Consider the following 57,671-nt stretch of genomic DNA (forward strand, 5'->3'; position numbering starts at 1 on the left):
GAAGAGAAGGCAAACTAACAGAGATTGGCGATTTGGTAACCTATTTAGCTTCCGATCGTTCCAGCTATATCACGGGTACAACATTGAATATTTCAGGAGGAAAATCTAGAGGTTAACAGTGAAGTCAGAATGCCTTTAATGATTGTTTAAAACGAGGTTGACTGTCATTCACTTTAAGTTTTTCTAACCTGCTGTTTTGGCATTCATTTAGCAAAGAGGTGGTAGAATGTCTGACTTTACATTAGAGGATAAAGTAATTCAGATTATAGAATTATCGCAACAAAGAGACTATAGCTCTTTAGAGTTTTTAGCAGAAGCTTTAGGAGTAGGAACTAGATCTGTCCGAAACTATATCAAGAAGGTAAATGAGGAATTAGAGGGCATTGCATGTCTTGATAACAAAAGAGGCAAAGGCTTCTGGTTATCCATACAAGATCAATCTAGCTTTGACCTTCTAATGAATCACATCAGCTCTAAAAAAAATTTAATGGATTCATCGAAGCGCCGTATAGCTTATATCATTGAAAGGCTTATTAATAATGAGGTCATAATCACTTTAGATGAGCTGGCTTACGAGATGAATATAAGCCGAACCACACTCGTAAATGAATTGAAAAAAGCTTCTGTATCGTTGGAAGCCTATAATCTTAAAATTCATGGTAAACCAAATACAGGAATTAGCTTAGATGGTGTCGAGCTGGATATTCGCTTTTTTATCATCAATAATGTCTTTGAAATGATTTACAGGTCCTATCCATTAGATCAAGACATCGAAGAAGAAATAACAACAATTGCTGCCCGCCACGATTTCGAATCTAGTACACAAAAGCGATTGATGGAATTTGTAATAGTAATGCTCGATCGACTGTTGAAAAATCAACCATTAAAAAAAGTAAAGGACAGTCATTTAAAGCTCAAGCATACGCATGATTATCAAATCGGTTTAGAGATTGCCGCCGTCATTGAAAAATGTCTTCCAATCACAATCCCGGAAAGTGAGATAATTTTCATTACTATTCCAATCGCGGGAAGAAGGACGCCAACAAATAATCGCTCAATAGAAAATATTGCAATACCAGGTGAGATTAAGAGATTACTAGAGTTAATTGTCGAAAATATTGGCTTCAAAAAAGATATTATCGAAGAAAATGAATCATTCTTTATCGATTTGCAATATCATTTAACATTTATGATTAACCGATTAATGTTTGGTTTGCGAATAGAAAATCCGATGTTAATGGATGTCAAAGAAAAGTATCCAGTAGCTTTTCAAATGGCAAAGATTGCAGGGGACATCATTAACAAGGAATATGATTTAGATGTTTCAGATGATGAACTCGGTTACATCGCTTTCTATTTTGGGGTGTTCATTTCGCAGAGTGAAGTGAAGGTTAAAAGCATTAGAAAAGCAGCAGTTATCTGTGGAACAGGAAGAGGAACAGCTAAGCTAGTCTCCAATCAGCTGCAGCGCATCCTCAATAAAGAGACAGAATTAAAACTTTTCTCAGAAACAGAGGTAACAAAAGAACTTCTAAATGAGTTTGATATTATCTTTTCTACAGTAAAACTTTCTATTCAAACTAGCAAACCGGTTATTTTGATAAATGAAATCTTTGATGAACAAGCTATTTCTCGAAAAATAGAAGAAGTAGCATATATGAAAGCGTTTAGGATAAAGGCTGATTCTAATTCGCATTCATCCATTTTAAATCATTTAATAAGCAAAGAAAGCTTCTTCCTTTTAAATAGTAAGGTTGATTATCATGATAACTTATACACGATGGTGGATGAACTGGTTAAGACCGGACACTTGGATCATGAGTTCATAAACCGACTTAAGGAAAGAGAGAAAAAAGGATCAATGGTATTTGATCGTTACATTGCAATACCACATACCTTTAATTATCAATCTGATCAAATTAAGCTGGCACTAGGAGTTTTCCCCGATACAGTAATCTCTGATGGAAAAGATATAAAACTTATTTTCTTATTAGGCATTCCAGAACAACAATCTGAAATGACCGAACATCAGCTAGTGAGTGTTTATGATGAAATTATTCGAATAGCAAATGACGAAAAGGTGATAAACCAGCTAGCTAGTGCAGCAAATTATGAGGATGTATCAGAATGTTTAAAAAAGATTAGTAAGTTTAGTTAATCGTTATGCAATATTTTGTAAGCGTTTATCTTTGCAGCTGGAGAATTTAATGAAAAGGGGTAAGGAAATGTTTTTAGGATTTATTATATTGATTGGTATTGCATGGCTGTTACAAAGTATTTTTGGTTTTCTACAAATTAAACATTTCAATAGGAAGTATAGTGAATTAAGGCGCTTAGGCCGTGTAGCTATTGGCAAAAAAACCGGTATGTTCAGAGCAGGAACGGTTGTTATGTTCGCCATTGATAAGCGAAATAACATTATAAAAGCCGCTAAAATGCAAGGAGTTACGGTTTTTTCCCGAGTGCGAGAACTAAAAGGGTTTGAAGGGAAAAATCTATTGAAAATTTCAGATGGAGATTATAAAGGTATAAACAAATTAACAAAGTATGCAATAGAAGATGCTTTAAAAAGCTACGATGTTATTTCTAAAGGCGGAGAGTTAAGAGTTAAAAAAGGCTGGATTGATTATCTAATTCCTAAAAAAAGCTGACAGAAAAGGAGAGATTAGTATATGGATATCTTAATTAAAGGCGCAGAGAAATTTATGGACTTGTTCCGGCATGGGGGCGAGACATTTATAGGAATGGTAACAGATATTGTTCCTTTGTTAATCATGCTGCTGGTTGCGATGAATGCACTTGTCCGTTTGGTAGGGGAAGAAAGGGTGGAGAAGCTGGCAAGAAAGTCTGCGAAAAACCCATTTACCCGCTATTTTATCTTACCGATCATCGGTACATTTATTTTAGCTAATCCAATGACATTATCATTAGGCAAGTTCTTGCCTGAAAAATATAAGCCAAGCTATTACGCAGCTGCTTCCTATTCATGCCACACTCATAACGGGTTATTCCCGCATGTTAACCCAGGAGAATTATTTGTTTTCTTAGGTGTTGCAGCAGGGATTACGGCACTAGGTTTTGATACTGCAGAATTAGCTCTTCGTTATTTCCTAGTTGGGATTGTAACGAACTTCTTGCGAGGCTGGATCACAGATTATATGACAGCCTATGTAGCTAAACAACAAAATGTAAAATTAAAAGATACTGTTAAACTATAATAAATGGTGGTGAAGGAAAATGAAAACATATCAAGCTATTAAAATATCAAAAGGTTCAGGCGGATTTGGCGGACCATTAGTCATTACACCAACAGAAGAAAAAAATAAGGTTGTGTATATTACAGGTGGCGAAAAACCTGATATTGCAGATAAAATTGCTGAATTAACTGGTTGTGAATTAGTGAATGGTTTTAAAACAAGTGTTCCTGAAACAGAAATGGCATGTGTCATTATTGATTGCGGCGGAACATTGCGTTGTGGTTTATACCCGCAAAAACGCATACCAACAATTAATATAATGCCTACAGGTCAAAGTGGTCCATTGGCGAAACATATTACGGAAGACATCTATGTGTCAGGTGTAAAAAAAGATAATATCCAGCTTGCAGACGGGGAAGTGCTGCAAAACACAGCGAATACTCCTGCTGAGAAAACGGAAGAAAAAGAATATAAATATGATTCCAGCAAAAAAATTAGTGAGCAACAGAAACCAAAAGGTTTAATGGCAAGAGTTGGCATGGGAATGGGGAATATCACAAGTGTTTTCTATCAAGCAGGCCGAGATGCAATTGATACCGTAATTAAAACGATCCTTCCATTTATGGCCTTTGTTGCCATGCTAATTGGAATTATCTTAGAAACAGGCATTGGCGATCTTTTTGCAAGTATTTTATCACCATTTATCGGTAATGTTTGGGGATTGATGGCGATAGCACTTGTTTGTTCCTTCCCGCTGTTATCACCATTTTTAGGACCTGGTGCTGTTATTGCTCAAGTAGTAGGAACACTAATTGGTGTAGAAATCGGTAAAGGCAATATTCCACCACACTTAGCACTTCCTGCATTATTTGCAATCAATTCACAAGCTGCAGCCGACTTTGTTCCCGTAGGGTTAGGATTAGCTGAGGCAGAGCCTGAGACAGTGGAAGTCGGAGTGCCGGCTGTGCTGTATGGCAGGTTTTTGACAGGAGCGCCAACCGTTTTTATCGCTTGGCTTGCTAGTTTTGGACTTTATGAATAACCATATAACAACACAGTTTGAATAGCACAAAAAATTTTAGAGTAAAAGGAGTAAAAAACCATGCAAAAGAAATATGAAACAGTCATTAATAAAATAGGTCCTTCAGTATCCGCATTTCTTGGCGACAAAATGTTGATTCTTTTTGGAGAAAATGCACCAGCAGAACTTGCTGATTATTGCTTATCCATTACGGTAAATAATATTGACAATGAAATAAAAGCAGGAGATACACTTCAACTAGGGGATAAAAACTATACAATTACATCGGTCGGAGATGCTGTGGAAAAAAACCTGACAGCCCTAGGACATATCACTCTCAAATTTGATGGATCGGAGAATCCAGAATTACCAGGAACGCTATATTTAGAAGACAGTGAAATAGCTGATGTGAAGCAAGGCGACATCATCCGAATATATTAATTATTTTTTGTCAGTAAAGTTAATAGCTTAACATTTCTAGGTAATCAGATAAATGGTCGTCGGAAGTTAAGCTATTTTATTTTTTCCTAAAGGGAGTGGAAATATGAAACTATTCATTGATTCTGCAGACATAAACAAAATTAAAATGCTTACTGAATACTATTCTATTGACGGCGTAACCACAAACCCAAGTATTATCGTTAAAGAAGGCAAACCTTTTTTACCTTTACTAAAAGAAATCCAAAGCAGTCTAGGCGTAGAGAAGGAACTTTTTGTGCAAACAATTGCTGACAAGGCAGAAAACATAGTGGAAGAAGCAAAGTACATTCAGAAGTCATTACAAGGGAATATAGTAATCAAGATACCTGTGACAAGCGAAGGCTTAAAAGCAATTAAATTGTTGAGCGGCATTGGAATTCGGACATTAGCAACAACAGTTTATACTCCCTTAAATGCATACTTAGCTGCCAAAGCAGGTGCAAACTATGTAGCTCCATATGTGAACCGAATTGATAACTTGACAGGCAACGGTATCCAAGTTGTCAAAGATATAGTAGAAATATTCGTAAAATCTAATTTTAATTGTGAAGTATTAGCAGCAAGTTTTAAAAATACCCAACAAGTACTAGAGGTTTGCCTAGCAGGAGCACATGGGGTTACAGCTTCTCCAGACATTATTGAAGCATTTCTTAAAGTTCCATCTATTAAAGAGAATGTAGAAACATTCAGTAGAGAATGGTATGAATTATACGGAAATAAAAGCCTTTTGGATTAAGTGGAAAGAAGGGGAAGCAGATGATAAAAGCGATTGTTTTTGATTTTGACGGATTAACGATTGATACAGAATACGCTTTATATGAAAGTTTTTGTGATATTTTAGAAATGGAACCAGGAAAACTGCCAATAAGTGAATATGCTGTCCATATTGGCACTGATTCTAGCAGCCTTTATAATTTTATCCTAAGCCAATCGAATGGGCTTTTAACAAGAGACGAAATCATCGAAAAATCAGCTGTTTTACATAAAGCAAAATTGAGTAAGCCTTTTGCACGAGATGGAATCGAGGATTATTTGAAAGCAGCTAAAGAGCTAGGGTTAAAGATTGGCTTGGCATCAAGCTCTTATAGGGATTGGGTTGAACATTTTTTAAAGGAGTTGGACATCCTTCATTATTTTGATGTTATTCAAACAAGAGATGATGTCAAAAAAGTGAAGCCAGATCCAGAGCTTTATAAAAATACAATCAAGCTTTTAGGAGTTAATCCGCAAGAAGCAATAGCATTTGAAGATTCAGCTAATGGTTCTAAAGCTGCACTTGCAGCCGGTCTAAACTGTGTAGTAGTTCCAAATAAAATTACAAAGCATCTTCCATTCGAGAATTATCATTTGAAATTAGCGAGTATGGCAGATAGATCACTGCAAGAAGTGATAGAGAGTATGGAGAAATGTGTTAACTTGCTAGAGAAGTAAAAAGACGACACTTTCAGTTAAGATAAGATCATGTTTTTACAATTAATAATGATAAAAAAATAGACCAACACCTGTAAAAGCTTTGCAGGGGTTGTGTCTATTTTTTTTCCAAAAGTGAAGTTTAAGTGAATTATAATTCCATGTAATTAAAATAATAGCCAGCTCCACAAAAACGAGGAACTGACTATTTCTCTATTTAAATCACAAAGCCCCCATACCACCATCAACCCGATACTGCACACCTGTAATAAACGCACTTTCATCCGAAGCAAGGAATAGAACGAGATTGGAGATGTCCTCGGATTCTCCGTATCTTCCTAATGGAATTGATTTTTCCATGTCTGCTTTCGCTGCTTCAGCTTGTCCTGGTGCGAAGCCTTCTTCTAATGAGCGCATCATTCTTGTGTTCACTGGGGACGGGTGAACGGAATTGACACGTACTTTGTATGGAGCAACTTCTACTGCAGTGGCTTTTGTTAGGCCGACGACTGCGTGTTTAGATGCGATATAAGGTGTTACGTTCGGGCTGCCGCTTAGTCCGGCTACAGAAGAAGTATTGATAACACTTCCGCTTCCTTGTTCCTTCATGACGGCTAACACATGTTTTAGTCCTAAGAATACGCCGCGAACGTTAACGGCAAGAACTTTGTCTAAGTCTTCTACTTTTTGTTCTGTGATTGGAGCTACTTTACCTTCGATTCCTGCGTTGTTAAAGAAGACATCTATTCTGCCGAACTTCTCGACAGTTTTCTTTACATAGTTTTTCACATCTTCCTCTTGGGATACGTCTGCTTGTATAACGATAACTTCTCCGAAGGCTTCTAATTCTGCTTTTGCCTGATTAAGAGGTTCTTGAAATAAATCTACTAGAACTACTTTGGCACCTTCCTCTAAAAAACGTTTTGCTGTTACTTTCCCAATTCCGCCTGCTCCTCCAGTAATAAGGGCTACTTTGTTCGCTAATCTTGACAAAATGATAACCTCCTCTAAAAAAATAGCGCTTACAATTTGCTACGCTAAATATTGTGACAATTGTGTGAATAATAAACCTCTATTTATTATAGGCTAACATGGCGCAAGATTTCTAATGAAAAGCCTTATTTCAATAGTGTTTAAAGGCTTTTTCGGCGTTGGAAATTTTTATTAGGTTAACGGTATGAAAGTAGTTGTCATAAAATCGTCGAATTTTTAAGTCTTTTCTACCTAATGAAGCAGATATAATGGAACTATAAAAGATGCATTTCCACTACTTCTTTATAAGGTTTTGTATTTAGGGGGGAATATTCAATATAGTTTTGAAAAACTTATAGTTTAAGTGTAACAACTATATATGTGATTTATTTCACAATCATATCGATTTTCTAGTCCTTATCTTGGAGGGGAAGACAATGAAAAAGAAATTAGTCATGATTGGAAACGGCATGGCAGGAGTCCGAACTGTTGAAGAAATACTAAAGAGAAATACTGATAGCTTTGATATTACCATTATTGGAGATGAACCTTATCCAAACTATAATCGCATTATGCTTTCAAATGTTTTGCAAGGAAAGACGACGGTCGATGATATTTACATTAATGACTGGAGCTGGTATGAGGAAAATCACATTCACTTAATAACGGGAGAAAAGGTTATTAAGATTGATAGAAATAAAAAAGAACTAGTCACAGATAAAAACCAACTCATTAACTATGATGAGCTAATTATTGCTACAGGATCGAGTGCCTTTATCCTGCCGATTCCCGGAAGTGAATTAGAAGGAGTTATCGGATTTAGGACGATTGAAGATACAGAAAAAATGCTGGAAACAGCTCAAAACTATAAAAAGGCTGTTGTTATTGGCGGTGGCTTATTGGGATTAGAAGCGGCAAGAGGGTTAATTGACCGTGGCATGGATGTCCATGTTGTTCATTTATTGCCGACCTTAATGGAGCAGCAGCTGGATGCAGCAGCAGCGAATCTCTTAAGAAAAGATTTGGAAGCACAAGGTATGAAGTTTTTGATGGAAAAACAAACAGCTGAAATTTATGGAGAGAACCGTGTGCAAGGCTTAACGTTCACAGATGGATCATCTGTTGAATGTGATCTTGTTGTGATGGCTGTCGGGATTCGTCCGAATATTGCAATTGCTAAAGAAGCTGACTTAGAAGTGAACCGCGGAATTATTGTTAATGATTATATGGTAACATCTGATCCTTCTATCTATGCAGTCGGAGAATGTGCGGAACATAACGGGATAGCATATGGATTAGTTGCACCTCTTTATGAGCAAGGTACTGTCTTAGCTGATTATATAACAGGGAGACAGAGTGAGGGCTATCAAGGAAGTGTGCTTTCTACTCAGCTGAAAGTAGCCGGCTGTGACTTATTTTCAGGTGGAAAGATCCATGAAGATGAAAATACGCAAGCAATTATTGTTCATGACCAATTTGCAGGATTATACAAAAAAATCTTAGTAACAGAGAATAAAATCGTGGGGATTGTTCTTTACGGAGACGCTTCAGACGGCAATCGCCTGTTTAATATGCTGAAAAAACAGGCAGACATCAGTGAATACACAAGCTCGTCTGTTTTGAGTAAAGCGGGTCAGGAAAGAGAAGAAGATTTAGTTGCAAGCATGAGTGCGGAAGATACAGTGTGCGGCTGTAACGGGGTAACAAAAGGAACAATCGTCCAATCCATTCTAGAGCAAGGACTAAGCACATTTGAAGAAGTGAAAGGCTGTACAAAAGCAGGCGGATCTTGCGGCAAATGTAAACCAATGGTAGAGAGTATTTTAGCACATACCCTTGGAGACGGTTTTGATGCATCTTTGCAAAAGACAGGAATGTGCAGCTGTACAGCATTAACTCGTGACGAAGTAGTCGCACAAATAAAAGAGAAGCAGCTGAAATCACCGAAGGAAGTGCGAATGGTTCTTGAGTTTGCAAGTGAAGAAGGATGTTCTAAATGTCGTCCAGCTTTGAATTACTATATGCGCATGCTGTTCCCGGAAGAATACGAGGATGATAAAGCATCAAGATTCGTGAATGAAAAGATGGAAGGAAATATTCAAAAAGATGGTACATTTTCTGTTGTCCCTCGGATGTATGGCGGAACAACGACGGCAGACGAATTAATTAAACTGGGCGAAGCAGCGAAAAAGTATAATGTTCCGTTAGTGAAAATTACAGGTGCAAGCCGCATCGGACTGTACGGAGTGAAAAAAGAGGATGTACCACATGTATGGGAAGACTTAGGAATGCGTTCTGGCTATGCTTATTCTAAATCACTTCGAAACGTCAAATCCTGTGTCGGTTCAACATTCTGTCGTTTTGGGACTAAGGACTCTTTAGGGCTTGGCATTAAACTTGAACAAGCGATAGAGATGGTGGATACGCCGCATAAAATGAAGATGGGAGTTACTGGCTGTCCGCGTAACTGTGCTGAAGTGCTGACAAAAGACTTTGGGGTTGTTTGTGTAGAAAATGGCTATCAGCTGTATTTCGGCGGAAATGGAGGCACCGAAGTTCGAGAGTGTGACAGCTTAACTACTGTTAAAACAGAAGAAGAGGTTATAACATTTGCAAAAGCATATGTACAATATTACCGGGAAAATGCGAATTACGGAGAAAGAACAGCTCCATGGGTAGAGCGCACAGGCGCTGATAAGGTGAAAGAAACACTATTAAATGAAGAGAATGTTAATCAGTTTGTAAGCCGTTTTGAAAAGGCGCGATTAACATATAAAGAGGCTTGGTCTTCCATATTGAGTGATGAAACGAAACGAGAAATGTATGAAGTAATTAAAGGATAATCGTTAAGGATAAAAATGGAGGGGGAAGTAAAAATGACAGCAACAAAAGAATGGACGAAAATTATGAAAAAAGCGGATCTGCCAGTTCAAATCGGCAAAGAAGTGCATCTGAAAGGAAAATCAATTGCTTTATTTCATCTTTCAAATGGTGAAGTAAGAGCGATAGAGAACCGCTGCCCACATCAAAACGGCCCTTTGGCAGAGGGTATTGTGTCTGGAGAGTATGTTTTCTGCCCGCTGCATGATTGGAAGATTTCTTTAGTTACAGGGCTCGTGCAAAAACCAGACGAGGGCTGTGTAGAAGTATATGAAACATTAATAAAAGACGACGAAATTTATGTAATGGTGTAAAAAATGAAAACAAACAAGGGGTATGTAGCATTTGTGGGAGCAGGACCTGGAGATATTGGCTTGATTACTGCAAAGGGGATGGAGTGCTTACGGAAAGCGGATGTTGTTTTGTACGACCGTCTCGCCAATCCGCGGCTTTTACGCTTCACAAAGAATGACTGTGTTTTCATATACTGCGGAAAGCTGCCAAATCATCATATTATGCGGCAAGAAAAGATTAATGAAACATTAGTAAGGGAGTCATTAAAGGGAAAATATGTAGTCCGGTTAAAAGGCGGTGATCCTTCTGTTTTTGGCAGAGTCGGCGAAGAAGCAGAAGCAATTGCCAAATACAATATACCGTTTGAGATAGTGCCTGGAATAACAGCAAGCATTGCCGCGAGCATCTATGCAGGCATTCCAGTAACGCACCGCGATTACAGCAATAGTTTTACGATTAGAACAGGGCATAGATGCAAGAAAAATGAAGGTTTAACATCCTTACCTAAGCAGGAAGCGGCAGGAGAAACACTAGCGTACTATATGGGGGTACAAGGCTTGCCGGACATCTGCGAGCAGTTACTATTAGAAGGCTATGCTAGTAATACAAAGGCAGCTGTTATTGAATGGGGGACTTTAGGAAAACAGAGGGTGGTAGAAGGCACGTTAAAGACAATTGTTGAAAAGGTAACGGAAGCAAATGTGAAAAACCCTGCTTTAACGATAGTTGGTGATGTGGTCAAGCTGCGGTCAAGCATTGCTTGGTTTGAGAAAAAACCTTTTTATCAACGAAAGCTGCTGATTGCAGGTGACCAAGAAGAAAGCATCCTTGAAAGGCATTTTACAATCAACGGAGCAGAAGCTTATGCATTTCCTGCTTTACTAACAATCCCTCATTCCTTTTCAAATGAAGAATTGCAAATAGTGATGGAAGCTGAAAGATTAATTTTTGCTTCTCCGGAAGGAATAGATATCTTATTCTCCCAGCTATTTAAGGCTGGGTATGATATAAGGAATCTTCCGCGGCGGATTGAACATCTGTCTGAAAAAGTCCGTGAAGAGCTACAAAAAAGAGGAGTGCACAGTAATAAGGCATCCTTTGATAGAAGCAAAGCGGTTTTAATTGGTGACATGCAGGCATTAACTGAAAATACATTTTCGAATAATTTGCTCGTAATACCAAGTCATCATGTGGATATCGATACTAGATTTGATGAGATAAATGAACGATTATTGACAGAAGATGCTTGGGAAACAGTTGTTTTTTCGAATAAACGCTCAATCGATCTCTTTCTGCAAGAATGGAATTATTATACTAAAAGAGATCCTAAGGAATTGTCTTTTGCTGCAATAGGTCAATCAGTAAAAAAATATGCATTACAAATGGGATTCAGGCGTGTAGATGAGAAGGTCCAGCAAGAATTAGATAAAAAAGAATGGATGCGTGATCACGAATGGACGCAATTGTATACATTGGACATGGCAGCATTAAGCCTATAGGAAACAAACAGTTTACAACGTTTGTTGAAGAAGTAAAAAAAGAAGTGAATATACAGGTTCAAGAAGTTGCCTTTTTAGAGCTTGTTTCACCATCAATTTCTGAAACAATGAAAAAGGTAATTACAGGCGGAGCAAAAGATATTTTAGTAGTTCCTGTTTTGCTGTTTGCGGCAACTCATTTTAAGAGAGATATTCCAGAAGAGCTAGCTAAAATGAAAGTGATATTTCCAGAGGTAAACTTCTATGTTTCTAGACCATTTGATGTTCATCCCAAAATGATAGACTTAGTCATAAAACGAATTCAAGAAAGACGAATCGACAATGAAGGAAGTATTCTAATTGTCGGCAGAGGCAGCAGTGATCCTGAACCAATTCTGAAGCTGTTGGAAATGAGCCATCATATTTACCGCAGATTAGATGCACCTGTCTATACTGCCTTTTTAACTGCTGGTAAGCCGGACTTTGTTAATGAGTTGAATAAACTTCAGCAAGAGTACAGCAAAATTTATATTGTCCCATATCTATTATTTACAGGTATGCTGTTAAAAAGAATGGAAAGTGCTGTTGCGAACAGCCGCCAAGAGGTCATTCTTTGTGATCCGCTGCAATACGATTCACGCCTGAAGCAGGTGCTGTTAGAAAGGATGCAAGAGCAAATAATGGCTGAACGGGGAAATGAAGCAAGATGAGGAGTGTTTAACATGAAAGATGTAATTACAGCTTTTAGTAACACTGCATTAATGAAGACAAATGCACTTAATGCAAACAAAAGTAAGTATATAGTAGGCTCAATGCTTGCTGGTTTTTTCGTTGGATTAGGGATAATTCTTATTTTTACAATTGGCGGTATGCTGGCTCCAGCTGAGTTTGCTGGTACAAAAATTATCATGGGAGTCTCCTTTGGTATTGCTTTGAGCTTAGTGATTATGGCAGGCGCAGATCTTTTTACTGGCAATAATATGGTGATGACAATTGGGATGCTGGAAAATAAAGTGACCTGGAAAGACACGGGCAAAGTATGGGGATTCAGCTATATCGGCAACTTTATCGGCTCTATCCTTGTGGCATTATTATTCAGTTATTCTGGTTTAGCTATTGGCGGTGTAGCAGATTTTGTAACAAGTGGAGCAGCAGCAAAGATGAATGCTCCTTTTATGGAATTGCTTATCCGCGGCATTCTTTGTAATATATTAGTTTGTTTAGCTGTATGGTGCTCCGTGAAGCTCAAGGATGAAACGGCTAAATTAATTATGATATTTTGGTGTCTCTTTGCATTTATCACTTCTGGCTTTGAACATAGCATTGCAAATATGACGTTGCTATCTATTGCATTAATCATCCCGCATCCTGAGACAGTCTCTTTTGGGGGGATGTTTGCTAATTTGCTGCCAGTAACACTTGGCAATATTATCGGAGGCGCTGTTTTTGTAGGTGCTGCGTATTGGTATAATATTTCAGAAAAGACACAAGCGGTTGTTAAGTCTTTTAAGAAGGAAGCATAATATAATATTATGTGAATTTATTCACAAAAAAATAGGAAGAGGGCAAGTTATCCAATTATAACTTGCCCCTCTTCCTATTTTTTAGCGCCTGCATCTATAAGAATATCTTTTATCTCCGTAAAACCTAGCTCCTTTGCATGTTGAAGGGGAGTAACCCCATTCGAGTCAGGGATGTTAACATCTGCTCCATGCTTTATTAATAATTGAATTGTTTCCTGTTGATTTTCCCCGCCATCACTAAGCACAATTGCTTCTAGCATAGCTGTCCAGCCAAGATTATTAACATGGTTAACATCTATATCCGTGTTGTCGAGAAGCTCTTTAATAACATCCACATAGCCGTGCTCAGATGCAGGAATTAATGCTGTTCCGCCAAATCTATTTACCAGCTTTGGATCTGCTCCAGCATTTATAGTCAGCTTAACAATTTCTAAATATCCTTCTGCCCCAGCATACAAGAAAGGGTTATTTTTCATATTATCTTGAATATTAACATCAGCACCATTTTCAATCAGAAGCTTTACTGTTTCAGGATCATTGTTGTAAGTAGCAACCATTGCTGCAGTCCGGCCCTCTTGATCGACACTGTTAATATCGATTCCCTTTTCTATGAAACTCGTAATTTCAGATATATTGCCAGTCTCCACTGCTTGAAAAAACTGCTCTTTTTCTTGATTACTCATCGGTTCTTCTGAGTCAGCCTCCTTATGTTTCATCATTGTTTCTTCTGAGTTGTTCTCTTTGTCTTGGTTAGCCGTTTTCTGTTGTTCTGGAGCTGCTTGACAACCAACCAAAATGATTGTGGTTAAAAATAAGATTAATAGAGTTCGCAAAAAGAATTTTCCCTCCTTTATCCTTTGTCGGTATTAGCGGGAAAGAGACCCTGATAGCAATGTTCCTTTATAAAAGACTGCTTCTCTAGTTGCCCGTCTTGCCACTGCTTCAGCACTGCATGATGCTTTAACAAGATTCATATCAGCATCATCTCCAACAATTGGCCAAACTTGTTTGCCTTGCTTATTTAACGGTGTTTTTCCCCCAGTCGCAAACCGCAGTGACTGTGATAAAGACCATTCATCCACATAGCCGTAAAGCTCTGCGAGACGGCCAACCTTTTCTAAATTATCGCCGTTGCCAAACGGGGACCAATGGTCAGTAAGGCTGTCTGTGCCTAGTAATACTGGAACACCTTTCTCTGTTAATAATGGAATAGGCATGATTAATTTACCAATAGGGACTGTTGTAGTCACTGCGATTCCAAGATGAGCAAAGCGCTCGGCCAGTTCAGCAGCTTTTATATCAGGAACACCGGCAAATCCAAAGGCGTGGCTGACGGTTACTTTGTTGTGCAAACCTGCTTGCTCCGTTAAATCAGCCAATCGATTCATTGTAAACAACCCTAAATGGTCTCTGTCATGGATATGGATATCCACCTCTGAATTAGTATCAACGGCCATCTCTATAATCGTATTCAACGATTTTTCTATATTCCTGTCTACTGAATGTGGATCCACTCCGCCAACATGTGTAGCACCATTTGTTAGTGCTTCTTTGACAAGACTCGCTACACCAGAATGAAGCAAACCATGCTGAGGGAAAGCAACAATCTCATGTGAAATCTTTCCCGAGAAGGAAGCAAGAGCTTCTAGTGAAGCTTCTAAATTTTTCAGTCCGATGACAGGATCAATGTTAACATGGGTGCGGACATGGGTTGAACCGAACCCAATCAGTAAATCTAAGATTTTCATTGCTCTTTCTTTGGCAGTCGGCAGCAGTTGAGGCAGCAGTTCTTTTTCCTCTGCAAAGCGATCAAAGATGTTTTTTGCTGGTGTAACAGCTTTCCATGGACCGCCATAATAAGTTTTATCAATGTGAATATGCATTTCTTTAAATGTTGGCAGCATTAGAGATTTTCTTGCATCATACTTGATAACATCATCACTAATGAATGTTGACTCAGGAACAATCTCAGCAAATTTTCCGTTTTCAATGAGAATATGGAAAATGGATGTGTTTGTGCCAGTAACTATATCGTCTTTAAATTGATATCCTGTTTCTAAACGGACATTTTTCAGCCAATAAGAAGAATGTGTCATCTATGAATCATCCTTTCGTAAATCCACCTGCTACTAATTTTCCTTTATACAGAACTGATGGGCGGTTTGATCTTCTGGCAATTGCTTCAGCAGAGCAGCTTGCTTCTGTAAAGACAATGCTTGCCTCATCGCCGATTTTCGGCCAAACCTGCTGTCCATTTTTGTTCAATGGTGTAATTCCGCCTGTTATAAAACCAAGAGTTTCTGCAAGCTTTTGTTCTGTTGATCTGCCGGAAAGCTGGGCTAATGTGCTGGCTCTCTCTAAAATATCTCCATTGCCAAAGGGCGACCATGAGTCAAAAATATTGTCACAAGCAACTGCAACTTGAACTCCTTTATCATGAAGAAAGCTGACGGGGGGGATGGTTCTGCCAATTGGTACACTAGTAATAATGGAAATGCCAAGTTCTGCAAGCATCTGTGCCATTTCATCAGCTTCCCCTTTACCCATGTCTCCTAATGCAAAAGCATGGCTGATGGCCACTCGTCCATGCCAGCCGGCCTCTTCTGTCAGTTTTGCCAGCCTTCTAATTGTCGCTAACCCAAGCTGACCAGGATCATGTAAATGCAAATCAATACCTACATTTTCTTCCACAGCAATATCCATCATCTGCTGTAAGGATTTTTCCATATTTCCATCAACATTGGCAGGGTCAACACCACCCACTAAGCCTGCTCCATTGCGGACAGCATCTCTTACTAAATCTGCGCAGTTATTCAATAGCAAGCCATGCTGTGGAAAAGCAACAATCTCGTAAGATAATTTCCCTTCATATTCTGCAAGTGCTTCCTGAACCTCAAAGAAGTTTTTTAGGCCTGCTTCTTGATAGATATCCACATGTGTGCGAATATGTGTAGAACCAGCTTGTAGCAGAACTTCAATAAGTGCTTGAGCCCTTTCTTTTGTTGTCGTTGGAAGGGTGGGCAACACGTTTTTTTCAAGTTCAAACCGTTCAAAAATGCTTGAAACAGGTGTAACTGCACGCCATTTATCTCCAAGTAATGTCTTGTCTAAATGAACATGCTTTTCAACAAAGGAGGGTAAAGCTAATAAATTATGAACATCTTTTTTTGGTAAATGATCGTCCAGCAACGTATCAGCAGAGATGATGTTGGCGATTTTGCCATTTTCGACAAACAGGTGGCAGTTTTCCGTTATTGTGCCAATAATCGCCCCATGTTCATAGCGATAACCTTTTTCTAAACATACATTTGTTAGCCAGTAGGATGAAGACATTGTGTCACCACTTTCTTTGTGATAATTAGTTAAGGAGAAATAAGTTATACATAGTTGTTTACAGTAATCATAACGAACTAAAAATGCATATTCAAGCAAAAAAACTTAAATAAAATGCAATATTTTGCAAATCGACTTAAAAAAACTTATAATAAAAGAACGAGGTGAAATAATGTTACAAGATGAAAGACTCGAAGCAATTGTCCAATATTTACATGTAAATGAGAGAGTTGATATAGAAACAATCTGTGAAATGAATCATGTATCTAAAGATACAGCACGAAGAGATTTAATACTGCTAGAAGAAGCAAAAAAAGTAATTAGAATCAGAGGCGGAGCAAAAAGAGCACAATTATCCAACGAGGTTTATAATTTCGATGAGCGTGCAGAAATGGCACTAAAAGCAAAAAATGAGATTGGCAAACTAGCAGCCACATTGATTCGTGATGGAGACCATCTTATTTTGGACGCATCAACAACAGTACTCGCTTTAACAAAATACTTAACAAGCCAGAACCATAATATTGTAACGAACTCAATGGATGTGGCCAATGAATTATTAGTAAGAGAAAACATCCGCATTAACCTGTTAGGCGGAACTCTGTCAAAGAATCACCGTGCTATATACGGATCACGGGCAATGAAAGATATTCAAGACTATAAAGTGAACAAATGCTTTATCGGAACTTGCGGTATATCTGAAACTGGTCTGTCTACATCTATTGAAGAGGAAGGTCTTCTTAACCGTGAAATGGTAAAGTGTGCTGATACAGTTATTGTCCTTGTAGACTCTACGAAGTTTAATAAAACCTTTTTTCAAAAAGTATGCGGCTTAGAAGACATCGACATAGTCATTACGGAAAAAGAAATACCGAAAAATATGCTTGAACTGCTAGAAAAGCATAATATCCAAGTAATCGCTGCTCCTGACGAGCTCGGAAGGTAAAAAAAACGAAAACTTTTTAAATTCCAGTTGTTTTCCATTTTAGTACATTATACGATGTGTTCAGACATCGATGTACTTTAATTGGAAAGGGATATGAAATGAAACTTAGAATCGAAAACATGCCGTCTTGCCTAGTAGCCTATATGAGACAAATTGGTCCGTATGGACGTAGAAACGAACAATTAATGAAGAAGTTCAAAGGCTGGCTGAAGGCTAATAACTTACTGAATCAGAAATCTAGCATTCTCGGTATTGCCCAAGACAATCCACTGTTAACTGCACCACAAGATTGCCGATACGACACATGCTTAATTGTCCCACAAGGGTTTGTAACAGATAGGGAGGAAGTCAAAACTGGGCATATGAGTGGAGGGAAGTACGCAGTCTTTAAAATTGCCCACACTGCAGAAGCTGTTCAAAAGGCTTGGGTTGAATTTCCTTTAGTATTAGATGAACAAGGGTTAAAGCATGATGAAACGAGGCCTGTGTTGGAGAGGTACATCCTTGAGCTTGTTGAGGAGCATTATTGTGAGTTGTGTGTTCCGATTCGGTGAGGGTGGCAGAAGCATATAATCTTCCCGTAATTATTGTTTATCTCTGGAGTCTATTAAAGGGATAACGGGATTACCCCAATAAATCATTTATTGGGGTTTTAAAATTGCCCTTTCAACTAATAATAGAGGATGAAAAACTTTTCAAGACTCTGCATTTTGAATAGGAAAAATTATAAGAAATACGGAATTAATAATAGCAGTCTCATTTTTAATATACCTAGGAGGAAACCATGGGAAGATTAGTACATTTCGAGATTCATGTAAGTGATATGGAACGGGCAAAGAAGTTTTATGGAGAGGTCTTCGGCTGGACGTTTCAGGATTGGACGGGATATGCAGGAATGCCTTACTTTGGGGCAGTAACAGGGACAGAGGAAGAGCCGGGAATAAATGGAGCACTAGTGCAGCGGCAAGGTTCAGATCCTGAAGGAAATCAAGCTTTAAACGGCTTTGCCTGTACGATGGGAGTAGGAGATTATAATCATACTGAAGCAATCATTCTCGAAAATGGCGGCGCGGTTGCTTTGCCGAAATACGCCCTGCCTGGAATGGCTTGGCAAGGCTATTATAAGGATACAGAGGGGAATATTTTTGGGATTCATCAGCCAGATGAAAATGCAAAATAAAAATTGCTGCTCCAATAAGGCGGATAGAGGTAACTTTATTTGCTTTATGGGGTTTTTTATTGGTGTGAATTTTTGAGCTTTATTAATGGGTTGCTGCTTTTCAAAAATGGGACTAGCAGCTCGGGATTCGATGGTGAATTTAGGTAGCGGATATTACTAAGTGGCAGGACAAGTAATTTTTAACATTTAGTCAGAATAGCTAAGCTTAAAAAATATGTAATAAAAAAAGGCAACGAACTAGCCGTTGCCTTCATCTGTTGCCTATCTGCTCCCAACCTCATCTGTCACCTTTAACACCACATTATCACGCGATGCAGCACCGAGTCGGTCGAAGCTGCCGTATTTCTCTCTCACCAATAATAGGACAGCTCCTCCAAGAATGCTCGGAATCGCAAAAGCCATAAAGGCGCTTTTCGGTTCGAGATTTGTTGCCAGCAGCAGGCCGATAACGGTCGGGGCAAGAATGGAGCCAATCCGGCCGAATCCTACTGTTATGCCGACTCCTGTGGAGCGGATTTCCTTCGGATAAAACTCAGAAATATACGGGTTTGCCAGGTTTTGGGTTCCGCCTGTGCAAGCTCCTCCTAGTGCGATTAATACGTACAGCAGGATTACATTTGATGTCAGGCTTAATGCAACGAAGCAGACTGCGCCGATCAGCAGCATGGATACTAACACGTTGCGATGGCCGATTTTGTCAACGAGATAGCCGCCAAGCAATGAGCCGATAATTTGGCCGACACTTAACACAAGTGTGAAGGAAAGGGCGGATGTTAAGCCATAGCCGGATTCCTGCATGATTTTTGGCAGCCATGTGTTTAGGCCTGATACCATTAAGAGACTGCAGACTACGAAAATCCAGAAAGCGAATGTGCTGATTGCACGGCCGTTTGAGAACAGCTTTTTGATTGGTGCGCCGCTTTCGGCTTCTTTTCCTGTTGTACTTACATAGTTATCTGTTGATTGATAATTGCCGTTTGGGTCTACTTGATTCAAGATGTTTGCTACTTTGTCATTTTGCTTGCGCAATAAGTAGTACGATACTGATTCAGGGAATTTCTTCATGAAAATTGGCAATGTGAATAATGGCAGAATGCCAAGCCAATATAATATTCTCCAGCCGAAGTCCTCCAGCAAGTACATGCCCAGCAGCGATGCTAAGATTCCTCCGACAGAATAACCGCAGTACATTGTTGCAACAATTAATGCTCTATTTTTCTTAGGGGAATAGTCGGTCATCATAGCGATAACATTTGGCATCAGTCCGCCCATTCCGATTGATGCGATGAATCTCATGATTGTAAAGATAGTAACCGAAGGTGCCAATCCAGAACCAAGTGTAAATACACTGAACAGGAACATACAGATTGCCAGCACCTTTTTCCGGCCGATAATATCAGCTACAGGACCGAGAATGAAGGAACCGAGCATCATTCCGACAAGGGTATAGCTCCCGACAGCTCCTGCTTCGACAGGTGTCAGGTTAAAATCCTCCATCATTAATGGCAGGCCAACACCGTACATGGCTATATCAAAACCATCAAATGCAATTGCGTATACACACCATAAATATACTAATAAATGAAAGCGATTGAACTTGCTTGCCGCAATTACATCAGACGGGTTGATGCTGCGTGTTTTAAGCGTAGTTGATTTTGTTGTCATTCTTTGTTCTCCTTGTTATGTAAGATTGTGCTTGTATAATAGCATGTTAAAGCAAGTATAGAGTAACTGTTAATTTAGATAAGTGGATATAGCGAAAAGCTATAGCGAAGCAATGGATTTTACATAGTCTGGATATGGTAAGGCTTTCAATTTACCCCTAACAAAACGGGTATTTTTGCTAGGTACTCCTTTCTGGTTATAAACCTGTTTTTCTAGTACTATATTATTAAGTAGATAGCTAAATGAAAAGATTTGAGGTACTTTACCGTATGAATAAGGAGTTTACAATTAATGCCGAGGTTTGTTTCTCTAAAGAGGAGCAAAAGGCGTCTCTATATTTTCAGGAGCTTTATGGGCAGGTTGCAAAAAAGGCTTTTATTCCTATCCTCACTAATGATATTCAACAATGGAAGCATAATCATATTCACCATCCTTCTCTTTTCTCCTTTTTTTCAAGAAGCAAGGGCAAACAATCACCGTCAGGATATCAGCCCTATATTCAGTGGCTTAAGCACACAGGCAAGCTTGATAATTATCTCGATCGGAGCATTTCCTACCTCTATATGAGGGACTTGGGCAAATCTTTAGAATCACAGGCAACGCTTAGAGGCATAAGACGCTCTGTTGAAAGTTTAAAAAAGCATCTCACTGGCAGTAATGAGAAAAAAATCGGGGTATTCAGCATGGCTGGCTTATACCGGTTTGCGGAAAAGGAAGGAATAGAACCGACAATGATTTGGCTTATGGCTAAGCTTGAGTCCGTCTCCATTCATATTCCAGAGGGAATGGATGCAGCAAATGCACAGCGCAAGCTCATCAAAATTATTGCTGGTGTTATCATGCATGTTCTTGACGATTTGCCTGAAGATACTGCTCAGGCTGTCCGCTCCCAAAGACTTGGAGAAGCAATTAGGCTTGGTTACTCTTATGGCTTAACTTATCCGTTTATTGATGACCTTTTCGATGCGAAGATATTGTCGCCAGATGAGGAAAGACGATATGCAGGTTTAATCCGTACGGCACTGACAACAGGCAGTGTGCCTGAATTAGGTGACTGGTCTGGTGCCAATGCAGAATTGATTGCTTATGTTCATACTGAACTGCGGGAAGCATTTGAATATATTAAGACCAATCAGCGTGAAGAAACGATTCAGCCATTTTTAGAGCAGGCATATGTGTTTTTCCATTCACAGGAGATTGATCGTGACAAGGACCTTTCCAACAGCGAATATACAAATGAAGAGTTGTTTATTCCAGTCATCTTAAAATCTGCGTCTTCACGGCTGATTGTCAGGTCTGTGATTAGTGCGGAGCTTGAAGAAGGCTTTGAAAAGCGGTCGTTTTTCTATGGTATATACAATCAGCTTGCAGATGATTTTGCTGATATGTTTGATGACTGGCAGGAAGGAGCTGTGACTCCGTATACGTATTATATGAAGCATCATACTGTACGCCCTGACTTAGTCAATCCGTATGAATTGTATTGGACAGTGATATCCCATTTGATTCACAACGTCTATCATTCAGATAAAAAGACATGTGAGGTCATATTAGACAGGGCCATTAATGGCTTGAAACGGTTTAAGAAAAAGTGGGGCAATGATAAATATAATGAAACAATGGAGCTTTTTGCCTCTCGTATGCCAGAGTTTAATCGTCTCATTCAAAAGATGGTCAAGAAGGCTGATGATGTTGATTTCTTTGATAAGCTTTTAAGAGATCATATGGTTGAAAATCTCCAAAGGGATAAGAGGGAGCGGGAGGAGTTTTTTGAAAAGGTTAAAGAGGTCCGAGGTCAAATTAACAGCGCACTTGCGATTACCAAATCAGCTGACGGTCCGCATCATGAGCCTCTTACTGATGGGGCGAACTACAGTCTTATTGGCGATGGTAAACGGTTAAGACCAATTATGACATGGTTTATGGGCACACAAGGCTATGGCTTGGACGATAAAGCACTGATGCCGCTATTGCGTTCCTTGGAATATATGCATACAGCATCATTGATTTTTGATGATCTGCCGTCACAGGATAATGCCAATATTCGCAGAGGGAAGGAAACATTGCATCAAGTTGCTAATACGGCGGTTGCTGAATTGACGGGCCTTTTTCTGACACAAAAGGCAGTTGAGGAGCAGACCTCAATCGACTCCTTCGATTCGCGGGCAGTACTGCAGCTGATTAAATATTCATCTCAACGAACGGCGGATATGTGTAAAGGTCAGGCGATGGATCTTGACTCGAAAGGTAGACAGCTGACTCTTGCGGAATTGAACAAAAAGAGTTTTTACAAAACAGGCATGGCATTTGAGGTTTGTTTATTGATGCCGGCTATACTTGCACAAGCAAGTGAAGCGGAAATGGACATTTGGAAAAAATTCTCCTACCATGCAGGCATCGCTTTTCAAATTAAGGATGATCTCCTTGATGTGGAAGGTAATACTAGCTTGCTTGGCAAACAGGCTGGCATTGATGCAGACAACAACCAGACAACGTTTGTATCTATACTCGGGATTGAAGGAGCGAAAAAAGCAATGTGGGAGCATTATTGCCTTGCTGTGGAGTCATTAGAACAGGACCCCCGAAATCCGGCTTTCCTAAAGCACTTATTAGACTACTTTGTAAATAGAGATCGTTAAAGGCTGCAAAGCACTCTTCCAAGAGTGCTTTTTTTTGAACCTATTTTTAAAAAATTAGTCGAAAAACTATAGGAATACGCTTACAAAACAGTAGAGGTGAACATATGATGTATTAATAATAAAAGGAAGGGGGAATAAATGATGTTTCCTGAAGCTCTTCCTTCTTTAGTTTGGATACTCTACTATTTATTTATTGTGCTGACAATGCGTCATTAAAGCCAAGGACAACCTTTTCTTAGGCGGGTAAGAGCCCGCCTATTTTATTTGCATGTAAATAAGCGCCTAAATCTTTGCAGAAGATATATAATATAAGAATATATACGTTAAATAATTTAAGCATTCATATACATATTAGGAGGTAGTTTTGTGGCAGAGATAAAATTTGAAATCACCGAGCATATTACAGTCCTGTCTGAATCGCCGAAAGGCTGGACGAAAGAGCTGAATCTAATTAGCTGGAATGGAAGGGAACCGAAGTACGATATTCGGGACTGGGCTCCAAATCATGAGAAAATGGGCAAGGGGGTTACCCTTGATTTGGACGAGGTATTGAAACTGAAAAAGGCTTTACAGGATTCAGAGTTATAATATTATGTAAGGGAAATATACAGACAGCTCTGTACATTTTTTTTACACGAAAAATTTTCACAAAATAGTCGAAAAGCTTCTAAAGGTAGGCAGAGTAACCATTGCAGCAGCCTTTTCTTCGTGAAACATAAATTTCGGGAATGAAAGTAATTCCTATATATGTTATTATTGAGAATATTGAAACTACTCATCGGATATACTCTGATGCAGCTTAGGAGCGCGAACGGCATGTTAAGGTGGAAGCGTAATTTGCTTGTTTTATGGGTCGGAGTGTTTTTTACGGCAGCGAGTTTTTATATGGTCATCCCGTTTTTGCCGATTTTCCTGCTGGAGATTAATGTTCATGACCATACAGAATTATGGGCAGGCATTTTGTTCAGTTCGGCTTTTTTTGCAGGAGCGCTTTCCTCGCCGTTTTGGGGCAGGATAGCAGATAAGTATGGCAGAAAGCCAATGATAGTCAGAGCAGGCTTCGTTTTATTTATTATCTACACATTAGCTGCTTTTGTGACTAACCCATATGAGTTATTGGTTTTACGAATATTGCAAGGGCTTCTTTCCGGCTTTATTCCAGGGGCAATTGCTTTAGTCGGGACGAATACACCGACAGAGAAAGTAGGTTACGCTTTATCGATGATCTCCACCGCAAGTGCTACAGGAGGAATAGTCGGTCCGCTGCTTGGCGGACTGCTTTCAGAGCTAGTCGGCAACAGGCTGGCATTTGCGAGTGCTGGGTTCATTGTTTTCCTTGCAACATTCCTGATTATATTTTTTGTGAAGGAAGAGAATTTCAAGCCTAGCAAGGAAAAGGGCTCTGTCAAAAATGACATTAAGGTTGCGTGGTCAAACCGTCCGCTTATGCTTGTCATGCTGTTGACAGTCGTCACTTCTTGCTCAATCCTTTCGATTGAACCTATTTTGCCGCTGTACATTGTTGATCTTGGCGGCTCTAAAGAAAATGCTTCTTTGCTTGCGGGGGTTGTTTTCTCTTTGCCTGGGATAGCTAGTGTATTGTTTGCTCCGTACTGGGGGAAATGGGCTGATAAGATCGGCTTCAACAGAATATTATTTATCGGCCTCCTTGGAGGCGGATTAGGCACATTTTCGCAAATCATTTTCCAAGATATTTGGGGTTTTTCCATTACCCGCTTTATCTTCGGCATTTTCTTCTGCGCCGTTTTCCCTGCATTGAACGGACTTGTCGTTAGATCAACTTCAGAGGATTTCCGCGGCAGAGCTTTTGGTTTGAACCAGACGGCCAACCAAATTGGCGGTATGATTGGTCCAATGGTTGGTGGATTTTTAGGAGGTATTTTCCCTGCATATAGTGTTTTCATTTTGACAGGCGTTATGCTTCTGGCAGCAGCAGCGATTGCTTATCAGAAGGATGACAGCCTAAAGCAGACTGTATTTAAAAAAGTCATGCATGGTAAAGGATAATCGCACCCACTGCTTATGCTGTACATAATAATAAAATTTGTTACGTACAATAAGCTTTGGGGGTGAAGATTATGACTACAAAAAAACGTGATAAGCAAGAAGACATAAAAGGGAACTTTTCAAAAGCTTACGACCATGAATTCGCAAATGAACCATTGTCTGCAGCAGAAAAGCTTAATAATAAGAAAACAAAAAAACGTCAATAACAAAACGGGCCGCTGTTTGCCGGCCCGTTTTGCTTTTACCAAATAACTTCTACCCACTCAGGGTGATCAATAAATGGATTGCGGTTATGCTGATAATCTTGATAAATTACTTCATTCCTGTTTCTTTCAAAATCGTCAACAGGATCAAGTTCGTTCCAGCGCTTCAATGTGGACAGTTTGCCATGGAGCGGGGCAGAACCGTTATTCACATTTTCTGTTACCTCTAAGTCAAGTTCGCCGCTATCACCTTCATAGCGCACAGCCATATAAAATATCATACGTGCAATGTCGCCTTTAACTTCATCCCGCGGTTCCCAAGAATCGCTGTCAGCATATGTATCTGGCGCTTCTTTTTGGGCAGTTCCTCCATCATCAAAATCCTTGTTGCCACGTGATGAATTAACGGAAACATCAGTAGGTCGCAAGTGATGCAGATCTGTTCCTGCTCCCATTGCTGTGCCAAAGTCACCATGGGATTTCGCCCATACATGCTCTCTGTTCCATGAATCGACACCGCTGCCGTTAGTCGTTTTGCTTTGCGATCTGCCTGTATAAAGCAGAATGACGTTATTGCTGTTGTTAGGGTCTTCATCTGTATGACGCAGCGCATCCCAAACCGCGCTGTAGGAAAGCTCTGTATGATCATCAATAATCTCATGTAAAGCAGTTTTTAAAGCTTCGCCAGTTTTACCTGAGGCACTGTTATAGTAACCTTCATAGTTATCAGAAGGTGTAGGTGTGCTTCCTGTATCTTCTTCAGGCTCTTCGGGCAATTCCCCTGCAGCACTTATTGACATAGCTGTTACATTTTTTAAACCAGGATGAGAGAAGTAGGCGGCAGTGCTGCCAGTCACTTTTATTTTCGTGCCAATTAATTCTGGATTCGTTTTTAGTCCAAAGCTTCCTCGAAAGGAGGAGGGAATTTGAACATAAAGCATGGAGCCAGTTGCTTTCTCTGCTGGACTGTCTGCGAGTGCTAGGGCATAATCGTCAGAGAAGCTGCTCGTCTGAATGGAGGAAGCTGAAATGGGCTTTCCGACTATGTAACCTTCTACTGTCTGAACTGACCCGTTTTGAGTTTTAATTGCATTCGTTACGGAAAGAGTGGCTGCTCTCGGTGAAACTGTGAAATAAGACGACACCGCTATAGCAGCGATTACTGCAAGCAAAACAAAAATTTTTGAGCTTTTTTTCATTTTCTGCCTCCCATACAAAAATTAAATGCTCTTATAAAATAACATGTTTATATGGAGTAAGTTGTAGAAAAGTGTAAAGAATTTGCTATTATAAATTAATTTAGTAAATTATTTGAAAATTTACAGTTTTCTTATATAATAAAGTTATTCGTTTCGAATGGCGAAATATATGAAAAAGGGGAGAAGCTTACATGAATAAGCTGCAAGGTAAGACGCTGGCAAGGAAGGATGTTTCTGTTGAAGAAACGTGGAACTTAACCGATTTATTTCCTTGTGAAAAAGCATGGAAAATGGAGCTCGATGCTATTACCCAAGACATGGAAAAGTTTGCTGAATATAGAGGAAGTCTTGGAAACAGTGCGATAAATTTACTTCAGTGCCTTCTTGAAAGGGATTCATTATCTGAACGGCTTTCCCGTGTACTTACATATGCAAGCTTGCTTCAATCCGCCGATGGGACAGACCCTAATAATCAAGCAAATGAGGCGATTGCGGCATCTGTTTATGCTGCTGCACGCGCAAATAATTCCTTTATTGATTCAGAAATACTTGCTCTATCGGAGAAGAAAGTCCGTGAGTTTATGAATCAAGAAAGCGGGTTGCAGGATTACAAAAAAACACTGGAGGATTTATTTGAGGCGAAAGCTCATATACTTTCCCCAGAAACAGAGGAAGCCTTAGCTGCATACAGTGAGATTCATGAAGCTCCTTATATGATTTACCAGCGCAGCAAAACATCAGATATGAGCTTCTCATCTTTTACAACAGCAGATGGAACAGAGTATCCTTTAACATTTAATTTATATGCAAAGTATGAGGAGTCGCCTGATACGGAAATTCGCCGTAATGCCTATGACGCTTTCATTCAAACATTAAATCAGTACAAAAATACATATGCAGCTACATATGCAACAGAAGTGAAGAAGCAAGTGGTTGAAGCCAGATTGCGTAACTATGATTCTGTTACAGATATGCTGTTATTTGAACAGCAAGTAACAAAGGAAATGTACCATAACCAGCTTGACACAATATTAACAGAGCTTGCTCCTCATATGCGCCGCTACGCCGCATTAAAAAGACAAGCACTAGGTCTTGATAAATTGCTGTACAGTGATCTAAAAGCTCCTCTTGATTCAGACTTTAATCCTGAAGTGACATATGATGAAGCAGCAGAGCTTGTGCTTGAAGCACTGCAGGTAATGGGGCCGGATTATGCAGAAATTATGAGACAAGGACTTGAGAACCGCTGGGTAGACAGAGCAGATAATATTGGCAAGCGATCTGGCGCCTTTTGTTCAAGTCCATATGGAGCACATCCGTATATTATGATGACATGGAATAATTCCATGCGAAATGCATTTACTCTTGCACATGAGCTCGGACATGCAGGACATTTCGTTTTGGCAGGACAGAATCAGTCCATTTCTAATACACGTCCATCACGGTATTTTGTGGAAGCACCGTCAACCATGAACGAAATGCTGCTCAGCAGACATATTTTAGAAAAATCGGATAATGACAGAATGCGTCGTTGGGTTATTCTCCAATCACTCGGGACATACTACCATAATTTTGTGACACATATATTGGAGGGAGAGCTGCAGCGCCGTATTTATGAACTTGCTGAAGCAGGAACACCGATAACCGCCAAACTGTTATGTGAACAAAATCTCGAGCTGCTTGCAGCATTTTGGGGCGACAGTGTGGAGTTGGATGAGGGAGCAGGATTGACTTGGATGCGCCAGCCGCATTACTATATGGGTCTTTATCCGTATACGTATTCAGCAGGTCTGACAGCTTCCACTGCTGCTGCGTTAATGATTCAAAAAGAGGGTCAGCCTGCTGTAGATCGTTGGCTTGCGGCTCTTAAGGCAGGGGGAACAGTAAAACCTCTTGAATTAATGAAGCTTGCAAATGTGGATATGTCGACACCTGAACCTATCAGTACAGCGGTTGCTTATGTTGGCAGCTTAATAGATGAACTCGAACAAAGCTTTTATTAAAGTTTGAACATCCTTGCAACTATTGCAAGGATGTTTTTTTATGAAAAATAGGATTGACACACTCCTGCTAATCTTATACATTACATAAGTATGTTTTTTTATTATAGGAGGAATTTATGAGCAACAAGAACTATACCCAAGTAAAAATGGTGACGGCAGATCCATCTGCACTTGGACTATTCGGTCTGGCAATGGTGACATTGGTGGCATCTTCACAAAAACTTGGTTTAACAGAAGGGTTATCTTTTATTCTGCCGTGGGCGTTCTTTTTGGGTGGATTGGCTCAATTGATCGCTGCTTTGCTTGATGCGAAGCATAATAATATTTTTGGAACAACTGCTTTTGCAGCATTTGGTCTATTCTGGTTTGGCGTAGGCTTTTCCTGGTTACTCCAACTTGGAGCGTTTGGCGAGGTATTGGCGCAAAATGTTGACCCTAAACAGCTGGGCTTTGCATTTATCGGCTATTTAATTTTCAGCCTTTTCATGACAATTGGGGCAATGGAAACACATAAGGTATTATTCTTTATCTTTGTTTTTATTGATATATTATTTATTGGATTGTCCTTAAGTTCTTTTGATGTGATGTATGAAGTGACACATATGATTGCAGGTGTGGCAGAGCTTTGTATTGCCCTGTTATCCTTCTATGGATGTGGCGCGATTGTGCTGAATACTCATTTTGGAAAAACGGTACTGCCAATCGGAAAACCTTTTGGCGTTTTTAAATAAGATTACGAAAAAGAGTCTATCTATAGGCTCTTTTTTTTGCTCAAAATAATTTATCTATATTAAAGCAATACCTAGAGGATTTGTTGGCATTTCTAATGGAAAATTCTATAATATTTCGTTAAAATAAGTAATTGGCGATATAGTGACATGCTGATGATGGAGGTATATATGATTAGTGAGCTTCAAAAAAACATAAAAGACCTTTCGGAAGAGGAAGCAAAATCTTTGCTGCTGCAAACGGCTCTTTATTTGCAGATGATGAAGGACGCCGACCTCATTTCACAACAGGAAATCATGAAGGAGCTTAGCGATGATATTATGGATAAGCTTATGTCCCGATAATCATCTCTTAGTTTACATACATACTGCAATAATCCAAAACTATCTCCTCCCCCTATCTATGAAGGAGGCTTTTTTGGCTTCCTTTTCCCCGTTAATCCTTTAAATAGATAACAATAAAAAGGAATAATATTATTCACCTGAACGTTTTTTTTACACATATTTAATAATGTTTGGACGTATTTATAGTTAAATTTCTTTTTTAATATATAAAAAGGATAATTTAATTATTTTAAGTTTAGAAAGACTAAACGGTATTTTAGTAGGAGTTTTATTGTTATATCAATATATTTTATCGGTTTAGTTGTGGACATTTGTTGTCCACCCTAAAGAAACAATTGTCTTTATTAATTGTCGATTTTTGTTTCTCGTTCAGTTACATCAAGTTTTCACTATAATTATATTAGTTGTTAGTTGCACAGGATTTAAATCATGAATGGATAGCTGTTTAGAATAGTTATTATATTTGTATACTGTATTTCGTTTTAGAGAGTTGTATCTACAATAGTAGAAATGGAGGAAAACAGTGGGGATTTCTACTAAAAACCTAGATGATTCTACAAAAAATCTATTTTTCTGAAAAATTTGTCTTTACAAGAATAATAGAAAGGTATTATATTATTTATCAAAACGGTTTCTATTTTCAGAATAATTTTTTTAATTAAAAAGTTCCCTCAATTCAAAATTGATTATCAGATTTCATCCTACCAATTTATTACTACCCAAGAAATTAAACTTAAAACACAATAATTCAAGGATTTTAGCAGAGGTGAGTATATGACTAAACATGCGTTATTAGAAGTGGAAGGTTTAAAAACGTATTTTCAAGTAGATAAACACAGAGTTGCAAAAGCTGTGGATGGCGTTGATTTCTCTATAAATCCTGGTGAGACAGTGGCGCTGGTTGGTGAGTCAGGTTCAGGCAAAAGTATAACCTCACTGTCTATAATGAAGCTCGTCGGAAAGCCGGGAAAAATTAAGGGAGGGCAGATTCGCTTTAACGGCGAGGATATTGTCCCCTTTTCTAACAAACAGATGGCAAAGCTGCGGGGCAGTGAGATTGCCATGGTATTCCAAGAGCCGATGACCGCATTAAATCCAGTCTTCACGATTGGAAATCAGCTTATGGAAACAATTCGCAAGCATAAAAAAGTCTCAAAGGAAGAAGCGCGAATCAGAGCCGTTGAGCTATTAAGAATTGTCGGCTTCCCAAGGGCTGAAGAGACAATTAATGAATATCCTCACCAACTTTCCGGAGGGATGCGTCAGCGTGCGATGATTGCTATTGCCATTTCATGTGAGCCGAAGCTGCTGATTGCCGATGAGCCGACAACCGCTCTTGATGTAACGATTCAAGCGCAAATTCTTGATTTGTTAGATGAGATGAAGAAAAAGTTCAACATGGCAGTACTGCTGATAACGCATGACTTAGGTGTCGTAGCTGAATATGCTGACAGGGTCATGGTTATGTATGGCGGACAGATTGTTGAACAGGCGGAAGTAAACAAGATGTTCATTGAGCCGAAGCATCCGTATACGAATGGACTTCTGGAAAGTTTGCCGAAATTAGAGGATGACGTAAGCAGACTTGGTGTTATTAAAGGGACAGTACCGCCTGCCTATGATTTTCCTGTTGGCTGCCGTTTTTCTGACCGCTGTAAACATGTAATGGATAAATGCCGTGTTAGCAATCCTAATCTTCTAGATGTGGAACAAAACCATAAGGTGCGCTGCTACCTGTATGAATAGGAGGAATAAAATTTTATGTCATTAATGGAGCAAGATTTACGAAAAAAGACAGAAGAAGATTACATACTTCAAGCGAAAAACATAAAAAAATACTTTCCAATTAAGGGCGGAGTCCTAAAGCATACAGTTGGCAACGTTAAGGCGGTCGATGATATTTCATTAAATGTTATCAGAGGGGAAACGCTTGGACTTGTAGGTGAATCAGGCTCTGGAAAATCTACGCTAGGACGAGTTATTCTAAGACTCCTTGATCCGACAGAAGGCAGCATTGTCTTTGAAGATAAGGATATTTCAACTTTAAACAACAGAAAGATGCGCCCCATTAGAAAGGATATGCAGATTGTATTTCAAGATCCATTTGCCTCATTAAATGGAAAAATGAGTGTTCAAGAGCTGATTGAAGAGCCGCTGCTAGTTCAGACGAACTTAAACCGACGTGAGCGGGAAGAAAAAGCAATCAGCTTACTTGAGAAGGTAGGGCTTCGGGCAGATGCGAAATCGAAGTATCCTCATGAGTTTTCCGGTGGACAAAGACAGCGGATCAGCATCGCGAGAGCACTAGCGCTGAATCCTAAATTCATTGTCTGTGATGAGCCAGTTTCTGCATTAGATGTTTCCATTCAGGCACAGGTGCTTAACTTGATGGCAGATCTTCAGGAAGAATTCAATTTAACCTATCTATTTATTGCCCATGATTTGAGTGTTGTTAAACATATAAGTGACCGTGTCGCAGTCATGTATTTAGGAAGGATAGCGGAATTGGCACCGAAAAAAGGTCTATATGAAACACCGCTTCATCCATATACACAGGCGCTTTTATCCGCAGTTCCGACAACGGATGTAACAAGAAAGAGAGAAAAGATTATCCTCAAAGGGGATTTGCCAAGCCCGTCCAATCCACCGACAGGCTGTACATTCAGAACACGCTGTCCGAAAGCGCATGAAAGATGTGCAATCGTGCGCCCTGATTTAACGGAAGTGTCAGAAGGCCACTTCGTTGCTTGTCACTTATACACGAAGGAAGACTGAGTATTCTGCCGTTTAAGGAGGTGGTGTGTCGATTTTGAGTTTGGTTTGCTTTTTCTACAGATAATTATTTTAAGGGGGAAAGACGTTGAAAAAGAAAAATTGGTTACTTGTATTAGGCTTTACCTTAATATTCGGGATCTTGGCGGCGTGCAGCAACTCAAGCGACGACACGAATTCTGAGCCTGGCGAAGCAGTTGATGGAGGCACGGTAACTGGTGCGATGGATACAGCTCCTGCTGGTTTATTCAACCCAATTTTCTATGCTGATGCATATGAAAACAATATCTTAACTTTAACGCATGAAGGATTATTAGGACAAGATAAGAACCTTGATTTTATTCCGAAATTAGCAAAAGACTGGGAATTTAACGAAGACCAAACAGAAGTGACATTCCACTTAGAAGAAAACGTGAAATGGCATGATGGCGAGCCATTCACAGCAAACGATGTTGTATTTACATACAAATCGATTGCAAGCCCTGGTTATGTAGAGGCTGGCGGTCTGCGTACACAATATGTTTCAAGACTGTTAGGCTATGAGGATTTCTCTACTGGCAAAACAGATGAATTCCAAGGTGTTGTTGCAGTTGACGACCACACTGTAACATTCAAATTCGCTGAGCCGAATGTATTGGCCCTTTCTGATTCAAGCTTCCCAATCATTCCTGAGCATATCTTTAAAGATGTTGCCATTGCTGACATGCCAAAAGCTGAAGGCACAACAAAAGCAGGCAAAATTGTTGGTACTGGTCCATTTAAATTAACGGACGTTGTAGAAGGCGAGCAATATGTTTTAGAGAAAAACGACGACTACTGGCAAGGTGCACCTAAACTTGACAGCATCGTGTGGAAGGTTGTAGACCAATCTGTCATCCTAGGTATGCTTGAAAGCGGTGAAGTGGACTTTGTAGCAGATCCAACTGGTATCCAGGCTGCAGATTATGAGACAGTTGCTGCAAATGAAAATGTTGAAATTATTGAACAGCCAGATTTCGGTTACCAAGTATTAGGTATGATGGTTAACCATCGTGAACAAGGCGACACATCTATCGATCCATCAAAATGGACAGAAAATACGAAGCTATCCGATCAAAAAGTCCGTCAGGCAATTGCTTATGCTGTTGACCGCGAAGCGATCATCAACGGATTGCTGTACGGCAAAGGGGTAATTCAAAACTCTCCTATCGCAACACAATTCTGGGCATATGATGATACAAAGCCTAACCAATATGCATTTGATGCAGAAAAAGCAAAATCACTATTAGATGAAGCAGGCTATAAAGATACAAATGGCGACGGCTTCCGTGAAGATCCAGATGGAAAAGAGTGGGTGTTGAACCTGAACTATCCATTAGGAAACCAAATTCGTGAAAAATCAGCACCAATCATTCAAGAATATCTTGAAGCTGTCGGAATCAAAATTGACTTGCGTCAGCCAAAACAAGCTGCTGCATACTTTGAAGACCTAGAAAAGAATGCACAAGATTGGGATCTATACTTGCTTGGCTGGAGCTTAGACAGCACAGACCCAGATCCGAGCGGCTTATGGTCTGCTAATGCTGCTTACAACTATTCCCGTTGGAATAACCCTGAAGCAGAACAGCTGTTAAAAGACGCATTTACACCACCAGATGCGTTTGAACAGGATTACAGAAAAGAGAAATACAGCGAATGGCAAGTGAAGTTCTCTGAAGATCTTCCAGCATTAATCCTGTATGCTCAAAACAGCTTATGGGCGCATAACAAACGTCTTCAAGGCATAGATGTATTGCCGTACTCATTCTTGAACAACACACATTTATGGAGTGTGACTGAGTAATTAAAGGTTAATTAGATGGGGCTTTCGTATTTTGGGAAATTCCGCATATTAACAGGAAATTTACTTATATGCGGGGCCTGTTCCTTAAAGAAAGCCCCTTTTAAATTCTTGTTATTTTGGTTCATTTCGTGTGGTGCTGCGGTCTGTACGAAATGAACCAAATAATGGTTCAATCCGGCTGCAACTTTAGCAGCTTTATATTTACATCATAAGAAATGGAGGGGGAGCAATGTATAAGTATATTATTCGTCGCGTATTAGTGTTCATTCCAATGCTATTCGCTTTGACTGTCATCGTGTTTGGCTTAATGCAGGCGGCTCCTGGCGATCCCTTTACTGGAAAGCTTGATCCGAATGTAGACCCAGAAGTATATGAACAGCAAAAAGAAGCTTTAGGGTTGAATGACCCAATTTATGTGCAATATTTCCGCTGGTTAGGAAATATGCTTCAGGGGGACTTTGGGGAATCAATTGTGTATAAGGGACGTGAAGTAACTGACTTGCTTGAATCACGAGTTAGCAATACACTCACGCTAGGAACCTTTTCTTTATTTATTACGATTTTATTTTCCATTCCGATCGGGATTTACTCAGCAAGAAAACCATATTCTATACTTGACTACACAGTAACAACCTTCAGCTTTTTCGGGCTTGCTATTCCGAGTTTCTTCTTCGGTTTGGTGGCAATTTATTTCTTCGCCATCCAGCTCGGCTGGTTCCCGTCACAAGGAACGGTCTCGAGTCCGAATCTGCAAGGAGCAGAGCTTTTCTGGGATAAAATCCATCATTTAATCCTGCCTGGATTAACATTAGGTTTAGGTGGAATGGCTACATATACTCGCTATATGCGCTCAGAGGTGCTCGATGTGCTGTCAGGAGATTATATCCGTACAGCCAGAGCAAAAGGAATGACAGAAAATACAGTATTGTACAAGCATACATTAAGAAATGCCTTGATTCCGATTGTGACATTGCTTGGATTTGAGATTGGCGCCATTTTAGGGGGAGCCATCATTACAGAGGGTGTATATCAATATCCTGGTCTTGGGACATTGTTCATTAACTCTATTTCCAGCAAGGATTATCCTGTCATCATGGTCATTGCTTTAATGATCGGCTTCTTTACATTGCTGGGAAATCTGCTGGCAGATATCGGCTACAGTCTTGTTGACCCGAGAATTCGATACGAGTGAGGTGAATGAACAATGGAACTGAAACAACAAACGATCGAAACAGAACCAAACTTACCTTTAAAGGTAGAAAATAAAAAAAGTAAAACTCCTGGCCAGATTGCACTCGGCAGATTTTTAAAGAATAAATTAGCAGTGCTTGGTGTTATTGTTTTAACGATTATTATCCTTGCCGTCATTTTCGCACCGCTGATTACAGACCAAAGTCCAACTAAGTCAAATTTGCTGTTGGTTGAACGGGGACCAAGCGCTGATCACCCGCTCGGCAATGATGGCTCAGGAAGGGATAATCTTGCTCGTCTATTATATGGAGGACGAATTTCTCTTATCGTAGGATTCTCTGCGATGGTTTGTACGTTAGTAATTGGTGTGCTGTTAGGCTCCATTGCCGGCTACTATGGCGGAATTGTTGATGCGATCATCATGCGTATCGCTGATATCATCATGATGCTTCCATTTATTGTTATTGCTTTAACAGTAGTTTCTATTATGCCAAAGGTGTCAATCGGCAGCTTCGTTGCAATCATTGCGATAACCTCGTGGCCGAATTTAACGAGGATAATCAGGGGAACGTATTTGTCCTTGAGGGAGCAGGAATTTGTTCAAGGAGCAAAGGCAATCGGCGCAAGCGATTTCCGCATTATTTTTAAGCATTTTATTCCGAATGCTATTGGGCCGATTGTAGTTAACGCTACATTGATGATGGCAACTTATATTATCATTGAATCTGCCATGAGCTTCATCGGTTTTGGAATACCGCAGCCAACACCAACATGGGGGAATATGATTTCTGAAGCACAAAGCATCCGTATTTTACGGAACAGCCCTGAAGCATGGATACCGCCAGGACTTTGTATATTTGTCACGGTACTTTGCATCAACTTTATTGGAGACGGTCTTCGCGACGCACTTGATCCAAAAAGCAATAAGCGTTAATGAGGAAAACCTGCTAATGATTTGGCAGGTTTTTTTCTTTTATCTGGAAACAGATGAAGCTAACCTTGTTTATTGCTAATATATAATAGAAGAAAATACATACATAACATAATGGCATCAAGAGGAGGATTACAGATGTATGCGTCAATGGAAATTCAAATGCTCATTCAATTAATTGAGAGGGCAGCATTACTGCTTATTACGCTGTTTTTTTTATCAAGAGTGCCGAAATTTAAGGAAACATTGCAGAAGGAAAATCATTCTCCAACAGAATTGACGCTGATTACGATCATATTTTGCGCCTTCGCTTTGTTTGGCACGTATTCGGGAATCGAGGTAGAAGGTTCGATTGTTAATATCCGCATTATTGCAGTTATGTCCGGCGGGATTTTATTTGGACCGTGGGTCGGAATCATCACTGGAATTGTGTCAGGTGTTCATCGTTATTTAATTGATATAGGCGGGGTCACCTCTGTGCCTTGTTTAATAACAAGCATTTTGGCAGGGATTGTTGCGGGCATTATTTATTTCCGTGTAAAGAAACAAAAGAGATGGGTATACGGAATCATTGCTGGTATGATTTGCGAAATGCTGACAATGGTGCTTATTCTTGTGATGGCAGAGCCGTTCTCTCTAGGTGTGGATATTGTTGCTAAAATCGCTCTGCCGATGATATTAGGACAAGTCAGCATTGGCTTTATCGTCTTGATGATTGCGAGTGTTGAAGGAGAGAAAGAGAGAATTGCTGCAAAGCAGGCACAGCTGGCATTAGGTATTGCTAACAAAACCTTGCCGTATTTTCGGTCTATCAACAGTGAATCGCTTCATAAGATCTGCAAGATTATCCAGAAGGAGATTAAAGCAGATGCTGTGGCTATCACCGATACGATGGATGTTCTTGCATATGTCGGCTTTGGTGAAGAAAAATATAAAAACGGACATGAAATTATCAGTGGCTTAACGAAGGAAACGATAAGCAGCGGCAAGATAACAATCCGCAATAATATTGCAGACCATCATACACCGCAAATTCATTGTTTGCTAATCATCCCTCTTGAAGAAAGAGGAGTGGTAACTGGTACATTAAAGATTTACTACCGCAAAGCATATACTATCACTCATACACTTCAAACGATGGCGATTGGGCTTGCCCAAATAATTTCTACATTAATGGAGGTTTCCAGAGTCGAACAAATAAAGGAAGCAGCCAATAAAGCTGAATTGAAGGCATTACAGACAAAAATCAATCCACATTTTTTGTTCAATGCGTTAAATGCAATTGCTTCAACTACAAGACGAAATCCCGAAAAAGCTCGGGAATTGATAATCAGTTTATCTGGATATATGAGATATAACTTAGAGGTAGGAGATGAATTAATTGACATTCATCTTGCTTTACAGCAAGTCCAGGATTATATCGATATTGAAAAGGCTCGGTTTGGCAGCAAGCTGCAAGTTGAATACCATATAGATGATGTTCACATTAAAGTGCCGAGCCTTCTTATCCAGCCATTGGTTGAGAATGCCGTTGTCCATGGAATATTGAAAAGAAAAGCACCTGGCCTTATCACTATTTCAGTTGAGGACAAAGAGGAAACTATCAGGGTCAGTGTGGAGGATACAGGTGAAGGAATTAAACAGGAAATCATTGATAAGCTGTACCGCGGCGAAATGTCATCCAAACAAATAGGTCTTTCCAATGTGCATGAAAGAGTGAAGCTGATTTATGGAAAAGGACTTGTGATTGAAAGATTGAATCCTGGTACAAAAGTATATTTTGACATAACAAAGGAGAAACAATGAGAGCAATAATTGTAGAGGATGAAATTCCAGCAAAAGAAGAGCTGGAATATTTAATCGAAACACATAGTGGTATTGAAATTGTTGGTGCTTTTGAGGATGGGCTTGATGTCCTTAAGTTTTTACAGGAGGAGGAAGTAGACGCGATATTTCTTGATATCAATATCCCATCACTTGATGGCATGCTCCTTGCCGGCAATATCAGTTTGTTTGCAAAAAAGCCGTATATTATTTTTACGACAGCCTATAAGGAGCATGCAGCGCAAGCTTTTGAGCTTGAAGCGTTCGATTATATTTTAAAACCTTATGATGAAAAAAGAATTGCCGCAATGCTGAGAAAGCTGGAGACAGCTTTTGAGAAGGACTATGGCAAAGAGGAAGACAAGGGAGAAAAGGAGCCTGCTGCAGATCAAGGAGCCAGCAGGAGAATCAATCTCCGTAAAAATGAAAATATTATTGTAACAGATGTGAACGATATTTACTATGCTTCTGCAAGTGAGAAGGTGACGATTGTCTATACGAAAACAGATGAATATATGATGCCGATGAGTATTTCAGAATTTCATGCAAAGCTTCCTGAAGATTCGTTCTTTAAATGCCATCGCTCTTATACAGTCAATCTTACAAAGATCCATGAGATTGTCCCTTGGTTTAATCATACGTATATTTTAAGATTAAAAGACATTAAAGGAGAGGTGCCTGTAAGCAGAAGCAAGGTAAAGGAATTCCGACAAATTATGCAGCTATAAATGCAATTCATTCCGAAATCTTTGCAATTCATTCTGAAAACGATTTTATGAATAGTTTCGGAGGTATAATCCTTCTATAAAGAAAACGCTTAAATCTTAAGTTAAGAGTTTTATATAGGAAGAACCGAAACGAGGAAAAGAGGAGATTTCAGATGAAAAACCGCACAGAAAACCGGCTGTTAATTGTCATCGGTACAATCATTGTTCAAATGGGTCTTGGTACAATATATACGTGGAGCTTGTTCAATCAGCCGCTTGTTGATGCATTTGGCTGGAAATTAAGCTCTGTTGCTATCACCTTTTCTATTACTAGCTTCGCATTGGCATTTGCGACATTGTTTGCAGGGCGCCTGCAGGATAAATGGGGAATTCGCCGCCTAATCGCTGCATCAGGTATATTGCTCGGCGTAGGGTTGATTCTTAGCTCTCAAGCTTCATCACTCGGAATGCTTTATGTGCTTGCAGGAGTGGTTGTCGGCTTTGCCGATGGTACAGCGTATATTACAACATTATCGAATTTAATTAAGTGGTTCCCAGAGAAAAAAGGTCTTATTTCAGGTATTTCAGTAGGAGCATACGGAACTGGAAGTCTTGTGTTTAAGTATATTAATGGACATTTTATAAGTGCATACGGTGTAACGTCAGCCTTCTTATTTTGGGGTATCATCGTTCTGATTATGGTAGTCGGCGGCTCTTTCCTAGTGAGAGAAGCAAAGGTTACTTCAAGTGCAGCAGCAGGAAATGTTGCTACAAAGGATTATACAGTGAAGGAAATGCTGAAGACAAAACAGGCATACCTGCTGTTCGTCATTTTCTTTACAGCATGCATGAGCGGACTATACTTGATTGGTATTGTTAAGGATATCGGTGTTAGTCTTGCAGGTCTCGATGCAGCAACAGCTGCAAATGCAGTAGCATTAGTTGCAATCTTTAATACGACAGGCCGTATAGTTTTAGGAGCGCTGTCAGATAAAGTCGGAAGATTGAAAGTTGTTTCAGGTGCATTATTCGCAACGGCAATTGCTGTAGCAACATTGAGCTTTGTTCCATTAAACTTCCCGATATTCTTTGCTTGTGTTGCGGTTATTGCCTTCTGCTTTGGTGGAAACATTACTGTATTCCCTACGATTGTAGCAGACTTCTTCGGATTAAAGAATCAAAGCAAAAACTACGGTGTAATCTATCAAGGTTTTGGCATCGGTGCATTGGCCGGTTCCTTTATTGCAGCACTTTTAGGAGGATTTATTCCAACCTTCATTATCTTGACGATTCTCTGCATTATCTCCTTGGTAATTGCATTCACAATCAAACCGCCATACCAAGGTAAAGCGGAAAGAAAATCTAATCAGAAGCTGCCTAACATGCAGCCTTCACACAAGTACTGATATGTAAATAGTTGCTAGTCCCTCTAAAGATATTTCTTTAGAGGGGTTTTTTGCATGTTTTTGAGAGAGTTCGTATATGCATAAGGAAAGGAGCTGTTTTATGATAATTACGTCTTAAGTCTTAGATGCGATTCCTTTTTAAGTCTATGGAAAAAATATTGCTTATCCGTTATTGTATAAGCATAAGAGTAATATAATTGAAACCTTTTTTTCACATAGTTCGTATAAAAATAAAAGACGTAAAGTCAGGAGTCGATCAAATTGAACTCATTTTTGCTTTTTCTCATCCGAACGGGTGTTGCGCTGCCAACAGGGATATTGACTTGGTTTGTTAGCATGTTTGCATTCAATCAAGGTTTCTTCCTATCAGTCATATATGCGGTGGGACTCGGGACTGCTGCTTATTTCCTAGCCGATGGAATCAGCTCCCACAGATTTTTAAAGAAGCATGCTTTGACAAGAAAAGAGTATAAGTTTATTCAAAAACAGCTTAAAGAAGCAAACAGCAAGATATCGAGGCTTAATCGGGCGATGTTACAAATCCGCCATTTGCCGTCTATAAAGAAGAGAATTGATTTTATCAGGGTGACGAAAAAAATCTACCGTTTGACAAAACAGGAGCCGAAAAGATTCTACAAGGCGGAAAAGTTCTATTATTCCCATTTGGATTCTGCTGTAGAAATAGCGGAAAAATACGCTTTGCTTTCTGCCCAGCCAAAGAAAAATTATGATTTGCAGGAAACGCTGACTGAAACGAGAATTACTTTAGAGAAGCTGTCATTCACACTGGAGGAGGATCTTCATGAGATTCTTGCAGATGACATCGATGACTTGCATTTCGAGATGGATGTAGTTCGTCATACTTTGGACAGCAAAAAATTAGATAATAAGCCAATTGATGAAAGCAGGAGGTTAAAATGACCGAAAGGGATGAAATTCAATTAAACGAGAGCTTGCAGAATAGTCCTGCAGAAAAGGCGAATTCACATCGCCTTTTTCCTGTTTTATCTGAACAAGAGCAGCTTGAAGCGAAAGCGCTTGCCGATAGCCTCGATTGGTCCAGTCATCATGCCCTGATAAATTTCGGACATGATGCGCAAAAACGGCTCCTTACTTTTTCACAGACGATGATTGACCATGTCCAAAGAAAGGATGTAGGAGAAGTAAGCAGTATTATGAAGGATTTAATGGTGCGGCTTGATGACATCAATCCTGATGAATTATCGGTTAAAAAGAAGGGGCTGTTTTCTCGTCTTTTCGGCAGAGCAAAGTCTTCTGTGCAGGAGATACTGTCTCAATATCAAAAAACAAGTGCTCAGATTGACAGGATTAGCGTAAGGCTTACAAGAAGCAAAAATTTGCTTATCTCAGATATTCATTTGCTGGAGCAGCTTTATGAAAGCAACAAAAAGTATTTCCATGATCTAAATATACTGATTGCAGCTGCAGAAACAAAGCTTGCAGAGGTAAAGGAGCAAATAATCCCAGACAAGAGAAAGCTTGCATTAGAGCTTCAGGACGAAATGAAAATGCAGGAGGCAGAGGATATGGAGGACTTTGCTGAAAGATTGGAGAAACGCATCTACGATTTAAAAATCAGCAGACAAATTACCATCCAGACAGCACCTCAAATCAGACTGATTCAGCAAACAAACCAGACCGTTGTGGAGAAAATCCAGTCTTCCATTATGACAGCAATTCCCCTGTGGAGAAATCAACTGTCCATTGCATTAACATTATTGAGGCAAAAGCATGCAATGGAAACAGAAAGCAGTCTCCGCAACACCACAGGTAATATTATTGAAAAAAACACAGAAATGATCCGTATGAATGCAAGCGGCAGTCAGGGGCAAATCCTAGAGATTGCTGAACTGAAAGAAACTCAGCAAAAGCTTTTGTCTGCAATTGAAGAAACAATCGCCATCCAGGTAGACGGCAGCCAAACAAGACAGCAGGCGGAACACGAATTAAAAACGGTCATTCAGCTCGATAAATAGCAGGCAGGAGTGGTAAAGATGGAAGCAAAGCTTAAGATCGTTCCATGCACTGATGCGAATCGGAGACTTTTAAAAAATTACCGCTTGAAAAAGGGGCAGGAGCAGTGGACGGCCATGCCTCTTGCTGCAATGGAACAATGTGACACAGATAAAGATAGATATCCGTTTCTGCTGCTATGGGATTTGCAGCTTGCAGGTTTTTTCGTTCTGCATAAAGGGAAAGGTGTGATGGAATACCACAGCAATAAGAACGCCATATTGCTGCGCGCCTATTCGATTGAAGCAAGTTACCAAGGTAGAGGATTTGCTGGAAGCATGCTAAAGCAACTTCCTGAGTTCATAAAGGGCTCGTTTCCTTCTGCAGATGAACTGATTCTTGCCGTTAACGAGGACAATGAGGCTGCACAGCATGTTTATGAGAAGGCAGGCTTTGCAGACAGAGGACTGCGTGCTGCCGGAAGTGCCGGCCACCAGCTGGTTTTACACAAGAACATATAAAAAAAATCACCCTAAAATCTTTAAGGTGATTTTGTTATATTTTAATCTCTTGATGGAGAATAAGTTCTTTTCGTTCCATTTATCAAGGAAGCAAAATCAACTCGCTTATTGATAACGTAGATGATCGGAATCCCGACTGCAAGGACGACAAATTCGCCGACTGCTGTTGTAAGCCATGTTGCCCAGAATGGAAAGTCCAATGCTAAATGCAATTCAAAGGCAATAATAAACATCGTGAAGGTAAACACGATAGTATTAATAATCATACGCTTAACAATGTTTTTTACATAGCGACCAACTACTATGGTAATAAGCAAACTGATAATAGACTGGCCAACACCAAATATAAGGTCATAAGGAACCATTGGCGAAAAGAATAAATTAGCTAGAAATACTCCAGCAACTATTCCGTAAATGTATTTCTTATTGAAGACAACAAGATGATTAAACATTTCGGATAAGCGAAACTGGACATTCGTAAAGCCGAATGGAGCAATTGCAACAGTGACAGAAATGTACAATGCTGCAATCACACCGTTTACTGCAAGTGTTTTTGTATTCATTTTTTTCTCTCCCTTAGTTTTTTTACGTGGGATGGTTACGAACCACGATATGAAAATATTATAAAACCAAACAATAATCCTACATTAAAAGGGTATGTGAGTCAATATAATTTTATCCTAATATAATTAATAGCCCTACGCACTGTGGTGTGCATAATATGTTTTCTCTTCACACATATAATAAATATTAGCCAATTGTAAAATGCAGCTTTGAGAGGAATGGTGATTTAGTGAAAGCATTAGTATTGCAATCTGACTTTGGTTTAAGTGACGGAGCCGTTTCAGCTATGTATGGAGTGGCCAATTCCGTTCAACCTGATTTGCGCATTTTTGACCTGACGCATGATATTCCGCCTTTTAATATATGGGAGGCTTCTTATCGCCTTCTACAAACTGTGTCTTACTGGCCGAAAGGAACTGTATTTGTTTCTGTAGTAGATCCAGGTGTTGGATCAGACAGAAAGAGTATCGTTGTAAAAACTTTAGAAGGCCATTACATAATCACGCCTGACAATGGCACGATTACACATATGCTTCATGCAATAGAAGAAGTTCGCGTGCTTGATGAAACAAAGAATCGCCTTCCAAACAGCGGTGAGTCATACACTTTTCATGGCAGAGATATTTATGCCTATACAGGTGCGAGACTTGCTTCAGGACAAATAAGCTACCAAGATATCGGACACTCCACAGAAAAGGAAGCAGTTGTAACATTGCCTGTTGTAAAAGCGGTACTGGCTAATAATGAGCTTAATGGCATTATTGAAATACATGATAATCGGTTCGGAAATATATGGACGAATATCCCGGCGTCTATGGTAAAACAAAGCGGAGTAAAATATGGAGATACATTAACTGTCACAATCAATTATAATAAGGAAGAAATCTTCAAGGATAAAGTTCTTTTTGGTCATTCTTTTGCTGACGCTGCTATTGGCGAACCTATTGCCTACTTGAATTCTCTTCATTATTTCAGTCTCGCTATTAACCAGAAGTCGATGGCAAACAGATATAATTTAGGAACAGGCAATGAGTGGAGAATACTAGTAGAGAAATAAATGAGATAACCAGACGCGTTTATAGCGGTCTGGTTTTTTTGTTTTTATAAAAGAAAGATAGTATTTATAGAAAATTTAGAATATAATAAAAATATTCTATTTTGTAAAACGAAATAAATGAAAGAAGGGGTAATTTTTGAGAGAACAAGTTGCTGCTGTGAAAACGAAAGGTGTATTTGATCAATTGCTGGAACATTCCCTTGTGCAAAAAGGGCTGGAGTATTTGCTAAAGGATGCAGATGCAACGCTGGAGGAGCAGATTGAGCTCACAAAAATACCGGCGCCTTCTTTTATGGAAGCGGAAAGAGGCAGAGTTTATAAGGCGAAGCTGGAGCTTCTTGGTCTTGACGATATTCAGGAAGACAGACACGGCAATGTGTTTGGAATTCGCCCTGGCACTGGTAAAGGTCCAAGAATTTTCGTATGTGCTCACTTGGATACTGTTTTTCCGAATGGGACAGATATAGTTGTCAGAAGAGAGAATGGCAAGGTGTTTGCTCCGGGAATTTCTGATGATGGCCGCGGGCTTGCAGCTGTACTAACACTGGTGCGAGCATTTAATGAGACAAACATTCAGACAGAAGGCGATATTATTTTTGGAGCAACAGTGGGAGAGGAAGGACTCGGCGACTTGAGAGGAGTAAAGGGCTTGTTTGCGGACAGGACGGATATAGACGGCTTTATTTCCATCGAGCCTGGACATCCGGAGCGCATTACCTATCTCGGGACAGGAAGCCATCGTTTCCACATTACTTATAAAGGATCAGGAGGCCACAGCTTTGGCGACTTTGGTATCCCAAGCCCGATTCATGCACTCGGCAGAGCAATCAGTAAGATCGGTGATATAAAAACGCCTGACGAACCGAAAACAACCTTTAATGTCGGTACTATAACAGGCGGCACTTCAGTAAATACAATTGCCGAAGAAGCCAGCATGATGCTTGATATGCGTTCTAATTCTGCAGAAGAGCTTATTCGTCTCGAAGAGCAGGTCATGGATATTCTCCACAACTCGGCAGAAGAGGAGAACAATCGCTGGAACAGTGAAAAGACAGCGATTGAAGTGACAATTAAGCAGGTAGGTGACAGACCGGCAGGCGCACAAAGCCCAGAAGGAGAAATTGTGCAGACAACGATTGCAGCAGCAGCTTCTCTCGGCTTGAACCCTGTGCTGTCACAAGCCTTCAGCACAGATTCCAATGTACCGATCAGCCTTGGCATTCCTGCTGTGACATTAGGTGGCGGTGGCAGTAACAGCGGCGGTTTTCACACTTTAGAGGAGTATTTCGATCCAACAGATGCCCATATCGGACCGCAAAATATCTTTTTGACGATATTAGGACTAGTAGGAATGAGAGATGTAACAGCACCATTACTATCAAAGAAATAATAGATAAAGCAGAGAACTAAGTTTCTCTGCTTTTTTTGTGTGTAAAAAGCCGTTCCTAAAAATTTTTTGGGAAACTTTTAAAAAATATTTCCCTCGACTTATTCCTGACACATTTCTTTTATATTCTATTACTTGTAAGAGGCACAAGCCTATTGGAACTAAGAAAAAATGCAAGTTAAGCATATAAAATATAACAAGAAAGAGGATGAGAAGAAGGATGAAGAAAAGCATAAAGAAATGGATCGTTAGCGGAGTTATTGTTGTAGTAATTGGTGGAGGTTTTGGTTCCTACTTTTATTTCACAAAAAATGATACGCAGCAAGTAGCTGCACAGGCAACGACACAAACCGCTGCTGCAGAAGTTGGAGATGTAGAAATTAATGTGAGCGGAACTGGCAGCATAGCAGCTATTAATACAGAGGCAGTAACCTCTGTCGGCAATGCAACAGTCGATGAGGTGAATGTAGCAGTTGGAGATGAAGTCGAAGAAGGAGATGAACTTGTTACATTTGAAGATGATACGCTTGACCCGATTACAGCTTCTTTCTCTGGTGAAATTACGGCGCTTAATGTAGAAGAAGGCGACAGTGTTTCAATGGGAACAGAAGTATTGACAGAAACAGACTATGATAATTTAGAAATGGTTGTAAATGTGGACGAGCTTGATATTTCTAAAGTTGAGAAAGGACAAGAAGCTACGATTACAGTAAGTGCTTTAGAAGACAAAGAATTTACAGGTGAAGTAACGAATGTTGCAAAAGAGGCAACTTCATCTGAAGGTTCTAGTGTGGCAAAATACGAGGTAACAGTAAAAGTTAAAAAACCTTCTGGATTATTAGTTGGGATGACAGCAGAAGCAACTATCACAACGGACAGTAAAACAGATGTAGTAACAGTTCCAGTCGAAGCAGTACAAAAAGAAGATGATGAATATTATGTTCTAATCCCGTCTGGATCTTCAACAACTGAGGAAGGTTCAACAGCAACAGCAACAACAAAGCAGACTGTAGAAGTAGGTTTGGAAAATGAAGATGTTGCTGAAATTACAAGTGGATTAGAAGAAGGAACTACAGTTGTTCTGCCAACATTTGAATCAAGCAGTGACAGCAGCAGCCAGCAGGGCATGCCAGGCGGAGGGCAAATGCCATCAGGCGGACAAATGCCAAGCGGAGGGCAAATGCCATCAGGCGGCTTCGGCGGCGGAGGTGCTAACCAGTAATGATTGAAGAAAATAGAATTGTAGAAATTAAGAACTTAAATAAGCAATATACACTTGGCGGAGAAACGGTCAAGGCACTGGATAATGTGAGCTTCTCTATTAATAAGGGCGACTTTATTGCCATCATCGGTCCATCAGGGTCAGGCAAATCGACCTTGATGAATATGATCGGCTGTCTGGATACACCAGATTCTGGCGAATACTTCCTTGATGGGCAAAATGTCTTTCAATTAAAAAGCAAACAGTTAGCAGATGTAAGAAATCATAAGATTGGCTTTATCTTTCAGTCATTCAATCTGTTGACGAAGCAATCGGCATTTGAAAATGTAGAACTGCCGTTAATTTACAGAGGAATGAACAGCAAGGAACGAAAAGAAGTTGCTTTGACTGCTTTAAAAAAGGTAGGATTGCTGGAACGTGCTGGCCATAGGCCGACTGAATTGTCAGGTGGCCAGCAGCAGCGTGTGGCGATTGCCCGCGCTCTTGCCGGCAACCCGCCGATCCTGCTTGCGGACGAACCTACAGGGGCGTTGGACAGTAAGACAGGAGTAGAAGTGATGAAGCTAATCAAGGATTTGAACAAGCAAGGACATACAATTATATTAATCACCCATGATCTTGAAATAGCGAAGCAGGCTAAGAGAGTCATCCGTATTCAAGATGGAAGACTCAGGGAGGAAAAGGAGGTAGGAGTTTCTTGAAATTAGGGCAAGCAATAAAAATATCATTTAAGAATATAACCATGAACAAGCTTAGAGCCGTTCTGACGATGCTTGGAATAATTATCGGAGTTGCTGCTGTAATTGCCTTGACCTCTTTAGGAATGGGTGCTTCCCAATCGGTTTCAGAAGAGGTTTCCAGTCTTGGCAGCACAACTGTTTCCGTATCACTGTCTGGCAATTCAAGCGATGAGGAAGTCGTCACATATGATGAACTCATGTCCTTTGAAGATTTGTCGGAGGTAGAAGCAGTAGCACCGACGGTTTCTACTAGCAGTACATTGAAAAACGGTACAACATCAAGCGAAGGTGTTACTGTAACAGGGATTAACAATTCCTACGAAGATGTAAATGACATTACGGTCCGCTCTGGGCGCAGCATTATGGATATTGATTTGGATAACCGTAATAAGGTCGTCGTGTTAGGCGCCAATGTTGCTACAGAACTGTTTGGTTTTTCAAATGCTGTTGACCAGACTATTAAAATAGATGGCACAACTTTTAAAGTAATTGGTGTGCTAGAGGAGCAAGGTGAAGAACTGTCAGGCTCTGTTGATGATCAAGTATTGATTCCTTTAACAACAGCACAGCGCTTTATCGGGCAAACATATGTAACATCAGCTACAGTTAAAATGACATCTGAGGATACTGTTGAAATTGGAATGGCAAAAATGGAGCAGGATTTATACAACCAATTCGGCGGTGACGAAACATCCTATTCTGTCCGCAATCAATCTTCTGTATCTGATGCCCTTGATTCTGTCAGCAATACAATGACATATCTGCTTGCAGGTATCGCAAGTATTTCCTTAATTGTCGGAGGAATTGGCATCATGAACATTATGCTTGTATCTGTTACAGAAAGAACAAGGGAAATCGGGATAAGAAAAGCAATTGGAGCGAAGAAAAAAGATATCATGTTACAGTTCTTAATTGAAGCGGTTGTTTTAAGTGCATTTGGCGGAATACTCGGTGCCTTGATTGGACTTGGAAGTGCTGAGGTGCTGTCAAGCATGCTTGATATGACAATGCAGATCACTTGGTGGATTGTCGGAGGTTCGGTAACCTTCTCTATCTTAATAGGGATAATATTCGGCATCTTCCCTGCTAACAAAGCATCAAACTTAAGCCCGTTAGAGGCCTTGAGGTATCAGTAATATTTAGGGTCAGGCTTTTGCTAGTATAGTAAAAGCCTGACCCTCTTTTCATAGGTGATAGTTTTTTATCCCTTTATTCTTGTATAATGAGTAAAAAACAAAAGGACTAATTAGAGATGAAGCATATATTAATTGTTGAAGATGAATTGGCAATAAGCATGGTGCTTGGAGCTTACCTTGAGAAGGAAGGTTTTGCGGTGAGCTATGCATACAATGGACAAGAGGCGTTAGATAAAATAGAAGAAACAGTGCCGGCATTGGTTCTTCTTGATGTTATGATGCCCCATATGGATGGCTGGGAAGTGCTTGGCCATATCCGCAAAAAAAGTGCATGTCCTGTCATTATGCTTACTGCACTTTCCGATACAGATCAAAAGCTGAAAGGCTTTGACACAGGAGCGGACGATTATATAACGAAGCCATTTGTAGCGGAAGAGGTAATAGCAAGGGTGCATGCTGTTTTGCGCCGCTCCCCGCAATATCAGGCAGAGGAAGATGTCACTTATTATGGAAACTTGAAAATAAATAATCTATCACACCAAGTGTTTTTAAATGGAATTGAAGTTCCGTTTACACCGAGAGATTTGTCTGTACTGCTCTTTTTGGCTGGCAACCCAAACCAGACTTTCACAAGAGATCAGCTGCTGGACCACGTATGGGGCAGTGATTATGATGGCAGTGACAGGGCGGTGGATTTAGCGATTAAAAGAATTAGGAAATTATTGAATGGATGGGATGCAGGATATGGGGAAATTAAAACATTACGCGGACTCGGCTATCAATTCTATATTCAAGAAAAAAAATAAAGAAAAAACACCCCTTCTATATTATTGGACAAAACGATATTTATTTACATTAATAGTCGGACTTGTCATCATCGGAGTAGTTTCCATTCTCTGGATCCGCCATAATGCCTTGGCGAACAGGCTTGAATTGACGAAGTTCGTTGCCCAAGAAATAGCAGGAAGAGCAGGCGATGAAGATTTGGAAAATATCTGGGACGTCAGGTTTCCATTTATGCAGGACAGGCAGGATTCGCAAAGCATCTATCAGCCAATGAGCATTTATATTAAGGCTGAATCAGGTGAGGTAAATCTCCTTTCTCCTATGCAGGACATGGAGCCGAACAGCCCTAAGTCAGAAATGAAGGAGCCTGCTCCAAATAATACGGATCAAGCATCTGCGATTGAAGATTTGGATATGGTGGAAGATTTAACTGTGGAGACAATCACCTTAAGCGATAACAGAAAGGCATCTGTTATAATTGCCCCTATCTTGAAAGACGATAAGTTGGCGGGAAACGTGTATATTATCCAGCCCCATGATCAGCTCCGCATTAATACAGAGGAATATCAATTACTTGGTCTTCTTCTGACAGGTCTTGCCATCCTTGGGTGGCTTGTAATCTACTCTTTGTCAAAGAAGCTGGCAAAGCCTGTGGAGGAAGTCGCAAATGCGGCACAAAACTTAATGAATGGCAATTATGATATTCGACTCAACGAAGATGTTCAGGAAAAGGAGCTGCATCAGCTCGTATTATCTTTTAATGAAATGACGAAGAGGCTGCAAACATTAGAGGGACTGCGGACACAGCTTCTCGCAGGTGTGACGCATGAGCTGAAAACACCAATTACTTCTATTAGCGCCCTCGTTCAAGCTGTGAATGATAATATTATTACAGATGACAGAAAAAAAGAGTTTTTAGCGATGAGCTTAAAGGAAGCGAAACGGCTGCAGAGCATGGTGGAGGATCTCCTTGATTTTAACAGCTTTAGTGCAGGATCTATTAGAGTCCATTTCGAGAAGACAAATATTCAAGCAGCTGTTAAAGAAATTATCTATCAGTGGGAAATTGTCCATGCAGATGCGTTAAAAGATGTGAAGGTAACCTATACTAGTATGGAAAAGCAAGTGTTCGCCAATATCGACAGTGTCCGCTTGCAGCAAATCGTGGTCAATCTGCTTAATAACAGCCTTCATGCCATTAAAGGCAAGGCTGATGCAGAACTGTCAGTCAGCCTTAAATATGACAATGACAACGTCTTAATTACGGTCGAGGATAATGGATATGGTATTCCTGTTGAGGAGCAGCATTTTATTTTTGAGCGCTTCTACAGGGGAAAAAACAAGAAGGACGTAGAGCGTGGACTTGGATTAGGATTGCCATACAGCCTGCTTTTGGCAAAAGCGCTTGGAGGGCTTTTATCTTTACAAAAATCCAATGGTTCTACTACAATGTTTTTATTGAAATTGCCATTATGGAAAGAAGAAAGCAACTAAAATATTTATCTTCCCGTCATGAAAGGCATCAAAAGGAGTGCAGCATGTTGAATATGCCCAAAGAGAAATTTTGCAAAGATTCATTAGTAGTAAAGACAAGCAGAATCTTTCCGATTGATACAAATAATCATAATTCTTTATTTGGCGGAAAGCTGATGAGCTATATTGACGATGTAGCATCAATTAGTGCTTCAAGACATTCTAGAAGCAATGTCGTTACAGCTTCCACCGATTCCGTTGATTTTTTAATTCCGATAAGGCCGACTGATTCGGTTTGCCTTGAGTCTTATGTCACACATACAGGCAAATCCTCAATGGAGGTATTTGTGAAAGTGGTGGCAGAAAATTTAAAAACAGGTGAACGCAAGCTTGCCGCAACGTCATTTTTGACATTTGTAGCTCTTGATGAGGAAGGAAAGCCAACAAGGATTCCACAGGTAGTTCCTCAATCTGAGGAAGAGCATATGCTTTTTAATACAGCAGAACAGCGGGTTAGAGTAAGAAAAGACAGAAGAGAGCACAGCAAAGCATTTGCGAAAGTGGTTAAAACAGATGCTCCGTGGATTTAAATGAAAAACAGAAGGCGAAATAAGCCTTCTGTTTTTTTGTGTTTAACAATGTTGATAAGCACAATGGGAAGCTTGTTTTATTAAATGGAAAGAAGTAAAGAAAAGACCAGTTATTTCGAGAAATAAAACATATGTCTGGAAATAAAAAAATTTTGAAAATATGCCGTTAGATTATCTGACAATATGAAAGACACTTGTTTCATCCGAGATTATAATCCTTACATAAGTATAGCTAATGATGGCACATCTGCCAGAAGAGGTTATCTGTTTGCAATACCGCTTTAAAAAAGTACATAGCAAATAGGAGGAGAACTATGTTATCCAAAAAGGCATTATCAATCGCAATGACAGCTACTTTAGCACTTGGGTTTTTAAGTGGATGTGCTTCTTCCAGCTCTGACTCCTCAGGAGACAGTGATGGAGGAAAACAGGTAATTAAGATTGTTACACAATCACCTCTATCTGGCGGAAGTGCCACATTAGGGGAAGCGATCAAGCTGGGAGCACAATTGGCAATCGATCAGCAACAGGACAAATTCGCTGATTTGGGCTTCGAGCTGAAGCTGGAGGCACAAGATGACCAAGGCGATCCGAAAAAAGGGGTGGCTAATGCTCAGCTGGTAGCAGCAGACCAAGCGGTGCTAGGTGTTGTCGGCCATTTAAATTCAGGTGTGTCCATCCCAGCATCTGAAGTGTATGAAAATAATAAACTTATCAGTATTTCTCCTGCAAGTACAGCAACAGATTTTACGGACCGTAACTTGGAGACAGTCAGCCGAGTAGTTGCCCGTGATGACTTCCAAGGCCCAGCTGGTGCTGAATATGCGATAAACACATTAGGAGCAAAGAAAATATTTATTATTCAAGACAAAACCGCTTATGGCTCAGGATTGGCTGAGGCCTTTAGAGGTGCTGCAGAGGAGATGGGAGCTGAAATTGTAGGATTTGAGGGAATCACGGTCGGGGAGAAGGACTTCAATGGAGTTCTAAATCAAGTTACTTCTAAACAGCCGGACATGATTTATTATGGAGGGCTGTATGCCGAGGGTGGCATCCTTGTAAAGCAAGCTCGTGAAAAAGGCCTAGATATTCCATTTATGGGTGGAGACGGCCTTGATTCATCTGCATTTGTTGAAATTGCCGGTGACGCTGTCAAAAACACATTCCTGACATCTGTTGCAGGCGATACGACAAAAACAGAAGAAGGCACAAAGTTTGCGGACGACTATAAAGCAGCCTTTAATAAATCAATTGAATCATATTCAGCATATGCTTATGACAGTGCCGGGGTTTTGCTTGCAGGCATTGAAAAAGCCATTGAAGAAAATGACGGCAAAATGCCTACACGAGAGGCAGTGACAGAGGCAGTACGCGGAACACAGGATTATAAAGGTGTTGTAACAGAGGTAGGCTTTGATGAAAAAGGAGATAACAAGTACGCTAAAATATTCATTTATAAATTTGATGAAGCTTCTTACCCGGCAACATTAGACGGTGAGATCTCTCAATAAGCCTTGCAAATTCTTTTAAAAGATGTGCCAATCTTCTAGAAAAGGACGGCATATTTTTAGAAAAAGGGTATGAGTGTTCATACCCTTTTTCGTTTCAATTACTACATAGGGGACTGCCCTTATCTTTCAATAAAAAAACTATAAAAGTGTGGGGAAGAATATGCTGACAGAAGTGTTGCAAACATTGCCGCAAGTTTTAATTGACGGTCTTGCTTTAGGAGCGGTTTATGCCGTTATCGCTTTAGGCTATACGATGGTTTACGGGATTTTAGAACTGATTAACTTTGCTCATGGCGAAATTTTCATGACAGGAGCATTTGTCGGAACAGCAGTGCTGATTGTATTGACAAGCCTTGGCTGGACCTCCATGCTTCCGGCGGTCTTGTCTTTAATTATTATGCTTGTCATCACAAGCTTGATTACGGGATTAATGGGGATGGGAATGGAAAGAGTTGCTTACCGTCCGTTAAGGAAGGCTCCCAAATTGATTGCCTTGATATCCGCAATCGGTATTTCCTTTCTTTTGCAGGATATTGTCCGTTTTATCACAGAGCTGTACAAAGGCAACTATATCCTGAACACTCCTTCCTTATTCTCAGGGCAGCATCAAGTGGGCTCCCTTTTAGGTGCTAACAATGCGAGCTTCAAAACCTCTTTTCTTGTTGTTATTATTGTTGCTGTTATTTTAATGGTTGGTCTTGACTTCTTTGTTAACAAAACTAAATGGGGGATGGCAATGCGAGCTGTCGCCCAGGACAGGGACACTGCATCACTCATGTCTATCAATGTGAATAAAGTTATTTCTGTCACCTTTTTTGTCGGATCTGCATTAGGCGGTGCGACAGGAGTACTATTTGCTGTCCAATATGGGACGATTGATCCTTATATTGGATTCATTTTAGGCTTGAAGGCTTTTACTGCAGCAGTACTTGGCGGGATTGGCAATATTCGCGGTGCAATGGTAGGGGGATTGCTTATTGGTCTAATTGAAATGTTTACAGCCGCAAACCTGTCGGTCATTACAGATGGAATATTAGGTGCAGAATACAAGGATGTTGCAGCATTTGCCATACTGATCATTGTGTTGATATTTAAACCAGAAGGCTTATTTGGCAAAGCCGTAGCCGAGAAAGTGTAGGTGGGTAAAATGGCAAATTTCATGACCACATTAAAAACAAGCAAACTTGCCCAAGGCATTCTCTTTTTCTTCTATGTATCTGTAACAAGTGCAAGCCTTTATCTTGCCCAGAAATCTGTCACAGCTTTTTTGCTTTTGCTGCTTTCATTGCTAATTCTCTATTTCATGAACTTCGGCAATAAGTGGAAATGGGCAGCAGGATTAGTTATCTTAGGTTTCATCCTTCCATATGCGGCAAGTCAGGGACCAACATACCAATCTTATATGGAAGTAGCAACAATGGTCGGGATTTATGTATGCATGGCCCTTGGTTTAAATATTGTCGTTGGTCTAGCTGGTCTCCTTGACCTAGGATTTGTTGCATTTTTTGCAGTTGGTGCTTATACATATGGGATATTTGCGACAGTACAGGCTTCTAACTTCATGCCGTTCGGTGAATATCCTCTTTCAGGTAACAGCTTTTGGATATTTATTATTATTGGCTTGTTTGTGGCCGCATTGTTTGGTGTCTTATTAGGAATACCAGTTCTTCGTGTGAAAGGTGATTATTTAGCAATTGTCACATTAGGCTTTGGAGAAATCATCCGGATTGTCTTTAATAACCTTGATAAGCCTGTCAATATAACGAACGGAGCAATGGGTCTTGCCAGCATCAGCCCGCCGGAAATATTTGGTATGACTCTTATCTTTCCTAATCAATATTATTATGTTGTTCTAGTAATGTTTCTTTTTGTCATTTACGCTGTGACAAAACTAGAGCATACGAAGCTGGGACGGTCATGGAAAGCAGTCAGAGAAAATGAGATTGCCGCACAGGCGATGGGGATCCCCCTTGTAAAAACAAAGCTGACTGCATTTGCGATTGGAGCCTCCTTTTCAGGAATGATGGGTGTTGTTTTTGCCGCAAAACAGATGTTTATTGATCCGACAAGCTTCACATATCTGGAATCGACAACCATTCTGGTGATGGTCATCCTTGGTGGGATGGGCAGTGTGCCTGGTGTTATTTTAGGAGCAGCAGTTGTCACTATTCTTAATTTGCAAGTACTGACAGAAATTACAGGCTGGCTCAGCCAAGTTGTTACTATTCCTGATGCATTATCGCCTGTTAAAATGCAGCGTTTTATCTTTGGAATATTGCTTGTAGTTATGACACTATACCGTCCGCAAGGGCTGATTCCAGCAAAAAACATCCGGTTTGATGTAAACAAACTGAAATCTCCGGAAAAGGTAGACACAAACCTGGAATCAAAAATACCAGTCGCAAGGAGGGATATATAAATGAATATTCTTGAGGTGACAGGCTTGACGAAAACATTCGGCGGCTTAATTGCGAATGCTAATATTGATATGGCGGTGGAAAAGAATACAATTACAGCAGTTATCGGTCCAAATGGGGCAGGCAAAACAACTTTTTTTAATATGATAACAGGAGTCTACAAGCCGACAAAAGGTTCAATTATGTTGAACGGTAAGCAAATTGCCGGTTTAAAGCCGCATGTTGTTGCCAAGCACGGAATTTCAAGGACATTTCAAAACATCCGCCTTTTCAGTGAGATAACAGTGCTAGAGAATGTTCTTATTGGGATGCATAACCGAATTAAGGGAAATATTATCGGCACTTTACTGCAGCTGCCGAGTGCAAGACAGGAGGAGGAGGAAGCTAAAAGGGAGGCATACAGACTGCTTGAATATGTCGGCCTTGCAGATGCAGTGAATGAAAGTGCCGGAAATCTGTCTTATGGTGCGCAAAGAAGGCTGGAGATTGCCCGCGCCCTTGCAACAAATCCAAGTGTACTGCTTTTAGATGAACCAGCTGCAGGCATGAATCCAAAAGAGACGGCCCTCTTAACTGATTTAATCCAGGATATATGCGCAAAGCTCGACTTGACTATCATTCTGATTGAACATGATATGAAGCTTGTTATGGAAATTTCTAATCATATCATCGTTTTAGACCATGGAGAAAAGATTGCTGAAGGTAGGCCTGAGGATATCAGATCCAATCCGAAAGTAATTGAAGCATACTTAGGAAAAGGTGCCGTATCACTTGCATAAGGGGGGAATTAACATGGATAAAATATTAGAATTAGTCGAGGTAGAGGCATCTTATGGAGGCATCCAAGCATTAAAGGGCATCAGTCTCCATGTAAACTATGGAGAAATTATTACATTAATCGGCAGCAATGGGGCTGGAAAATCTACGACATTAAAGTCAATCAGCGGGCAGGTACCTGTCAAAAGAGGAAGCATTATTTACAAGGAAAAGATGATTACTAACATTGCTGCACACAAAAGTGCGATATTAGGAATTTCCCAAGTTCCAGAGGGAAGAAGGATATTTCCTAAGCTGACAGTGAAGGAAAACCTGCTTATTGGCGCCTTTGCTGTAAAGGATAAGTCACTGATTGAAACAAGAATAAAAAAAGTGTTTGAGTATTTTCCGAGACTGAAAGAGCGGATAGACCAGAAAGGAGGAACGATGAGCGGCGGTGAGCAGCAAATGCTCGCAATTGGCCGTGCCTTAATGATGCAGCCAGAGCTGCTGATGCTTGATGAACCATCCATGGGTCTTGCGCCTATTATTGTTGAACAGATTTTTGAAATTATTAAGGAGCTTAACCGAGACGGAATGACGATTTTATTGGTAGAGCAAAACGCTTTTCAGGCACTGCAAATCGCAAATAGAGGTTATGTCATTCAGACCGGGGGAATTGTTCTGGAAGGATATGGGGAGGAACTTATTTCTAACAAACAAGTTCAAGAAGCATACTTAGCGTAAAAAAAACCAAAAGAGATTGAAATCTCTTTTGGTTTTTTACTGCATTAATAGTTCAAGAATTTTACACAAACTGGTTCTGGAGCATGAATTTCTGATTGAAGCAATGTCAGCTTGCCTGTTGCTTCATCTCTTTCAAACAATGTAAGTGTGTCCGATTGCTCATTTGAAGCTACGATGAACTTTTCAGTTGGATCAAGCACAAAATCACGAGGCCAGTTTCCTTCTGTTGAAGTATGCTCGATAAAAGTCAATGTTCCTGTTTCGCTGTTAACGCTAAAAAGGGCAATAGAGTTATGGCCGCGGTTTCCAGCATAGACAAACTTGCCGTCAGATGATAGGTGAATTGCGCTACCTTGGCTGTTTTCAGTAAAGTCGATCGGCAATGCAGAGATATATTGCAAATCTTTCAATTCGCCTGTTTCGCTGTTATAAGATAATGTGATAACTTCATTGCTTAATTCAGTCATCACATAAGCGAATTTGCCATTCGGGTGGAATGCAATATGTCTTGGTCCGCTTCCAGGTTTAACTGATAGGCTGCAAACTGTTTCCAATTGGCCGTCTGTCAGCTTATAAGTTTCAACTTTATCGATACCAAGGTCAACAGAAACGA

Annotated in this window: 55 protein-coding genes and 1 riboswitch (2 of these 56 running past the window's edge); of the genes, 47 read left to right on the forward strand and 8 right to left on the reverse strand. The window is 40.0% G+C overall.

From position 1 onward, the window contains the following. The 8 genes from LXM54_RS16475 to LXM54_RS16510 all read left to right on the forward strand — a co-directional run. A protein-coding gene (locus tag LXM54_RS16475; RefSeq protein ID WP_233316327.1) for an SDR family oxidoreductase crosses the window boundary here: on the forward strand, window positions 1–116 show its 3' end. It extends 685 nt beyond the left edge of the window; only the last 116 of its 801 coding nucleotides appear in the window; its start codon lies beyond the left edge, outside the window; its stop codon occupies window positions 114–116. A 110-nt stretch (window positions 117–226) separates the two neighbouring features. Continuing rightward, entirely contained in the window at window positions 227–2,158 is a 1,932-nt protein-coding gene (locus LXM54_RS16480; RefSeq protein WP_233316328.1) for a BglG family transcription antiterminator, read from the forward strand. A 49-nt stretch (window positions 2,159–2,207) separates the two neighbouring features. Then, window positions 2,208–2,651, forward strand: coding sequence for a transcriptional regulator GutM (locus tag LXM54_RS16485; protein ID WP_233316329.1), 444 nt, complete (start codon window positions 2,208–2,210; stop codon window positions 2,649–2,651). A gap of 21 nt (window positions 2,652–2,672) precedes the next feature. Beyond that, a complete protein-coding gene (gene srlA, locus LXM54_RS16490) occupies window positions 2,673–3,218 on the forward strand; it encodes a PTS glucitol/sorbitol transporter subunit IIC (RefSeq protein WP_233316330.1) in 546 nt (181 codons plus the stop codon). A 19-nt stretch (window positions 3,219–3,237) separates the two neighbouring features. After that, window positions 3,238–4,239: a PTS glucitol/sorbitol transporter subunit IIB gene (gene srlE, locus LXM54_RS16495; protein ID WP_233316331.1), complete on the forward strand. Its 1,002-nt coding sequence runs from the start codon at window positions 3,238–3,240 to the stop codon at window positions 4,237–4,239. Between the two features lie 60 nt (window positions 4,240–4,299). Then, complete coding sequence (locus LXM54_RS16500) at window positions 4,300–4,659, forward strand: PTS glucitol/sorbitol transporter subunit IIA (RefSeq protein ID WP_233316332.1); 360 nt, start codon at window positions 4,300–4,302, stop codon at window positions 4,657–4,659. Window positions 4,660–4,762: 103 nt separating this feature from the next. Continuing rightward, complete coding sequence (locus LXM54_RS16505; RefSeq protein ID WP_233316333.1) at window positions 4,763–5,434, forward strand: transaldolase family protein; 672 nt, start codon at window positions 4,763–4,765, stop codon at window positions 5,432–5,434. A gap of 23 nt (window positions 5,435–5,457) precedes the next feature. Next, window positions 5,458–6,129, forward strand: a complete 672-nt coding sequence (locus tag LXM54_RS16510; RefSeq protein WP_233316415.1) for an HAD family hydrolase — start codon at window positions 5,458–5,460, stop codon at window positions 6,127–6,129. A gap of 201 nt (window positions 6,130–6,330) precedes the next feature. Here LXM54_RS16510 and LXM54_RS16515 read toward each other — a convergent pair whose 3' ends face one another. Beyond that, window positions 6,331–7,101: an SDR family NAD(P)-dependent oxidoreductase gene (locus LXM54_RS16515; protein WP_233316334.1), complete on the reverse strand. Its 771-nt coding sequence runs from the start codon at window positions 7,099–7,101 to the stop codon at window positions 6,331–6,333. Window positions 7,102–7,517: 416 nt separating this feature from the next. Between LXM54_RS16515 and nirB the strand changes: the two genes are divergently transcribed. Genes nirB through LXM54_RS16540 form a run of 5 tightly spaced genes read left to right on the forward strand, consistent with a single transcriptional unit; the run spans window position 7,518 to window position 13,255 of the window. Beyond that, window positions 7,518–9,923, forward strand: a complete 2,406-nt coding sequence (gene nirB / locus LXM54_RS16520; RefSeq protein ID WP_233316335.1) for a nitrite reductase large subunit NirB — start codon at window positions 7,518–7,520, stop codon at window positions 9,921–9,923. A 33-nt stretch (window positions 9,924–9,956) separates the two neighbouring features. Continuing rightward, entirely contained in the window at window positions 9,957–10,274 is a 318-nt protein-coding gene (nirD, locus tag LXM54_RS16525; RefSeq protein ID WP_233316336.1) for a nitrite reductase small subunit NirD, read from the forward strand. A 3-nt stretch (window positions 10,275–10,277) separates the two neighbouring features. Continuing rightward, window positions 10,278–11,753: a uroporphyrinogen-III C-methyltransferase gene (gene cobA, locus LXM54_RS16530; protein ID WP_233316337.1), complete on the forward strand. Its 1,476-nt coding sequence runs from the start codon at window positions 10,278–10,280 to the stop codon at window positions 11,751–11,753. Then, window positions 11,708–12,442 (forward strand): sirohydrochlorin chelatase, encoded by a 735-nt coding sequence (locus LXM54_RS16535; RefSeq protein WP_233316338.1) that lies wholly within the window; start codon window positions 11,708–11,710, stop codon window positions 12,440–12,442. Before cobA ends, LXM54_RS16535 begins: the two co-directional genes overlap by 46 nt. 12 nt (window positions 12,443–12,454) lie before the next feature. Further along, a complete protein-coding gene (locus LXM54_RS16540; RefSeq protein ID WP_233316339.1) occupies window positions 12,455–13,255 on the forward strand; it encodes a formate/nitrite transporter family protein in 801 nt (266 codons plus the stop codon). Window positions 13,256–13,329: 74 nt separating this feature from the next. On the opposite strand, the gene LXM54_RS16545 is transcribed toward LXM54_RS16540, so the two are convergent. Genes LXM54_RS16545 through LXM54_RS16555 form a run of 3 tightly spaced genes read right to left on the reverse strand, consistent with a single transcriptional unit; the run spans window position 13,330 to window position 16,588 of the window. Continuing rightward, window positions 13,330–14,088, reverse strand: a complete 759-nt coding sequence (locus LXM54_RS16545; RefSeq protein WP_442780499.1) for an ankyrin repeat domain-containing protein — start codon at window positions 14,086–14,088, stop codon at window positions 13,330–13,332. Between the two features lie 33 nt (window positions 14,089–14,121). Then, window positions 14,122–15,351 (reverse strand): amidohydrolase family protein, encoded by a 1,230-nt coding sequence (locus LXM54_RS16550; RefSeq protein ID WP_233316340.1) that lies wholly within the window; start codon window positions 15,349–15,351, stop codon window positions 14,122–14,124. A 7-nt stretch (window positions 15,352–15,358) separates the two neighbouring features. Beyond that, window positions 15,359–16,588 carry an amidohydrolase gene (locus tag LXM54_RS16555; protein WP_233316341.1) on the reverse strand — a complete coding sequence of 410 codons (1,230 nt, stop codon included), beginning with the start codon at window positions 16,586–16,588 and terminating at the stop codon, window positions 15,359–15,361. A gap of 172 nt (window positions 16,589–16,760) precedes the next feature. Here LXM54_RS16555 and LXM54_RS16560 point away from each other — a divergent pair, with 172 nt between their 5' ends. The 3 genes from LXM54_RS16560 to LXM54_RS16570 all read left to right on the forward strand — a co-directional run bounded on the left by LXM54_RS16560 (window position 16,761) and on the right by LXM54_RS16570 (window position 18,714). Further along, window positions 16,761–17,534 carry a DeoR/GlpR family DNA-binding transcription regulator gene (locus LXM54_RS16560; RefSeq protein ID WP_233316342.1) on the forward strand — a complete coding sequence of 258 codons (774 nt, stop codon included), beginning with the start codon at window positions 16,761–16,763 and terminating at the stop codon, window positions 17,532–17,534. 98 nt (window positions 17,535–17,632) lie between these two features. Then, window positions 17,633–18,088 carry an AraC family transcriptional regulator gene (locus LXM54_RS16565; RefSeq protein ID WP_233316343.1) on the forward strand — a complete coding sequence of 152 codons (456 nt, stop codon included), beginning with the start codon at window positions 17,633–17,635 and terminating at the stop codon, window positions 18,086–18,088. Between the two features lie 230 nt (window positions 18,089–18,318). Continuing rightward, window positions 18,319–18,714, forward strand: coding sequence for a VOC family protein (locus tag LXM54_RS16570; RefSeq protein ID WP_233316344.1), 396 nt, complete (start codon window positions 18,319–18,321; stop codon window positions 18,712–18,714). A 261-nt stretch (window positions 18,715–18,975) separates the two neighbouring features. Here LXM54_RS16570 and LXM54_RS16575 read toward each other — a convergent pair whose 3' ends face one another. Continuing rightward, the gene (locus tag LXM54_RS16575) at window positions 18,976–20,379 is read right to left on the reverse strand and encodes an MFS transporter (RefSeq protein WP_233316345.1); all 1,404 of its coding nucleotides are present in this window, start codon (window positions 20,377–20,379) and stop codon (window positions 18,976–18,978) included. A gap of 269 nt (window positions 20,380–20,648) precedes the next feature. On the opposite strand from LXM54_RS16575, the gene LXM54_RS16580 reads away from it, so the two are divergent. From LXM54_RS16580 to sspO, 4 genes are all read left to right on the forward strand, one after another. Further along, entirely contained in the window at window positions 20,649–23,018 is a 2,370-nt protein-coding gene (locus tag LXM54_RS16580) for a polyprenyl synthetase family protein (protein WP_233316417.1), read from the forward strand. 366 nt (window positions 23,019–23,384) lie between these two features. Then, window positions 23,385–23,606, forward strand: coding sequence for a YdbC family protein (locus tag LXM54_RS16585; RefSeq protein ID WP_233316346.1), 222 nt, complete (start codon window positions 23,385–23,387; stop codon window positions 23,604–23,606). Between the two features lie 228 nt (window positions 23,607–23,834). Then, entirely contained in the window at window positions 23,835–25,046 is a 1,212-nt protein-coding gene (locus tag LXM54_RS16590) for an MFS transporter (protein ID WP_233316347.1), read from the forward strand. 71 nt (window positions 25,047–25,117) lie between these two features. Then, window positions 25,118–25,252: a small acid-soluble spore protein O gene (gene sspO, locus LXM54_RS16595; RefSeq protein WP_233316348.1), complete on the forward strand. Its 135-nt coding sequence runs from the start codon at window positions 25,118–25,120 to the stop codon at window positions 25,250–25,252. 35 nt (window positions 25,253–25,287) lie between these two features. Here sspO and LXM54_RS16600 read toward each other — a convergent pair whose 3' ends face one another. Then, window positions 25,288–26,448 (reverse strand): endonuclease, encoded by a 1,161-nt coding sequence (locus tag LXM54_RS16600; RefSeq protein ID WP_233316349.1) that lies wholly within the window; start codon window positions 26,446–26,448, stop codon window positions 25,288–25,290. A 191-nt stretch (window positions 26,449–26,639) separates the two neighbouring features. On the opposite strand from LXM54_RS16600, the gene pepF reads away from it, so the two are divergent. The 14 genes from pepF (at window position 26,640) to LXM54_RS16670 (ending at window position 42,672) form a co-directional block, all read left to right on the forward strand. Next, on the forward strand, window positions 26,640–28,451 hold the full coding sequence (pepF, locus tag LXM54_RS16605) for an oligoendopeptidase F (RefSeq protein WP_233316350.1): 1,812 nt from the start codon (window positions 26,640–26,642) through the stop codon (window positions 28,449–28,451). Window positions 28,452–28,567: 116 nt separating this feature from the next. Next, window positions 28,568–29,182, forward strand: coding sequence for an acetate uptake transporter (locus tag LXM54_RS16610; RefSeq protein WP_233316351.1), 615 nt, complete (start codon window positions 28,568–28,570; stop codon window positions 29,180–29,182). A 168-nt stretch (window positions 29,183–29,350) separates the two neighbouring features. Further along, window positions 29,351–29,524, forward strand: coding sequence for a hypothetical protein (locus LXM54_RS16615; protein WP_233316352.1), 174 nt, complete (start codon window positions 29,351–29,353; stop codon window positions 29,522–29,524). A gap of 774 nt (window positions 29,525–30,298) precedes the next feature. Then, a complete protein-coding gene (locus LXM54_RS16620) occupies window positions 30,299–31,270 on the forward strand; it encodes an ABC transporter ATP-binding protein (protein ID WP_233316353.1) in 972 nt (323 codons plus the stop codon). A 24-nt stretch (window positions 31,271–31,294) separates the two neighbouring features. After that, window positions 31,295–32,299, forward strand: coding sequence for an ABC transporter ATP-binding protein (locus LXM54_RS16625; RefSeq protein ID WP_233316418.1), 1,005 nt, complete (start codon window positions 31,295–31,297; stop codon window positions 32,297–32,299). An 85-nt stretch (window positions 32,300–32,384) separates the two neighbouring features. After that, window positions 32,385–34,118: a peptide-binding protein gene (locus LXM54_RS16630; RefSeq protein ID WP_233316354.1), complete on the forward strand. Its 1,734-nt coding sequence runs from the start codon at window positions 32,385–32,387 to the stop codon at window positions 34,116–34,118. A gap of 229 nt (window positions 34,119–34,347) precedes the next feature. Next, window positions 34,348–35,310, forward strand: a complete 963-nt coding sequence (locus LXM54_RS16635; protein ID WP_233316355.1) for an ABC transporter permease — start codon at window positions 34,348–34,350, stop codon at window positions 35,308–35,310. 12 nt (window positions 35,311–35,322) lie between these two features. After that, window positions 35,323–36,243: an oligopeptide ABC transporter permease gene (gene opp4C / locus LXM54_RS16640; RefSeq protein ID WP_233316356.1), complete on the forward strand. Its 921-nt coding sequence runs from the start codon at window positions 35,323–35,325 to the stop codon at window positions 36,241–36,243. A 135-nt stretch (window positions 36,244–36,378) separates the two neighbouring features. Then, window positions 36,379–38,046 (forward strand): sensor histidine kinase, encoded by a 1,668-nt coding sequence (locus LXM54_RS16645; RefSeq protein WP_233316357.1) that lies wholly within the window; start codon window positions 36,379–36,381, stop codon window positions 38,044–38,046. Further along, window positions 38,043–38,792, forward strand: coding sequence for a LytR/AlgR family response regulator transcription factor (locus LXM54_RS16650; protein ID WP_233316358.1), 750 nt, complete (start codon window positions 38,043–38,045; stop codon window positions 38,790–38,792). Before LXM54_RS16645 ends, LXM54_RS16650 begins: the two co-directional genes overlap by 4 nt. A gap of 152 nt (window positions 38,793–38,944) precedes the next feature. Next, window positions 38,945–40,177, forward strand: coding sequence for an L-lactate MFS transporter (locus LXM54_RS16655; RefSeq protein ID WP_233316359.1), 1,233 nt, complete (start codon window positions 38,945–38,947; stop codon window positions 40,175–40,177). Window positions 40,178–40,438: 261 nt separating this feature from the next. Next, entirely contained in the window at window positions 40,439–41,098 is a 660-nt protein-coding gene (locus LXM54_RS16660; protein WP_233316360.1) for a 5-bromo-4-chloroindolyl phosphate hydrolysis family protein, read from the forward strand. Beyond that, complete coding sequence (locus tag LXM54_RS16665) at window positions 41,095–42,174, forward strand: toxic anion resistance protein (protein WP_233316361.1); 1,080 nt, start codon at window positions 41,095–41,097, stop codon at window positions 42,172–42,174. Before LXM54_RS16660 ends, LXM54_RS16665 begins: the two co-directional genes overlap by 4 nt. An 18-nt stretch (window positions 42,175–42,192) precedes the next feature. Next, complete coding sequence (locus tag LXM54_RS16670; protein ID WP_233316362.1) at window positions 42,193–42,672, forward strand: GNAT family N-acetyltransferase; 480 nt, start codon at window positions 42,193–42,195, stop codon at window positions 42,670–42,672. Window positions 42,673–42,713: 41 nt separating this feature from the next. Here LXM54_RS16670 and LXM54_RS16675 read toward each other — a convergent pair whose 3' ends face one another. Next, window positions 42,714–43,235, reverse strand: coding sequence for a QueT transporter family protein (locus LXM54_RS16675; protein ID WP_233316363.1), 522 nt, complete (start codon window positions 43,233–43,235; stop codon window positions 42,714–42,716). 7 nt (window positions 43,236–43,242) lie between these two features. After that, window positions 43,243–43,287, reverse strand: a riboswitch (PreQ1 riboswitch). A 178-nt stretch (window positions 43,288–43,465) separates the two neighbouring features. On the opposite strand from LXM54_RS16675, the gene LXM54_RS16680 reads away from it, so the two are divergent. The 13 genes from LXM54_RS16680 to LXM54_RS16740 all read left to right on the forward strand — a co-directional run bounded on the left by LXM54_RS16680 (window position 43,466) and on the right by LXM54_RS16740 (window position 57,058). After that, window positions 43,466–44,293: an SAM hydrolase/SAM-dependent halogenase family protein gene (locus tag LXM54_RS16680; protein ID WP_311315912.1), complete on the forward strand. Its 828-nt coding sequence runs from the start codon at window positions 43,466–43,468 to the stop codon at window positions 44,291–44,293. Between the two features lie 136 nt (window positions 44,294–44,429). Then, a complete protein-coding gene (locus LXM54_RS16685; RefSeq protein ID WP_233316364.1) occupies window positions 44,430–45,683 on the forward strand; it encodes a M20/M25/M40 family metallo-hydrolase in 1,254 nt (417 codons plus the stop codon). A 217-nt stretch (window positions 45,684–45,900) separates the two neighbouring features. Beyond that, window positions 45,901–46,902, forward strand: coding sequence for an efflux RND transporter periplasmic adaptor subunit (locus LXM54_RS16690; RefSeq protein ID WP_233316365.1), 1,002 nt, complete (start codon window positions 45,901–45,903; stop codon window positions 46,900–46,902). Continuing rightward, entirely contained in the window at window positions 46,902–47,603 is a 702-nt protein-coding gene (locus LXM54_RS16695; RefSeq protein WP_245399834.1) for an ABC transporter ATP-binding protein, read from the forward strand. The genes LXM54_RS16690 and LXM54_RS16695 overlap by 1 nt, the downstream gene beginning before the upstream one ends. Then, entirely contained in the window at window positions 47,600–48,778 is a 1,179-nt protein-coding gene (locus LXM54_RS16700) for an ABC transporter permease (RefSeq protein WP_233316366.1), read from the forward strand. The genes LXM54_RS16695 and LXM54_RS16700 overlap by 4 nt, the downstream gene beginning before the upstream one ends. A gap of 116 nt (window positions 48,779–48,894) precedes the next feature. Beyond that, window positions 48,895–49,584, forward strand: coding sequence for a response regulator transcription factor (locus tag LXM54_RS16705; protein WP_233316367.1), 690 nt, complete (start codon window positions 48,895–48,897; stop codon window positions 49,582–49,584). Beyond that, window positions 49,523–51,058, forward strand: coding sequence for a sensor histidine kinase (locus LXM54_RS16710; RefSeq protein WP_233316368.1), 1,536 nt, complete (start codon window positions 49,523–49,525; stop codon window positions 51,056–51,058). The genes LXM54_RS16705 and LXM54_RS16710 overlap by 62 nt, the downstream gene beginning before the upstream one ends. Window positions 51,059–51,102: 44 nt before the next feature. Further along, entirely contained in the window at window positions 51,103–51,627 is a 525-nt protein-coding gene (locus tag LXM54_RS16715; protein WP_233316369.1) for an acyl-CoA thioesterase, read from the forward strand. A gap of 314 nt (window positions 51,628–51,941) precedes the next feature. Beyond that, on the forward strand, window positions 51,942–53,138 hold the full coding sequence (locus LXM54_RS16720) for a branched-chain amino acid ABC transporter substrate-binding protein (RefSeq protein WP_233316370.1): 1,197 nt from the start codon (window positions 51,942–51,944) through the stop codon (window positions 53,136–53,138). A 160-nt stretch (window positions 53,139–53,298) separates the two neighbouring features. Then, window positions 53,299–54,276 carry a branched-chain amino acid ABC transporter permease gene (locus LXM54_RS16725; RefSeq protein ID WP_233316371.1) on the forward strand — a complete coding sequence of 326 codons (978 nt, stop codon included), beginning with the start codon at window positions 53,299–53,301 and terminating at the stop codon, window positions 54,274–54,276. 9 nt (window positions 54,277–54,285) lie between these two features. Further along, complete coding sequence (locus LXM54_RS16730) at window positions 54,286–55,557, forward strand: branched-chain amino acid ABC transporter permease (RefSeq protein ID WP_233316372.1); 1,272 nt, start codon at window positions 54,286–54,288, stop codon at window positions 55,555–55,557. After that, entirely contained in the window at window positions 55,558–56,334 is a 777-nt protein-coding gene (locus LXM54_RS16735; protein ID WP_233316373.1) for an ABC transporter ATP-binding protein, read from the forward strand. It begins immediately after the preceding gene. A gap of 13 nt (window positions 56,335–56,347) precedes the next feature. Beyond that, complete coding sequence (locus LXM54_RS16740; RefSeq protein ID WP_233316374.1) at window positions 56,348–57,058, forward strand: ABC transporter ATP-binding protein; 711 nt, start codon at window positions 56,348–56,350, stop codon at window positions 57,056–57,058. A 44-nt stretch (window positions 57,059–57,102) separates the two neighbouring features. Here the strand turns inward: LXM54_RS16740 and LXM54_RS16745 are convergent, their stop codons facing one another. Continuing rightward, a protein-coding gene (locus LXM54_RS16745; RefSeq protein ID WP_233316375.1) for a lactonase family protein crosses the window boundary here: on the reverse strand, window positions 57,103–57,671 show its 3' portion. Its footprint extends 490 nt past the window's final position; 569 of the gene's 1,059 nt are visible here — the last part of the coding sequence; its start codon lies beyond the right edge, outside the window — the gene reads right to left on this strand; it ends in the stop codon at window positions 57,103–57,105.

Source organism: Bacillus sp. Au-Bac7, assembly GCF_021341655.1.
GTDB lineage: Bacteria > Bacillota > Bacilli > Bacillales > Cytobacillaceae > Niallia.

Bases quoted from the DNA above. Each gene is read 5' to 3' on its own strand.
- LXM54_RS16575 (WP_233316345.1), bottom strand. From the start codon at position 20,379: ATGACAACAAAATCAACTACGCTTAAAACACGCAGCATCAACCCGTCT.
- LXM54_RS16555 (WP_233316341.1), bottom strand. From the start codon at position 16,588: ATGTCTTCATCCTACTGGCTAACAAATGTATGTTTAGAAAAAGGTTAT.
- LXM54_RS16560 (WP_233316342.1), top strand. From the start codon at position 16,761: ATGTTACAAGATGAAAGACTCGAAGCAATTGTCCAATATTTACATGTA.
- LXM54_RS16655 (WP_233316359.1), top strand. From the start codon at position 38,945: ATGAAAAACCGCACAGAAAACCGGCTGTTAATTGTCATCGGTACAATC.
- LXM54_RS16635 (WP_233316355.1), top strand. From the start codon at position 34,348: ATGTATAAGTATATTATTCGTCGCGTATTAGTGTTCATTCCAATGCTA.
- LXM54_RS16600 (WP_233316349.1), bottom strand. From the start codon at position 26,448: ATGAAAAAAAGCTCAAAAATTTTTGTTTTGCTTGCAGTAATCGCTGCT.
- LXM54_RS16650 (WP_233316358.1), top strand. From the start codon at position 38,043: ATGAGAGCAATAATTGTAGAGGATGAAATTCCAGCAAAAGAAGAGCTG.
- LXM54_RS16535 (WP_233316338.1), top strand. From the start codon at position 11,708: ATGGACGCAATTGTATACATTGGACATGGCAGCATTAAGCCTATAGGA.
- LXM54_RS16580 (WP_233316417.1), top strand. From the start codon at position 20,649: ATGAATAAGGAGTTTACAATTAATGCCGAGGTTTGTTTCTCTAAAGAG.
- LXM54_RS16500 (WP_233316332.1), top strand. From the start codon at position 4,300: ATGCAAAAGAAATATGAAACAGTCATTAATAAAATAGGTCCTTCAGTA.
- LXM54_RS16540 (WP_233316339.1), top strand. From the start codon at position 12,455: ATGAAAGATGTAATTACAGCTTTTAGTAACACTGCATTAATGAAGACA.
- LXM54_RS16505 (WP_233316333.1), top strand. From the start codon at position 4,763: ATGAAACTATTCATTGATTCTGCAGACATAAACAAAATTAAAATGCTT.
- LXM54_RS16480 (WP_233316328.1), top strand. From the start codon at position 227: ATGTCTGACTTTACATTAGAGGATAAAGTAATTCAGATTATAGAATTA.
- LXM54_RS16565 (WP_233316343.1), top strand. From the start codon at position 17,633: ATGAAACTTAGAATCGAAAACATGCCGTCTTGCCTAGTAGCCTATATG.
- srlE (WP_233316331.1), top strand. From the start codon at position 3,238: ATGAAAACATATCAAGCTATTAAAATATCAAAAGGTTCAGGCGGATTT.
- LXM54_RS16740 (WP_233316374.1), top strand. From the start codon at position 56,348: ATGGATAAAATATTAGAATTAGTCGAGGTAGAGGCATCTTATGGAGGC.
- LXM54_RS16705 (WP_233316367.1), top strand. From the start codon at position 48,895: ATGAAGCATATATTAATTGTTGAAGATGAATTGGCAATAAGCATGGTG.
- LXM54_RS16625 (WP_233316418.1), top strand. From the start codon at position 31,295: ATGGAGCAAGATTTACGAAAAAAGACAGAAGAAGATTACATACTTCAA.
- pepF (WP_233316350.1), top strand. From the start codon at position 26,640: ATGAATAAGCTGCAAGGTAAGACGCTGGCAAGGAAGGATGTTTCTGTT.
- LXM54_RS16730 (WP_233316372.1), top strand. From the start codon at position 54,286: ATGGCAAATTTCATGACCACATTAAAAACAAGCAAACTTGCCCAAGGC.
- LXM54_RS16725 (WP_233316371.1), top strand. From the start codon at position 53,299: ATGCTGACAGAAGTGTTGCAAACATTGCCGCAAGTTTTAATTGACGGT.
- LXM54_RS16735 (WP_233316373.1), top strand. From the start codon at position 55,558: ATGAATATTCTTGAGGTGACAGGCTTGACGAAAACATTCGGCGGCTTA.
- srlA (WP_233316330.1), top strand. From the start codon at position 2,673: ATGGATATCTTAATTAAAGGCGCAGAGAAATTTATGGACTTGTTCCGG.
- opp4C (WP_233316356.1), top strand. From the start codon at position 35,323: ATGGAACTGAAACAACAAACGATCGAAACAGAACCAAACTTACCTTTA.
- LXM54_RS16610 (WP_233316351.1), top strand. From the start codon at position 28,568: ATGAGCAACAAGAACTATACCCAAGTAAAAATGGTGACGGCAGATCCA.
- LXM54_RS16670 (WP_233316362.1), top strand. From the start codon at position 42,193: ATGGAAGCAAAGCTTAAGATCGTTCCATGCACTGATGCGAATCGGAGA.
- LXM54_RS16710 (WP_233316368.1), top strand. From the start codon at position 49,523: ATGGGGAAATTAAAACATTACGCGGACTCGGCTATCAATTCTATATTC.
- cobA (WP_233316337.1), top strand. From the start codon at position 10,278: ATGAAAACAAACAAGGGGTATGTAGCATTTGTGGGAGCAGGACCTGGA.
- LXM54_RS16695 (WP_245399834.1), top strand. From the start codon at position 46,902: ATGATTGAAGAAAATAGAATTGTAGAAATTAAGAACTTAAATAAGCAA.
- LXM54_RS16485 (WP_233316329.1), top strand. From the start codon at position 2,208: ATGAAAAGGGGTAAGGAAATGTTTTTAGGATTTATTATATTGATTGGT.
- LXM54_RS16645 (WP_233316357.1), top strand. From the start codon at position 36,379: ATGTATGCGTCAATGGAAATTCAAATGCTCATTCAATTAATTGAGAGG.
- LXM54_RS16690 (WP_233316365.1), top strand. From the start codon at position 45,901: ATGAAGAAAAGCATAAAGAAATGGATCGTTAGCGGAGTTATTGTTGTA.
- nirD (WP_233316336.1), top strand. From the start codon at position 9,957: ATGACAGCAACAAAAGAATGGACGAAAATTATGAAAAAAGCGGATCTG.
- LXM54_RS16570 (WP_233316344.1), top strand. From the start codon at position 18,319: ATGGGAAGATTAGTACATTTCGAGATTCATGTAAGTGATATGGAACGG.
- LXM54_RS16590 (WP_233316347.1), top strand. From the start codon at position 23,835: ATGTTAAGGTGGAAGCGTAATTTGCTTGTTTTATGGGTCGGAGTGTTT.
- LXM54_RS16665 (WP_233316361.1), top strand. From the start codon at position 41,095: ATGACCGAAAGGGATGAAATTCAATTAAACGAGAGCTTGCAGAATAGT.
- LXM54_RS16620 (WP_233316353.1), top strand. From the start codon at position 30,299: ATGACTAAACATGCGTTATTAGAAGTGGAAGGTTTAAAAACGTATTTT.
- LXM54_RS16550 (WP_233316340.1), bottom strand. From the start codon at position 15,351: ATGACACATTCTTCTTATTGGCTGAAAAATGTCCGTTTAGAAACAGGA.
- LXM54_RS16615 (WP_233316352.1), top strand. From the start codon at position 29,351: ATGATTAGTGAGCTTCAAAAAAACATAAAAGACCTTTCGGAAGAGGAA.
- LXM54_RS16715 (WP_233316369.1), top strand. From the start codon at position 51,103: ATGTTGAATATGCCCAAAGAGAAATTTTGCAAAGATTCATTAGTAGTA.
- LXM54_RS16720 (WP_233316370.1), top strand. From the start codon at position 51,942: ATGTTATCCAAAAAGGCATTATCAATCGCAATGACAGCTACTTTAGCA.
- nirB (WP_233316335.1), top strand. From the start codon at position 7,518: ATGAAAAAGAAATTAGTCATGATTGGAAACGGCATGGCAGGAGTCCGA.
- LXM54_RS16675 (WP_233316363.1), bottom strand. From the start codon at position 43,235: ATGAATACAAAAACACTTGCAGTAAACGGTGTGATTGCAGCATTGTAC.
- sspO (WP_233316348.1), top strand. From the start codon at position 25,118: ATGACTACAAAAAAACGTGATAAGCAAGAAGACATAAAAGGGAACTTT.